Here is a 40,973-nt window from a genome sequence, read left to right on the forward strand (position 1 = left end):
AGCCACGGTGGGTTGCGGCGCGCGGTGGCCGCAGTCATGGTTGGCACGGCGCTCGCATTGGTTAGCTGCGGCGACAAGCCGGCGTTCATGAACGTCGACATCACCGGCGCGAGCCAGTTCGGCACCGACTTCGCGCTTGCCGATACCAACGGCCACGTACGTACACTGGCCGATTTCAAAGGCAAGGTGGTGGTGCTGTTCTTCGGCTACCTGCACTGCCCAGATGTGTGCCCGACGACGATGGCCGAACTCGCACAAGCGATGCAGCAATTGGGCGACCAGGCAAAACGCGTGCAGGTGCTGTTCGTCACGCTCGACCCGCAACGCGACAGTGCGCCGTTGCTCGCACAGTACGTTGCGGCGTTCAACCCGTCGTTCATCGGTCTGCGGCCTGCCAACGACGTACAGCTGTCGAAGGTGACCAAGTCGTTTCGCGTGTACTACGCGAAAGTGCCGGGCAAGGACGGTGCCGATTACACGGTGGATCACACTGCCGCGAGCTACGTGTTCGATCCTGCCGGCAAGCTGCGGCTATTCGCGCGCGACGGCCAGGGCCCCACGCCGTGGGTACACGACATCAAGTTGTTGCTCGACTAGGCTGGCCCGGTAGTCGGGAGTTGGTAGTCAGTAGCCCAACGATCTCTCCCGTAAAAGCATAAGCGTATGCGTATTCGGTAGTTCACTTCATTAGTGCAGCCATGCGACCATCGTGTTCTTAAAATTGAGGTGGGGTACCCATGCTACGCAGAACACTACTGAAAACACTGTCCATCGTCGCAATGGCAGCTGCATTGTCGAACGTTGCGCGAGCCGATCCGGTGCTGCGCGTGGGCACGATGAGCGGCCCGGACGCGCAGATCTGGGTGGAAGTGGCGAAGGTGGCGGCGAAGAACGGCTTGAAGATCAAGGTCATCGAATTCAATGACTACGTGCAGCCGGATGCCGCGCTCGATGCCGGCGACCTGGACGCGAACGGCTTTCAGCACCAGCCGTTCCTGGACAGCCAGATCAAGCAGCGCGGCTACAAGATTGTGAACGTGGGCCTAACCTATGTGTCGCCGATGGGCTTCTACTCGAAGAAATTCAAGTCGTTGAAGGATCTGCCGGAAGGCGCCAAAGTCGGTATCCAGAACGATCCGTCCAACGGCAACCGCGCGCTGTTGCTACTGCAGAAATACGGGATCATCAAGCTGAAGGCCGGTGCGGGCGTGGGCGGCATAAACGCGACGCCGCTGGATGTGATTGAGAATCCAAAGAAGATCAAGTTGGTCGAGTTGGATGCCGCGCAGATGCCGCGCTCGCTCGATGACCTGGCTGCCGCAGCAATCAATAACAACTACGCGGTGAGCGCTGGCTTTTCGCCAACCAAGGATGCGATCGCGATCGAAGACCTGAAGGGACCGTATGCGAACCTGATTGCCGTGCGCGTGCAGGACAAGGACAAGCCGTGGGTGAAGAAGCTGGTGGCCGCGTACGAGTCCGACGATATTCGCAAGTTCCTCGAGACGCAATTTAAGGGCGCGATTTTGCCCGCCTTCTAAGGCGTTACGCCCGTGGCCGGCTGCCGGGCAGGGCGTTCCGGCTACAGGGCCTACCTCCACACGGGGCCGCTCGCCGTATGGGCGGCTTGCCGCGCCCGGCTATGTCGGCCGCGCATGAAGGCGCTGAGCCCGCATAAGCGCCGCGCGGCCTTTCTCCCGCTGATGCCCGGCCGACAGCCCGCATGCTGACGCTTCATGCGGCGGCGATTTAGGCGAGGCGCGCGGGATCGGTGAAAACCGTCAGCCGGCACCGGCCATTTCAGCGCGTTACTTCTCCGTGTTAGGCTCTGCAAATCTCTGTGCGTCGCGATGCGACTCGAGCCACATCGCGTTGATGACGCCGAACGCGAGTGCGACGCCAATACCCAATATCCAGCTGAAATACCACATGCTCTGCTCCGTCAGATCGGTCGATTGAAGTAAGCGCGGCTCAGTACATCGAGTGCGTGTTGCTTTGCACCCCTTGCTCGGTGACCTTGCCGCGCATCACGCGATAGACCCAGCCGGTGTACAGCATGATCAGCGGCACGAACACGATCACCACGATCAGCATGATGCCCAGCGTGCGGTGGCTCGACGTCGAGTCCCACAGCGTCAGGCTGCTGGCCGGGTCCAGCGACGATGGCATGATGAATGGGAACATCGAGAAGCCTGCGGTCAGGATCACGCCGGTCACCAGCAGCCCCGTCATGATGAAGCCCATCACGGTGAAGCGCGACGAGGCAAGCGCCAGTGCGAGCACGCCGGCCACGATGCCCAGCGCCGGCGCGAGCATCATCCATGGGTAGGTGATGTAGTTGGCCATCCACAGGCCGGGCGCGGCGGCCACGCGCTTGAGCAGCGGATTGGCCAGCGCGTCCAGCGGCGCCGCGCGGGTGATCTCGAAGCCGGTGATGCGGGTGGCCACGAGGATGCCGGCCATAATGAACAGCACGACCGTGATCAGCGACGCGATGCGCAACACGTGCGACGCGCGGCGCGCTACTGCCCCTTCGGTCTTGATGCGCAGGAACGCGGCGCCGTGCGCGACCAGCATGCCGACGCTGACCGCGCCACACAGCACCGCGAACGGGTTCAGCAGCGCGAAGAAGCTGCCATGGTAGCTCACGCGCAGCTCGTCGTCGAAACGGAATGGCACGCCTTGCAGCAGGTTGCCAAACGCGACGCCGAACACCAGCGCCGGAATCGCGCTACCGGCGAACAACGCCCAGTCCCAGCTCGTGCGCCACCGCGGATCGTCGCGCTTAGCGCGGTACTCGAAGCCGACCGGTCTCATGAACAGCGCGAACAACACCAGCAGCATCGCGAAATAGAAGCCGGAAAAGGAAGCGGCGTAGACCAGCGGCCACGCGGCGAACATTGCGCCGCCGGCCGTGATCAGCCACACTTGGTTGCCTTCCCAGGTGGGACCAATCGCGTTGATGATCACGCGGCGTTCGGTGTCGGTCTTGCCGATGAACGGCAGCAGTGTGCCGACACCCATGTCGAAGCCGTCGGTGAGCGCGAAGCCGAGCAGCAAGACGCCGATCAGCACCCACCAAATGACCTTCAAAGTCGGATAGTCAAACATAGTGATTTTGTCCAGTAACAAAGGCTTCGATCCACGGCATCAGGCTTACCCTGCGTGAGACAGCTGTTGGGTTTCGTAAGCTGTTGCGTCGTCATGCTGCTGCTGCGGCTGCTCGTGGTGGTAGCGGCCGGTATGTAGCGACGACGGCCCGAGTCTTGCATACTTAAACATCAGCGTGATCTCGACGATAAATAGCACCGTGTAGAACAAGACGAACCCGCCGATGCTCAAGTAAAGGTCTAAAGGCGCCAGGCTGGAGGCTGATGAGAACGTTGGCAGCACACCGGCGATCGTCCACGGCTGGCGGCCCATTTCGGCGACGATCCAGCCAAACTCGGCAGCGAGCCACGGCAACGGGATCGCCCAGACGCACCAGCGCAGGAACCAGCGCCGGCTCTCATGCGCCACGCTGCGCGTGGCGCAGAACCAGAAGGCGAGCACAAATGTCACGAGGAACAGGATGCCTAGACCGACCATCAGCCGGAATGACCAGAACACCGGTGCCACGGGAGGAATCGAGTGCTTGGCCGCCTCGGCGATTTGCGCGTCAGTCGCATTCAGCACGTCCGGTGCATAGCGCTTGACGAGCAGCCCGTAGCCGAGGTTGTTCTTGTGGGCGTCAAACACCGCGCGCGTTGCATCGGACGTGTCGCCCTGCTTCATCTTTTGCAGTGCCCCGTACGCGACGATACCGTTGCGAATGCGCTGCTCGTTCTGAGAGATCAGATCGCGCAGCCCGACCACGGGCTCGTCGATCGAGCGCGTGGCGATCAACCCCAGCGCGTAGGGTATGCGCAGCGCGTAGTCGGTGCGCTGCTCGTCCTGGTTCGGCAATCCGAATACGGTGAATGCAGCCGGTGCCGGCTCAGTGGTCCATTCCGATTCGATCGCGGCGAGTTTGGCTTGCTGAACTTCGCCGGTCGTGTAACCCGACTCGTCGCCGAGCACGATCACGCACAGCGTCGAGGCCAGCCCAAAGCCGGCCGCGACGGCAAACGAGCGCAATGCGAAGTCAACATCGCGCTTCTTCAACAGGTACCACGAGGATACACCGAGCACGAACATCGCTGCCGTCACATAGCCTGCCGACACGGTATGGACGAACTTGACCTGCGCAACCGGATTGAACACCACCTCAGACAAGCTGGTTAGTTCCATGCGCATCGTCTCGTAATTGAACTCAGCGCCGACCGGATTGTTCATCCAGCCGTTGGCGATCAGGATCCACAACGCCGACAGGTTCGAGCCAAGTGCAACGAGGAACGTGACGATCAGATGCCCGACGCGCGACAGCCGGTTCCAGCCAAAGAACATGAGTCCAACGAACGTCGATTCGAGGAAGAACGCCATCAGGCCCTCTACCGCGAGCGGCACGCCGAAAATATCGCCGACGTAGTGAGAGTAGTACGACCAGTTCGTGCCGAACTGGAACTCCAGCGTGATGCCGGTCACCACGCCCATCGCAAAGTTGATGCCGAACAGCTTGGCCCAGAACTGGGTCATGTCTTTGTAGACCTGCTTGCGGGTCATCACATAGACGGCTTCCATGATGACCAACAGCCAGGACAGACCCAGCGTCAGTGGGACGAAAAGAAAGTGGTACAGCGCAGTAATGGCGAACTGCAGCCGCGAAAGGTCGACGACTTCGCTACTTATCATGATGATCACCTGAAGCGGGCGGATGTGTTGCGGGCACCGACAACAGCGCTTGCGCGACCTGGGCCGGCGGCAGTTCCATGTGCGGTGCCTGGGGATGACTGAACAACGTGTACTTGAAGACGAGCAGGATCGCGACCTTGGCCATCACAACCAGTGTCAACTCGCGAACCAGTCCAGGGCGGTGCAGGATCGCGGCTAGCAGACCGGAGCGCTGCGCAGGGCCGGCACAGTCGGTATCGGTGCTATGGCGAACGTCATGGCTGAGCATAGTGTTTCGTGGGCTGCGCGGCAGGCGCGACTTCAACGAAACTCATTTTATAGATGGGGGATAATGAGGGGCAGTTATTGCAGCGCGTCAAACCGCCGCATTTTCACCGTGCTGCAGCCTCGCGCCTCGGTGTTGTGTCGATTTGTCGCGGTGCAAACAAAAAACCGGCCGAAGCCGGTCTGACGAGTGGGCGCGGCAAACGCTCACGCATACTGCTGCAGCGCGCCGCGCATCTTCTTCATCGCACTCGCCTCGATTTGGCGGATACGCTCAGCGGACACGCCGAACTCGTCGGCCAGTTCGTGCAGCGTCGCGCCGCCCGAGCCGTCGTCCTGCACCTGCAGCCAGCGCGCTTCGATGATACGACGGCTGCGCGCATCGAGGGATTCAAGCGCATCGGCCAGGCCTTCAGTCTGCAGCAGGTCGCGCTGGCGTGACGCGAGCACCGCGGTCGGCTCGGTACGCGAGTCGGCCAGGTAGGCGATCGGCGCGAATGATTCCTCGCCGTCCTCGAACTGTCCTTCGAGCGCGATATCGCCGCCGGCCAGCCGCGTCTCCATCTCGGTCACTTCTTCGCGCTTGACGTTCAGTTCCTTCGCGAGCCCTGCGATCTCGTCCGGTGTGAAGGGCTGCATGCCCTGCTTGTGGCTGCGCAGATTGAAGAACAGCTTACGCTGCGCCTTTGTCGTTGCGACTTTCACCATGCGCCAGTTGCGCAGGATGTATTCATGGATCTCGGCCTTGATCCAATGAATCGCATACGACACCAGCCGTACATTCTGGCGCGGATCGAAGCGCTTGACGGCCTTCATCAGGCCGATGTTGCCTTCCTGAATCAGGTCCGCGTGAGGCAGGCCGTAACCTAGATAGTTGCGCGCGATCGACACGACCAGCCGCAGATGCGACAGCACCAGCTGGCGTGCGGCATCCAGGTTGTTCTGCTCACGGTATTCGGTCGCAAGACGCGTTTCGTCGGCCTGCGACAACAGCGGGATGCGGTTGACCGCCTGAATGTAAGCGTCCAAATTGCCCAACGTACCCGGCAGCATCGACTTCGAGGCGAGCGCCAGCGCGCCCGCGCCAGCCGGCGCCAGGCTTGCAGGGGGCGGTAGGGTCATTGCGTTGCTCACTCGTCTTACTCCTTGTATCGGCAGCTTCATGCGCTATTGCGCAAACGGCGTTCCTGTACATCTTAGCACTCAATGCCACGGAGTGCTAAGCCGTTAGGCTGACGGTGGCGCAGCAGGTTCTATTCGGCTATTGATATGGTTATTTTAATAGCTTTTTTGCGACTCGCGGGCGCGGATAGAAGTTCCCTCCGGCGCGCGGGGTGAGTATAAGGCGGGGAAGGCGGCAAAGAGTGCGTATTGAGCAGCGATCCGCGCGGCGACCTAAAATGGCGGGCGAACCACGTTGTCAGTGCTTGCCTAATATTTGGAGAACAATGAATACGTTCACGACGGAGCACGGCCCAGCGGCGCCGGCGCGGCGCGTGCTGCGCGCAGCGTTGGCGGCACTGGCGCTGGCTGCCAGCGCGGCAGCCCATGCGGACCGGTTTGGCGTACAGCTCAGCGGCGGGCTTGGCGACCGCCACATCAAGAAGGGCGACCTGGCGCTGGTATGGGATCCGGACCTGACGTGGTGGGATACGGGATCCTGGCACTTTGCGCTGGTCGGCGAGATGCATGTGTCGTATTGGCACACGGACGAAGGTGACGTGCATTCGAACATCGGCGAGTTTGGCATGACGCCGGTGGTGCGCTTCATCAAGAATAGCGGCCAGGTTCGTCCGTATGTCGAGGCCGGCGTGGGCGTGCGGTTGTTGACGCACCCGCGCATCTCAGCGCGTTTCACCGTCTCGTCGGCGTTCCAGTTCGCGGACATGGTTGGCGTGGGCATGCAGTTCGGCGAGCGCCAGCAGTATCAGGCGGGATTTCGTTTCCAACATGTGTCCAATGGCGGTATCAAGCAGCCGAATCCTGGTATAAATTTCACCCAGCTTTATCTGCAATACAACTTCTGAAGCGGGCGTCACGCTCGGCCCGTTTCGCGTTTGAAGTGAGGCACAGATGGCGGCCAAGGTTATTGAGACGATCCGGGGGGTGGAGCGCGAGCGCTTTCAAGCGATGGTTGACGGCAACGGCGAGTTGTTGGACGCGTTAATTGCCGACCACGCCAGCTATGTGCATACGAATGGCAAGCGCGAAAGCAAACAGCAAGTGATCGATTCGATCGTCGGCGGCCGGCGGCGCTATCGGCAGATCGAGGTGCAGAGCCAGAAGATCGTGCCGCTGTCCCACGATATTTGCATGGTGAACGGGCGCGTGCTGATCGAGATGGAAGCCAACAGCGGCGCACTCGTGTACCCGATTGCCTACACGGCGGTCCAGGCAAATGACAACGGGCACTGGCGTCTGGTCGCTTGGCATGCGACGCGCTGCGCGGTAGAGTGAGCCGGCGCCACCGGGCTTCGTGTCGCAAGCCGGGAGGCGGCCGCGGGGGCGCCGCGCAGCGAATCGAAAGTGCGTTCGATGATGCCGTCATGAGCGCTAGTAAGGATTTTGCGGCCCGATGCGAAACACTGTGCCGTTGTACGAATGTGCGTGAGTGACTCGCGCATGAGGTAATTTGGCCACGATGCCAAGATGCTATATTGATGTCGCGTACAAAAAGTACGTCATAGTGTATGCAGACAACGCAGGTGGACAGCGTTGCTGATCGGCCGCAACGGCGCGATGCGCTCACGCGCACGGCGCCTGTCTTGATTCCTTCCATCGGGCAACGCGCTCGATGAGTTCGACTTGCTTCACGATGGCTTCGGGTACCCTCGTGTGGCCATCCAATACGTCCGTTATCCATCGCGCGGCCGTTGCCGCATCCAACGCGTCGGGCAGTTCGACCACGGGTGCTTGCGTCGATGCACGTTCAGCATCGACCAGTGTCTCGCATACTTGATCATGCAGCCAATCGACCTGCACCCGGCGCCGGGTATCGGCCGCGGCCTCTCCCTCGGTTCCACGCGCCAGCAACACACCACCGGCTGCCGCCTGCGGGAAATCGCGGAACAGCGCCGACAGGCTGTCACGGTAAGCCGGATGAGTATAGTTGACCAGCCGCAGTCCCGGTTCGGCGAACGGCTGCAGCGGCTTGACCAGCGTATGGGTTGTATTGCGCACGCCGAGTGTCGTGCGTAGCTCGAGCAAGCGGGACATCTTGGGCGCGAGCACGTCGATCGGTGCGAATGCGACCCGCGCGATGGTTGCAGCACTCGGAGGACCGTGTCACTGCCGCAGTGATCGGTCCCAGTTTAAACTTGGGTGTTTCGTCCAATGCGTGCGCCGCGCCGGTCGTACCGTGGGCGGATACCGAGGTAATGCTCACACTCGTCAGGAGAGCATGCGATGGCTTATTTATTCGAGGTGCCGAACCCCGCGGTGCCGGTGGTGCAGTCGTCTGATATGTTTCCCGTGCGACGTATCTATTGCGTCGGCCGCAACTACGAAGCGCACGCGCGCGAGATGGGCCACGACCCGCAACGCGAGCCACCCTTTTTCTTTAGCAAGCCCGCCGACGCAGTGCTGTATGTGGCGCCCGGGACCGTAGGCGAATTTCCGTATCCGCCTGAGTCGGGCGAGGTCCATCACGAGATGGAACTGGTCGTGGCGATCGGACGCGGGGGGCGCGACATCCCGGTGGAGCATGCGCTGGAGCATGTGTACGGCTATGCGCTCGGGCTTGACATGACGCGCCGCGATTTGCAGGCGCAGGCCAAGAAGCTGGGCCGTCCCTGGGACATGGCCAAGGGTTTTGACCTGTCCGCGCCAATCGGGCCGATCCATCCGGTATCGCAGGTTGGGCACGTCGCCGCCGGCCAATTGTGGCTGACGGTCAATGGCGCGCCGCGACAGCGCGCGGACGTGTCGACGATGCTCTGGCCAGTGCCGGAAACGATCGCCTACTTATCGCGGTTCATTACTCTGGCGGCGGGCGACCTGGTCTATACCGGAACGCCGGAAGGGGTGGCGGCGGTTGCAAAGGGCGATGTGCTCGAAGGCGGCCTGGACGGATTTGACATACTGACATTGCGTGTGGTCTAACACGCGCGCCGTAGGAGCAGGCTCATGGAGCTGTACAGCTATTTCCGTAGTTCTGCGTTGTTCTATGTGCGCATCGCGCTGAATCTAAAGCACCTATCATATATGAGTGCGTGCCCGTGCATCTGCTGGAGAATGGCGGCCAGCAATGGGCGCCGTCGTATCGCCAGGTGTCGCCCGATGCGCTGATGCTGGTGTCAGGCGGCTAACCGGGACGGGGCACGCGTTGCGCCGCGCGCTTACCCGAGCAGCGCGTCGGCAAATTCGGCGGCGACGAACGGTTGCAGGTCTTCAACCTTCTCGCCAACGCCGATGAAATACACTGGCACCGGGCGTTGGCGCGCAATTGCGGCTAGGATGCCGCCCTTGGCGGTACCATCTAGCTTCGTGACGATGAGTCCCGTCAATCCCAGCGCCTCGTCGAACGCCTTTACCTGGGCCAACGCGTTCTGGCCGGTATTCGCATCGAGCACCAGCAGTATTTCGTGCGGGGCACCGTCCATCGCCTTGCCGATTACCCGCTTGACCTTGCGCAGCTCCTCCATCAGATGCAACTGGGTCGGTAAGCGTCCGGCGGTGTCCGCCATCAGCACGTCGGCGCCGCGCGCGCGCGCGGCGCCGACCGCGTCGAAGATCACCGCGGCCGGGTCACCGCTTTCCTGCTGGATCACGGCGACGTTGTTGCGCTGGCCCCAGATCACCAACTGCTCACGCGCGGCGGCGCGGAACGTGTCGCCGGCGGCCAGCATCACCGACTGGTTAAACGACTGCAGGTGCTTGGCGAGCTTGCCGATGCTTGTAGTCTTGCCGGCTCCATTGACGCCGGCAATCATCATCACCAGCGGTTGTGTGCGGCCGAGCACCATCGATTGCTCAAGCGGCGTGAGCAATTCGATCAACAGCGTGCGCAACGCCGCCTTGACCTGTTGTGCGTCAGTCAGTCGCTCACTGCGGACCTTCTGGCGCAGCGCATCGAGCAGGTAAGTGGTGGCGTCCACACCGGCATCAGCCATCAACAATGCGGTCTCGAGCTCCTCGAACAGCGCCTCGTCGACCTTCACGCCGATGAAAATGCCGGTCAGGCTCGAGCTGGTTTTGGTCAGCCCCGATTTCAACCGGCTGAGCCACGAGCGCTTGGCGGTCGGCTCGGGAGCAGGGGGCGGCACGATCTCAACAATCTCTTCGTCCGCGCTGCCGACGGGCTGCTGCGTGGCGGTTCCAGCAGGCTTGGCGGGCACGGGTTGCGGTGCCACGCCGGACGCGGATTGGGCCGAGACTTCCGCAAGAGGCGCCGGGGCGGCAGACGGTGTGGTGTCGGACGAGGCGACGGGTGCCGCGGTGGCCGTGACGGCTGGTGGAGGACCCGATGCCGGCGTAGCGGCCGTTGTTGGCGACGTAACAGGCGCTGGCGAAGCCGCGGGCGCGTTAGCGCCAGCGGGCGTTGATGGCGCCGCAGAGGCTGGCGAGAGCGCCGGCGCCGGCGAAGCCGCGGGTGAGGATGACGTCCCGGATGCTGATGAGGGTGCCGGCTGGACTGATCCTGCCGGCTGCGCTGATTCGAGGGAGGAGGACACGGGCCTTGGCGCGCCGATCGCGCCCAGCGTGTCGCTTGGCGCCGCGTCAGGGGCCGACGCCGGTGTTGGTGCCGGTGGCACGGCAGGCGCTGCAGGTGCAGTGGTTGCAGCAGGCGCAGTGGTCGTAGCAGGCGCAGCCGGTTCAGCTGGCGCGACCGGCGCACCACGCGCTTCAGACGCGTCTGGGGCGGCCGGCGTGCCGGACGGGGTGGTTTGCGAGGCGGAATCCGCTACGGGCGCGTCTTGCTTCTGGCTGGACGCATCGCTCTTCCTGAATCGTTTGAAAAAGCTGAACATGGTTCGCAATGTGGCGGTACGCGCGCCGCGGGCGGGCGACGTCGAGGCCGGCAACGGAGCGCCGGTGGCAGACCGGACATTTTAGCAGAGCGCCGCATGTGCTTCTGAGCTTGCGCTCCGGCTATGGTAAGGTTGCCCTCTCCCAACCCCGGCGCGGGAGGATGGCTGGTTGCGCGCGGCGACGGCGTCCGTTCCCGCGTCACGACAGCCTAATGGAATGAATCGATGAACCATTCGCCCCGCACGCGCGCCCGTGCGCCTTTTGTTGCCCCCGACGGTGCGCAAACGCGTGCCGCCGGTGCCGCAGCATCGCGCCGCGTTGCCGCGACGCGTCACGCGCCGCACCAGGTCCGCCTCATCGGCGGTGTCTGGAAGCGTACGCCGCTGCCGGTGCTTGATCTGGCGGGGCTCAGGCCGACGCCAGACCGTGTACGCGAAACCTTGTTCAACTGGCTGGGCCAGCAACTGGATGGCCTGGTGTGCCTGGACCTATTCGCCGGCACCGGGGCGCTTGGCTTCGAAGCTGCATCGCGTGGCGCGCAACGTGTGATGATGGTCGAGCGCGATGGGCGCGCGGCTGCACAACTAAACGCGATCCGGCAAAAATTGGATGCACAGGCGATCGAAATCGTGCAGGCCGATGCGTTGCGGCTGGCGGCCGGCCTCGCGCCGGCGGGGTTCGACGTCGTGTTCGTCGACCCGCCGTTCGATGCCGACCTGCTTGGGCGCGCGCTGACGCTTGTGTTGCCGCTGGTGGCGCCCGGCGGTGCGGTCTATGTCGAATCCGGTGCGCCATTGGCTGCGGTGCGGGACGCTCAAGCGCAGCAGGGCGTCGCTGCCACGCCCGGCTGGCCGTCGCTGCAGGAATGGCGCATCGTACGCCACGCGCGCGCCGGCGCGGTGCATTATCATTTGCTGCGGCGCGAAAATGGTGAATAATGCGCGTTCCAAAAACGAGCTGGCGGCGTTTTACCGCGACGTCACGCCGGCCACCGCTGTACCGGCCCCGCTTGCCGCCGGGCATTGGCGGTGAGTGCTAGCGCGACCGCGCATCGTGCCGCCGGCTTGTTAAGCGAGAGGAGAATATTGATGGTAGTTGCGGTCTATCCCGGTACGTTCGATCCGCTCACTCGCGGTCATGAAGATCTCGTGCGCCGTGCTTCGAGCATTTTCGACACGCTGGTGGTCGGAGTCGCCGACAGTCGCAACAAGAAGCCGTTTTTCTCGTTGCAGGAGCGCTTGGACATCGCGCAGGAGGTGCTGGGTCACTATCCGAACGTGAAAGTGATGAGTTTCTCGGGGTTGCTCAAGGACTTTGTTCGCGCCCACAATGCCCGGGTGATCGTGCGCGGCCTGCGTGCCGTGTCGGACTTCGAATATGAGTTCCAGATGGCGGGAATGAACCGCTATCTGCTGCCGGACGTCGAAACGATGTTCATGACGCCGTCCGATCAATATCAATTCATTTCGGGCACGATTGTGCGGGAAATCGCGCAATTGGGCGGTGATGTCAGCAAATTTGTGTTTCCTTCGGTGGAGAGGTGGCTCAAGGACAAGGTCGCTGGAGCCTCTGGTGCCGAGGCCGGTGGTTGAAGTACCGCTTGCGCCCACTGACGCAGCGGCAGCGGTATTGTCGAAGCGGTGCGGTCTATCGCGCCTGGCTCGGAGGCCACCGAGTGGACGTTCTTACTTTGCACGGACCGGACATTCTCACGTTACGCTGACACGCAACGTTGCGCAGCCGGGAAGCAGGCCAGAAAAGTTATAATGTATTGTTTTTTCTCGGAAAGTTGGTGGCCGTATGGCTTTGATGATTACCGACGAGTGCATCAATTGTGACGTCTGCGAGCCCGAGTGTCCGAACGGCGCGATTTCGATGGGGTCGGAAATCTATCTGATTGATCCGAATAAATGCACCGAGTGCATCGGTCATTTCGACGAGCCGCAGTGTGTTCAGGTGTGTCCCGTCGAATGTATCCCGGTGAACCCCGAGCGGGTTGAGACCCGCGAGCAGCTAATGGACAAGTATCGTGCGCTGATGGCGGCCGATGAGCGCGCTGACGGCGGGCGCTGAGCCACTCCGCGCCAATCTAATCGTCCTGTGCCGCCGTTGCGGCCTCTCTATCGTGCTTAAGCGCGGTGAAGTTGCATCATCGCGCGTTCCATTTCCCCGCTGACGATCAGCGGCATCACCGCAAGACTTTTGTCGGTGGCTGCGTCGATGAGTTGCTGTTCCTCCTTGCGCGGCGGTTTCAGCACGAAATTGACCACGTCAGGTTTGGCGCCCGCGCGCGCGCCCTCCGGAATTAGGTCCCGTGGATGGCCAATGCCGATACGTAGACGCCAATATTGCTGCGTCGACAGATGAGCGGAAATATCCTTCAAGCCGTTGTGTCCGCCACTGCCGCCGCCTAGCTTCAGTTTCGCGACGCCCGGCGGCAAATCCAACTCGTCATGAACGACGAGGATGGATTGGGGCAGAATCTTGAAGAACTGTGCCACTGCCACCACGGACAACCCGGACCGGTTCATGAACGTTTGTGGTTGCAGCAAGTGGATTTCTTCGCCGTGCAGGCGCACCTTCGCATAGGCGCCGTGAAAGCGCCGCTCGCCGCGCAGCGTGGCGCCTGCTTTGTGTGCGAGCTGGTCGATGAACCAGAATCCCGCGTTGTGCCGCGTGGCCGCATATTCGGCGCCCGGATTGCCGAGGCCGACGATCAACTTGATCATGACGGTCGTGCCCGCTTGTGAATTCGGTTAAAAAAAACCCGCCGGGCATGGCCTCGGCGGGTCACTTCGTCCCGCTGATCCGACTTCGTCGCATCGTACCAGCGGATCGAGAGGATCAATTCTATTATGTGACGGGTACGCAGTATTGCGTCCCCGTATGCAGTGTCCGTACTGCGTTATGCAGCCGGCGTGTCGCCTTCCGACGATTCATCTGCTTCATCCGATACCGCGCCAGCAGGCAGCGTCGCCGACACGATCACTGGGTTTTCCTGCTCGACGTGCGGCGTCAGTTCGACACCGGCCGGCAGCTTGACATCTTTCGCGTGCAGCGACTGGTTCAACCCGAAGTTGGCCAGGTTGACTTCGATGAACTCGGGCAGGTTGCCCGGCAGGCACGATACTTCGATTTCGTTCAGCACGTGCGTGATCACGCCGCCACCGAGTTTCACCGCCGGCGAGCCTTCCTGGTTCATATAGTGCAGCGGGACCTTCACCGTGATCTTCGTCTTTGCGTCGACACGCTGGAAGTCCACGTGCAGCACCAGTCGACGGAACGGATGGTACTGGACGTCGCGCAGCAGTACTTGTTCGGTCGCACCGGCGATCTCGAGATCGAGAATCGACGAATGGAACGCTTCCTTGTTCAGCGCGTGGTACAGCGCATTATGGTCCAACTCGATCAACTTCGGTTCGGTGCCAGCGCCGTATACGATTCCCGGCGTCTTGCCGGCATTGCGCAGGCGGCGGCTCGCACCCGTTCCCTGCTGGCTACGCTCAAAAGCGACTACTTTCATGTTGTCTCTCCAATGACTGCCCGCGACCAGGCAGTGGGTCCGGGCAAATTGCCCGGGTCATCAAAACGGGGCCATCGAATCCGACACGGATCCAGTCGGCCCCGAAATACGCGGCGCGCGTTCGTGACTGCGCACCGCGGGCCGGCAGCGCCATTCGATGGCAGCCTTGCCGGAATACAGCTATTCTCAATGTTCGGCGAACAGCGACATCACCGAGTCGCCACGGCGAATCCGCGAGAAAGTTTCAGCCAGCAGGCCGGCGCATGACAATGCGCGAACCCGCGAGCATTCCAGTGCATCCTTGCCCAGCGGAATGGTGTCCGTCACGACCAGCTCATCGAGCGCTGAGTCCGCGATGCGCTGGATCGCGCCACCGGACAGCACCGGGTGCGTCGCATACGCGAACACTTTCTTCGCGCCGCGCTCCTTCAGCACTTGTGCGGCCTTGCACAGCGTGCCGGCAGTGTCGACCATGTCGTCCATGATCACGCACGTGCGACCCTCAACTTCGCCGATGATGTTCATCACCTCGGCGACGTTCGCTTTCGGGCGGCGTTTGTCGATGATCGCCAGATCGGTGTCCAGCTGCTTTGCCAGCGCGCGTGCACGTACCACGCCGCCGACATCCGGCGACACGACCAGTAGCTCGTCGTACGCTTGCTTGCGCAGGTCGCCAAGCAGCACCGGCGTCGCGTAGATGTTGTCAACCGGAATGTCGAAGAAACCTTGGATCTGATCGGCGTGCAGATCCATCGTGATGATCCGTTCGACACCGGCGATTTCCAGCATGTTAGCGACGACCTTCGCGGAGATCGCAACGCGCGCCGAGCGCGGGCGGCGGTCCTGCCGCGCATAGCCAAAGTAGGGGATGGCTGCCGTGATCCGTCCGGCCGATGCGCGCTTGAGCGCGTCGACCATAATCATCAACTCCATCAGGTTGTCGTTCGTCGGCGCGCAGGTCGACTGCAAGACGAATACATCCTTGCCGCGGACGTTCTCTTGGATCTCGACCTGGATTTCCCCGTCCGAGAAGCGGCTGACCATCGCTTTGCCAAGAGGGATACCCAGGGTCTTGACGACTTCCTGTGCAAGCGAGGGATTCGCGTTGCCAGTAAATACCATCAGGCCGTCACTGTTCATCGTGCACCTGCTACTCGGGGGGCGTGGCATGGGATGGAGCGTGTGGCGCTAGGGCAAGATCATGCCCGCGCTATGGGTAACTGGCAGGGGAGGAAGGACTCGAACCCTCGAATGCCGGAATCAAAATCCGGTGCCTTAACCAACTTGGCGACTCCCCTACACGAACCGTCTGCCTGGCCGGGACTCTCGAACCCGACGCGGCGAAACCTTTTATGACGCAAAAGTGTACAACGGATGGCGGTCCAGACTCGATGCTATCGCACTTTGCCAGCCGGCGGGGAGCTTTGCTTGCGCCAACTCCGCTTCCGCCCTGCTGGAAAATGCTGCGAACACACTCGCACCTGATCCCGTCATACGGGCTGGCGCGATTGTCGAAAACCAATCCAACACTTGCGCCACTTCTGCATATTTTCCTGCGACAACCGGCTGCATGTCGTTTCGGCCAAAATTATCTGGCCAACCCGCCTCGCTTGCCTTATTGTCATCAGCGATGTTTTGCCGTGCAAGAAAGTCCATAATTGTGATGCGTTTGGTGTCTCTTGTCAACGCCTCGGAGCGGAAAATTTCAGCGGTCGGCACATGTACCGCGGGTTTAACCACCAGGAACGTGCGTGCTGGCAGCTGAACCGGTTGCAGTTGCTCGCCCACGCCTTGCGCAAAGGCATTGCGCCCGAACACGAAGAACGGCACGTCGGCGCCCAGTTCTAGTGCCAGGGCTTGCAGCGTCGCACGCGGCAGATACAGCCGCCACAGCCGGTTCAACGCGAGCAGCGTGGTTGCCGCATCCGAGCTGCCGCCGCCGATGCCGGCCCCCATCGGCAGGCGCTTGTCGATGTCGATCTCCACACCGTAGCGGCAACCGCTGTGCTGTTGCAACAGCCTTGCCGCTCGAACGCTTAGGTCAGCCTGCTCGGGGACCCCGTCCAGTGGCCGCAGGTGGCGCACCGTGCCATCGTCGCGGCGCCGGAAATGCAGCACGTCGCTCCAGTCCAGCAACTGGAACACCGTCTGTAGCTCGTGATATCCGTCCTCGCGGCGGCCAGTCACATGTAGGAAAAGGTTGAGCTTCGCGGGGGCTGCGCAGTCGCGCAGCATGTCTTCGGTTTCAGTCATGGGGGCTCATCGCGTCGTGGATGCCTGTGCGCGGCTTATTGGTCCAGTACGAGCTTGACCGACAGCGGTGGCGCCTGCCGCGTCAGGTTCACGCGCTTGACGCGGCTTGCCGGCGCGTCGGCGTACGCCAGGTATTCAATCGTCCAACCGTCCTGCTCGACGCGGCTCAGGCGGCCGGCGCCGTCGGTCGACGTCCAGGCGCGCGAGTCCGGCGACACGGATGGCTGCAACCAGTAGCGCAGTCCTTCGACCGGCAGCGAGAAGCCCAGCGTGCCTTGCATCAGCTCGGATACGCTTGGCGCCATCTGTGGCGCCTTGTTGGGCAACTCGAGGGTGGCCAATCCTGGTGCTGACGCGATGATGGCCAGCGTCTGACCGAACGGGTTCAGCAATTGCAGCTTGACGGTCCGGTCGATTTCCTGCCAATCGAAATTGCCATACGCGTTGCGCGGCTGCCCATTCTGGTCCTCGTAGCTGACCGCGAAGCGTCCATGGTACGCGTGTACAGTTTGCCTCGTCTGCGCGCCGCCTGTGTCGTCAACGGGCGCAGTAGGCCGCTGTGGCGTCGCGCATGCAGCCAGCAGCGCAGCGAGCCCGATCGCGCCACACCAGTGGCGCATGGCGCGCGACTGCCGCAGGCCGCCAGCGGCGCCGCGCAACACGCGGCGAACAGACGAAACACGACGAGCAGGCCGGGCGCGCACGCCGGCCAGTAGTGGAACTTGGTTCATCACAGGTCGTCGATCTGGAAACGTTTCAGCGTCTTGACCAGCGTGTCGTTGCGCGGTTCCAGCTTCCGTGCGTCGCGCCACGCCGCGCGGGCCTGGTCGCGATCGCCGTTTTCCCACAGCACCTCGCCCAGATGCGCGCCAATCTCCGCGTTCGGCTGCAAGTCGTACGCGCGACGCAGCACCTTCACCGCACCGGCCTTGTCGCCGAGCCGATACTTGATCCAGCCGACGCTGTCCATGATGAACGCATCGTCCGGTGCCAGCGACGATGCTTTCTCGATCAGCTTGTTGGCCTCGTCCAGCCGCTGGTTGCGGTCCGCGAGCGAATAGCCAAGTGCGTTATAAGCCTGCGGGTTTTCCGGTTGCAGCCGGATCAGATCGCGCAATTGCTTTTCCATTACGTCGTAGTGACCGTTGCGCTCGGCGGCCATCGCGTAGTCGTAGGCCAGGTCCGGATCGTCCGGGAACGCCTTAGCCGCTTGCGCGAGCCGCGCCTCGGCCTCGGCATAGCGCTTGGCGTCAAACAGGATCGCGCTGTCGGTACGCGCGATCAGCGCCGCTTCGCGCGGCGCCACCGGCTTGAGTCTGGCGAGCAGGTTGCGCGCGTCGTCGATCTTGCCGTCGCGGGCGATGATCTGCGCGCGCGTGATTTGTCCCGCCAGGTATTGCGTGCTTCCGGGCGGGATCTTGTCCAGCCATTGCGACGCAGCCTGGTCATCCTTTTGCTCGAGCGCGATCTGCGCCAGATAGAGGTATGCCTGGCCCGGATCGGCGTTTGGCTGGCGCTGCGCGGCAGCGACGTACTGTTGCAGGTATTGCTTCGCGCTCGGCAAGTGCCGCTGCTGGATCTCGATCAGCGCGAGCGCCATCAATGGCAGCAGGTCGTGGCTGTCGTCGTTGGCCAGTCGCGTGAACTCGACCTTTGCGTCGTCCAACTGGTCGCAGGCCAGATACAACTGGGCGAGCGACATCCGCGCCTCGCGCGCCTGCGGATTCTTCCGCACGTATTGCGACAGCCGCTGCGTGGCCTCCGCGCGATCCTGCGGCCCGAGCTGCGCGAGCAGCAGCACCGCGGGCAGGAAGTCGGGCTTTTCCTTCAGCGCGGTTTGCAGCGAGTGGCGCGCGCCATCGCGGTCCTGCGCAAGCGCCTGCTGCCGGGCGATCGCGTAGTTCGCCTCTGGCTTGTCCATGTCGTGGCGCAACAAATTCTGCAGCACATGCAGGCCCGAGGTGCGGTCCGGTCCGCGCGCCAGCAGCATTTGCAGCCCGATCAGCGCATTGGCACGATGGTCCGGCGCGACCTTGGCCAATTGCTGCTCCAGCAGCGGCTTGGCTTCGTCGGGCTTGCCGGCCAGCACCAGCAGCGAAGCATCGATTTGCGCGGCACGGTCCGACTGGGGCGCGTACTGTTGCCACAGCTGTGCCGCGTTCAGCGCGTCGGCCGGGCTTTGCGCAAGCAGCGCGATTTCCGTGGCGCGCTGCGCGAAGCGCGGATCCGTCGTGTCGCGGGCCAGCGCCAGATAAGTTTGGTAGGCTGGCGCGGGCTGGTTGCGCTGCAGGGCGATCTCGGCAGCCAGCACCTGGTAGACCACCTGACTAGTCAGCGGCAGGCGCGGTAGCGCCTTCTGCTCATCGGGCGTCGGCATGCTGATGATATCGGTCAATTCCGGCGAGTCGTTGTCCTGCGCGGCGGCGGGCCGTGCGAGCACGAGCGAGACGGCAAGCAACGCGGCCGCTGCCGCCGGGCGCGCTGGGCTTCGGTGGAGCAGCTTGGCAAGAAGCAGGTTCATGAAAATCCAGTCAATGTTTCGATGGATTGTAACGCGGTGGCTACAATAGCGGGCGTGGACCACGGTGTGTCCACCCGCCTGCCTGTTAGACATGCCAGAACTGCCGGAAGTTGAAGTGACGCGACGCGGAATCGAACCGTATGTCGCTGGACGACGCGTGCAGCGCGTCGACGTGCGTAATTTCGCGCTGCGCTGGCCGGTGCCGGCCACGCTGGCGCGCGAGCTTGAGCAACGCGTGATCCACAAAGTGGAACGGCGCGGCAAGTACCTGCTGTTCGAACTGGACGACGGATGGCTCATCGTGCACTTGGGAATGACCGGCACGCTGCGCGTGTTGCGCAACTTGCCCGCATTGCCGCCCGCCGCCCGGCACGATCATATCGACTGGATCTTCGATGAGTTCGTGATGCGCTTTCGCGACCCGCGCCGCTTCGGTGCGGTGTTGTGGCACCCGCGCGCGTCGGGCGGCGTGCTCGAGCATCCGTTACTGGCCAGCCTTGGAGTCGAGCCTTTTTCGAGCGCGTTTTCGGGCACACTGCTGCATCGTCGCACGCGCGGGCGCACGGTGTCGATCAAGCAGGCGCTGATGGCCGGCGACATCGTCGTCGGCGTGGGCAACATCTATGCATCCGAGAGCCTGTTTCGCGCCGGCATTCGGCCGAGTACGCCGGCGGGACGAGTGTCGCTGCCGCGCTATGAACTGCTTGCCGACGCCATTCGCGCGACACTGGCGGCGGCAATCGACAAAGGTGGCAGCACGTTGCGCGACTTCGTTGGCAGCAACGGCGAGAGTGGTTATTTCCAGCTCGACTATTTCGTCTATGATCGGGCCGGCCTGCCTTGCCATGCCTGCGGTGTGCCGATCCGGCACATCGTGCAAGGGCAGCGCTCGACCTATTACTGCACGCGCTGCCAGCGCTAAATCGACCCCTTGGAGGCCAACATAGAACCAGCTGACTTCGCGCCGCGCCTAATCGCGTGGCAGTGCACGCATGGGCGGCACGACCTGCCGTGGCAGCGCAGCCGAGACCCGTATCGAGTCTGGCTGTCCGAGATCATGCTGCAGCAGACGCAGGTCTCGACGGTGATTCCGTATTATTCGAGGTTCCTCGCGCGTTTTCCGCACGTTCACGCATTGGCGGCTGCCGCGGCTGACGACGTGATGGCACTATGGAGTGGACTGGGATACTACACCCGTGCGCGCAACCTGCACCGGTGCGCGCAGGTCGTCGTCCAGCAGTATGGCGGCGTGTTCCCGCAGACTGTTGAGCAACTCGCGTCACTGCCGGGAATTGGCCGCTCGACGGCGGCGGCGATTGCGGCATTCTCGTTCGGCGTGCGCTCGCCGATCCTGGACGGCAATGTCAAACGGGTGCTCGCGCGGATTTTTGGGATTGACGGCTTTCCGGGCGACAAGCGCGTGGAGACCGCGATGTGGGCGCTAGCCGAGTCGTTGCTGCCGGCGTCCAGTGACGCATCCGCCGAGGCGTCCAGTGAGGCGACTGGTGAGGCGTCCAATGACGCATCAGATAACGTACGCCAGCACGATGGTGCACTGGTCGAGCCCATCGTGGCGTATACGCAAGGACTGATGGACCTGGGGGCGACGCTGTGCGTACGCGGCCGGCCCGCTTGCGGCCGCTGCCCGTTTGCGCACGCGTGCGTGGCCAATCTGACGGGTCGGCAGCGTGAACTGCCGGCCGCTAGGCCTAAAAAGCCCGTGCCGACGCGCCGCACGATGATGCTGGTGCTGCGCAGTGCCGATCAGGTGCTGCTCGAGAAACGCCCGCCGTTGGGCATCTGGGGTGGGCTCTGGAGCTTGCCCGAGGCGCCGGACGCGGACGCGCTCGCCGCGCGTGCAGCGCAACTCGGCGGTGCGCCGGTCGTGCTGGCGCCGCTTGCCCCGCTGGCGCACACATTCACGCATTTTCGCCTCGAAATCGAGCCGCGGCTCGCGCAACTGGTGGGCGAACCGCGGGCCGTGGTGCGCGACGCGCAGGCGGACACTGCATGGGTGCGGCTGGATGCCATCGGCGACTATGGCTTGCCCGCGCCGGTGCGCAAGCTGCTCGATGCGCTGGACGGAACGTTGTTGTAGCCCGGGCTACAGCAGTGGGTGGTGCAGGTTACAGCAGTTGGTGCTGCAGCATGTAGTGGTGCACGACGTCGATCCGCGCGCCAGCATCGAGGACTTCCATCAGTTTTTGCCGCGCGCGCGCGGAGATCGGCAGAACTTCGGCGAGCCGGTTGGATACCCAGCTTGGATCGTCGAACGCGTACGGCTCGATGAATGGCAGATTGCCCGGGCTGCGCTCGGACAGCGTGGCAACGATTCGCTCGAGCACCTCTGCGCACGCGCCGAACTTCGCGACGCGCTCGTCGCCGTTCAGCGGGCGGTCCTCGGGCAGCAACTGCACCTGGCCGCGTAGCAAGCCGTTGGGCTCAGTCCGATGCGACAACAACCGGAAGCGGCGCGTGCCTCGGGCGCGGATATGCATCAGGCCGAAACGCTCCACGTCGCAATCGACGATCTCGGCCAGACAGCCGATCGATTCGGGCACCGGCGGATCGTCCTGCTGGATCACCTCACTGCCGCTCTTGAGCAGGCATACGCCGAACGGCGCATGATCGCGCAGGCAGTCACGGGTCATGTCCTGGTAGCGGGCCTCGAACACCTTCAACGGCAGCAGGCCACCAGGAAACAGCACCGTGCGCAACGGGAACAGAGGCAGCTTAGCAAGGGTATCGGACGGGACGGTTGACATACGTTTCGTGCTCGGTTTGGCGCGGCTAGCCGGGCGCTCGGGCCGATGTGCTGGCAAACGACGCGCTGCCACCGTGCGCGCCGGCGATCTCGCGATGTCGCACCAGCACGTTTGCGTCGCTCGCGAAGCGCGCGGCGAGTGCCTCGGCAATGTAGACGGAGCGATGCTGCCCGCCGGTGCAGCCGATCGCCACGGTCAGGTACGCGCGATTGTCGGCGCAGAAATGCGGCAACCACTTGGACAGGTACTCGGCGATATCGTCGATCATCGCGCCGACCAGCGGCGTGGCGGCAAGAAAGTCGATCACCGGCCGATTGAGCCCCGTCAGCGGCCGCAGCTCCCGGTCATAATAGGGATTAGGCAGAGTCCGCACGTCAAATACCAGATCGGCGTCCAGCGGAATGCCGCGCTTGAAGCCGAACGACTGGAACATTAGCGCGAGACCGGTTTGATCGTGTTCGATGAACTGCTTGACCCAGGCGCGCAGCGTGTTCGCGCGCAGGCTGCTGGTGTCGATCTGGTGCCCGAATTCCGCCAGATTGGCCACCAGCTCCCGTTCGTGCTCGATTGCATCGGCCAGCGAAGCCTGTATGCCATCGAGCGCGTCGTCCGCCATTGACGCGGACAGCGGGTGCTTGCGGCGCGTCTCGGAGAACCGCTGGATGAGTGATTGCGTGCTTGCATTCAAGAACAGCACGCGAACGTCGTGAGTGTGGCCGAGGGCACGGATAATTTCCGGCATTTCGTCCAGCGAGCGCGCCGAGCGCGCGTCGATCGCGACGCCGAGCCGCGCCTGTCCCTCCCGGGATAGGAACGCCACGAGTTCCGGCAGGAACCGTGGCGGTAGGTTGTCGACGCAGTAGTAGCCGGCATCCTCGAGCGCCGCGAGCGCCACCGATTTGCCGGACCCGGACATGCCGGTGATCAGGATGATTCGCATCGAGTCAGGGTTCATGCGTTTCATCATAGCAGCGCCGCAGCGCTTCGGGCCGCTCAGATCAGCTTGCCTGGAAATTGTCCGTCCGGATCCTGCATCGCGAGCCGCTGGCGCTCCATAAAATCGCGCAACGTATCGATGCCGCGCAATTGTAGAATCGTGTTGCGCACGGCGGCTTCGACCAGCACGGCCAGGTTGCGGCCGGCCGCAACCTGGATCGTGACCTTGCTGATCGGCAAGCCCAGCACGTCAACCGTCTGGCTTTCTAGCGGCAAGCGTTGGAATTCGCCGTCGGGGCGGCGCACTAGCTGCACGATCAGCTTGAGTTTCATTTTTCGACGCACCGCGGTTTCGCCGAAAATCGTCTTGATGTCGAGCAGCCCGAGGCCGCGTACCTCCAGCAGGTTCTGCAGTAGCGGCGGGCAGCGGCCTTCGACGAAATCTGGTCCGAGCCGCACGAAGTCGACCGCATCATCTGCGACCAGCCCATGGCCGCGGCTGATCAGCTCCAGCCCCAGTTCGCTCTTGCCCAGCCCCGAGTCGCCAGTCAGCAGCACCCCCATGCCGAGGATGTCGAGGAACACGCCGTGCAGCGTTGCGCGCGGCGCCAGGATACGTGACATGTACAGCCGCAGGCTGTCGATCACGGCGGCGGCGGACATCGGCGTGGTGAACAGCGGCGTCGAGGAGCGCGTGCAGCGAAGCACCAGCTCCGGCGGCGCCGCCACGCCGCCGGCCACGACCAGGAACGGCGGTTCAAGGGCGATCAGCTCGGCCATGTTGCGTGAGCGGTCCTCATCGCTTTGCCGCTGGTAGTAATTGACCTCGGCTTCGCCCAGCACCTGGATCCGGTTCGGATGGATCAGGTTCAAGTGGCCGACCAGATCGGCGCTGGAGGTCGCATTGGCGACGGTTTCCGTCGAGAAACCGCGGTCCCAGCCTTCATGACCCGTCAGCCAACTCAGCTTCAGCGAAGCGGCGTTGTCGTCGAAGATGCTTTGCGCGTTGATGCTGGACGTATCCATGGTGGCCTTCTCGGGTTGCGTCGCGCGGCGCTGCTCATCGCGGTGCGCGACGCATGCGCTTGAATCTATTGTGTTAGAAGCGCACGCGTCGCGGCGATTAGGGTTGCCACTGAGTCAGCAGTTGGTGCAGCGCGCCACGGTCCGGCTCGGTGGACAGACTCTTGCGCGCTTGCTGGTCCGACAACAGTTGTGCGATCTCGGACAGGATTTCGAGATGTTGCTGCGTCGCCTGTTCTGGCACAAGCAGAAAGATCAGCAATTGGACCGGCTGGCCGTCCGGCGACTCGAACGGAATGGGTTCAGCAAGCCGCACAAATGCCGCCAGCGGCTGCTTCAGCCCCTTAATGCGCCCATGCGGGATCGCCACGCCTTCGCCGAGACCGGTCGAGCCGAGCCGTTCGCGCGCAAACAGGTTATCGGTGACGACGCTACGGGCAATGCCGTTTTGATTTTCGAAGATCAGGCCGGCTTGTTCGAAAACCCGCTTCTTGCTGGTCACGGACAGACCCAGCACGACATTCTCAATTGGCAGGATTTTAGCTAGACGATTCATAGGGACAGGCGAAAAGCAGTTGTATCGCGCACGGGCTGTCGGCCAGCACTGGGGGCCGCGCGACGACTCACGGCAGACGCTTTCCGGCTGATGATTTTATAGGTGGCAACTATGGTAACCAAAACATTATAGATCAGGCGAGTTGCGCATGGTGCAACGCGCCAACGCGGGTTCGGTCCACGCGATACAACGCGTGCGGGTAATGAAAAAGCCGCCCGGTGCGGGCGGCTTGCCAACGCGGATCCGATCCGCGCTCAGAATGCCGGTTGCTCGGGAACAGGCGCGTACTTGATCGCCTGATGCTGGTGACCTTGCAGCCGGTCCTTATAACGCAATACCTGACGGTCGAGTTTGTCGATCAGCATGTCGATCGCCGCATACAGGTCGCCATTCGCGCTCTCGACAAAGATGTCCTTGCCCTTCAGGTGCAGGTTGACCTCCACCCTTTGCCGTTTTTCCTTTTCCTTGTGATTGTCTACGGCCAGTAGCACAGTACCATCGATCACCTGGTCAAAATGCCTGAGCACTCGTTCGAGCTTCACGACCACATATTCGCGCAGGGCGGGCGTGACTTCCAGGTGGTGTCCACTGATCTTCAGATTCATAGCTGCCTCTCCGTGCTCAATAGCCGCTGGCGCAAAGGCATGATCCGGCGCCGCTCGAGCCTCGTCCCGCTTGTAGCGTGCACCCCGTCGTGACGAAAAAGGAGTGGCGGGCCGATATCGGCCGGCTCCTGACCATATTCCATCTAAGCGCCGCGGCCGGTAAACGCCCACCGCAACATGCAGTAGGCTATAACGACTTACGCATGCTAACAGCCGGAATCTTCAGCGCTTCGCGATATTTCGCCACAGTTCGGCGTGCGATCACGAAGCCCTGTTCGGCCAGCAGTTCAGCGATGCGGCTGTCTGAAAGAGGTGATTTCGGGTCTTCGGCTCCTATCAGTTGCTTGATGAGCGCGCGGATCGCGGTCGATGACGCCGCGCCCCCCGTATCGGTCGACACGTGCGAGCCAAAGAAGTACTTGAACTCGAGCGTCCCAAAGGGCGTCAGCATGTACTTCCCGGTCGTGACTCGCGATACGGTCGACTCATGCAAGCCCAGCGTATCAGCAATTTCTCGTAAAACCAAGGGGCGCATCGCGATCTCGCCATGCACAAAAAAACTGCGCTGACGCTCGACGATTGCTTGTGCGACGCGCAAAATCGTGTCAAATCGTTGCTGGATGTTCTTGATCAGCCAGCGCGCTTCTTGCAGTTGCTGGCGCAACGAACCGCTGCCTGGGTCACCCCGGTTGCTGCGCAGGATGTTCGCGTACAAGTGGTTGACCCGCAGCCGCGGCACGACTTCACGGTTCAACTCCGCCTGCCATCCCTGTGAGGTTTTCTTCACGATGATGTCCGGCGCCACGTAGTCGGCCTCGACCTTGCCGTACGCGGCGCCGGGGAACGGCTCGAGCGAGCGGATCAGCGCGTGCGCGTCGCGCAGCGCGTCGTCGCTGGCCTTCAGATGCTTGCGCAGACGCGTGAAGTCGCGCGCCGCCAGCAACTCCAGGTAGTTCGACACGATTTCCAGCGCCAGCGTGCGCGTGGCGCTCGGCTCCAGCCGCAACAATTGCAGCTTCAGGCATTCGGACGCCGAGCGCGCCCCGACCCCAGCCGGATCGAAGCTGTGCAGCAGCGCGAGCGCCGCGTTCAACTCATCGGCGTCGACCTCAAGCTCGGCCGGCAAGTCGGCGAGGATTTCGTCGCAGCTCGCGCTCAGGTAGCCATCGTCGTCCAGCGACTCGATCAGAAACGTGACCAGCGCGCGGTCGCGCGAGCTAGCCTTGGTCAGGCGCAACTGCGCGCCCAAATGCTCGCGTAGGCTGACCGTGGATTCGTGCAGCTGCAGCGGCGGCATGTCGTCGTCGTCGGAGGTGCCACCGGGACGCACATAGTCGTCCAAGTTCCACGACGCCGTGTCGGTGCCGCTGTCGCTGTTCATGCCGTTGTATTCGTCAACGGCGGCCGGCTCCGCGCTTTCCGCGCGCTCGCCGTTCACGCCGCTGGCGCTGCCGAGCACCGGTGCTGGCGCCTCGGCCATGCCGGTGGGTAGCGCGCTGCTTTGCGACGGCAACAGTGAGCCGTCCGCGGCGACCCGCAATGGGCTCGCGATCCAGTCGTCCTCATTCTCCAGTAACGGATTTTGCGCGATCGCCGTGGCGACTTCCTGCTGCAATTCGAGCGTCGACAGCTGCAGTAGCCGGATCGACTGCTGCAATTGCGGGGTCAGTGCCAGATGCTGCGATAGACGGAGTTGAAGGCTTGCTTTCATGGCAGATTGCTTTTTATTGTAGACAGTTTGCCACGTTGGCGGAACCCTGAGGGAACACGTTGGCCCGTTTTGTGCATGTTTGAATGAGTCGGCGCGCGCGAGCCACCCGCTGGCGCGGCGGTGTCGCCAGGTCGGCGCTGGTTGGGGCGGGAGCCCGCCCCGGTGAAGGGGCTACATACGAAAATGTTCGCCCAGGTACACGCGGCGCACGCTCTCGTTCGCAATGATTTCCTTGGGCGCGCCGGCCGCGAGCACGCTGCCGTCGCTGATGATGTACGCGTGGTCGCAGATGCCGAGTGTCTCGCGCACGTTATGATCCGTGATCAACACGCCGATGCCGCGCTCCTTCAAAAAGCGCACGATCTTCTGGATTTCCAGCACGGCGATTGGGTCCACGCCGGCAAATGGCTCGTCCAGCAGGATAAAGCTGGGTCGGGTGGCGAGCGCGCGCGCGATCTCGACACGGCGCCGTTCGCCGCCGGACAGCGACATCGCCGGATTGTCGCGCAGGTGCGCGATCTGCAGCTCCTCAAGCAACGCGTCAGCACGCACCGATACCGCTTGCTTGGACAGCGGTTTGTCGTGCTCGTCTAGTTGCAACTCCAGCACCGCGCGGATGTTCTCGTTGACAGACAGCTTACGGAATACCGACGCCTCCTGTGGCAGATAGGACAACCCCATCCGGGCACGCTTGTGGATCGGCAGCAGGCTGATCGGCGTGTCATCGAGCATGATCTCGCCGGCATCGAGCGGAACCAGCCCGACGATCATGTAGAATGAGGTCGTCTTGCCGGCGCCGTTCGGTCCGAGCAGCCCAACCACTTCGCCGCTTTTCACGTCAAGCGACACGTCCTTGACGACGGTGCGCGCGCCGTAACGTTTGCGCAAGTTGCGCACCAACAGCGTGCTGGCCGCAGCCCGAGCAGACACGGGGAGAACCGATGCGTTCATGGCTGCGACGTTCCTTGCAGCGTCGTGGATGGGGTCAGCATCACGTCGCCGGCCGGTTGGGGCAGCACGCCGCCCCCCGTGCTGGGCGTGAGCATCGCACGCACGCGGCCGCTCGGATTGCCCGGTCCCGCGACATCCTTGCCCGACTGCGCGGTGTAAAAGTCCTTCTGGCCATCGTAGGTGATCACACTGCCGCGCACTTCATCGACGAGCTTGGACAACCCATGTAGGCGCCGCACAACGGCGCGTGTGGTCAACGTTGTCAGGTCCTGCTTGCCGTCGTAGTCGATGCGCACCGCGTTGCCTTCGATGTATTCGTCCATGCCGTCGCGCTTCTGCCGGAAATACGACAGTGTGCTGCCGTTGCTGGTGCCGGTGGCGTGCTGGTAGCCTTGCGGATCCTGCTTGACCTCCACGCGGTCCGCACGGATCAGGATCGTGCCCTTGGTCGCGACGACGTGGCCGGTGAAGACCGTCAGCTGCTTCAGGTCGTCGTACGTCATGTTGTCCGCTTCGATGTTTAGCGGCTTGTCGCGATCCGCGCGCTCGGCGTGCGCAACGGGCAGCGACAGCGCAAGCGGCAGCGCGACGGCCAGCGCCGACACGATTCGCCTGCCTGCCGCGCGGGCACGGCTCGCCCTGGCGCAGCGCTGCGGATGCAGCGTGCGCGCAGGCACGGGGCGGTCAAACATTGGGTTCATGCGCGTCGTGCGAGAAAGAGGTGCCCGTCATTGACTAAACGGCCCGCCCGTCGCCGTGTCGGACGCGGCAATCATGCCGCGTACCTGGCCGAGCAGACGCATTTCCCGGGTCACGTTGTTGTAAATCATGCCATTGGCCGTCATCTGGGACAGGCCGCGCAGCAGTTTAACCGGCTTTTCGGTTTCGATGATGTCGTCGTGGGTCAGCACGCGGAAGTGCTCGGAGTCAGCTTGCATCCGAGGATCGGTCGGACCCGCGTCGCGCAGGATGCGCGCGTCGTCGTACAGGTCCACGATCGAGCCGTCCGCATTAATGACAGCGCGCTTGCCGGTGGCGGTGACGACCGGCTGGCCTGGCGCGAACGCGCGGATTGCCGGCAGCGTCGCGTGCGTCGCCGCATCGTCCTCGTAGTGGACCATCGACGCGGCCGTGATCCGGTACTGCGTCACGCCACTTTCGTCCAGCATCGAGATCGAGAAGTGGTCGGCGAAATAGTCCGGTGTATGCGCCTTAGCCGCCGATACCACCTGCGACGGGCGCGGCAGCGTGTTCTGCAGCAGCCAGTACGTGCCGGCGGCGAGCACCCCCATGATCACGAGCGGCAACCAGGCGGACGGGCGCATCTCGCGCATCGCTTAGCCTTCGCACGCCGCCGCGAGCAGACCGTCATACCGGCCCTGCGCGCGCAGCAGTGTATCGATGACCTCGCGAGCGGCACCATGACCGCCGCGTGCGGTGGCGATCCAATGCGCGCGACTGCGTACCTCGGGGTGCGCGTCCGCCGGCGCGGCGGCAAAACCGACGCGCAGCATGACCGCCAGGTCGGGCCAGTCGTCGCCCATGTACCCGCATTCATTGGCGGTGACGCCGGCGGCATCCAGCAACTTGTCGAACGCGACGAGTTTGTCGCTGATCCCCTGATACAAGTATGACACGCGGATCTCGCGCGCGCGCAATTCGACGATCTTCGAATTGCGCCCGGTGATGATCGCGGTCGCGATGCCGGCCTGCTCGAGCAGCTTCAACCCATGGCCGTCCATCGAGTTGAAACCCTTCATTGCGTCGCCGTCCGGCGTGAAGTACAACGTGCCGTCGGTTAGCACGCCGTCCACGTCGAAGATCATCAGCTTGACGCGCGCGGCGCGTTCAATTGCGGTTAGGACCATGGTCGGATCAAATGACTTTGGCGGAGAAAAGGTCGTGCGTGTTCAGCGCGCCGATCAGCGTGCCATCGGCGTCGGCGACCAGCATATGGTTCATGCGGAATCGCTCCATCAGTTCCACGGCCTCCACCGCTAGCTGTCCGGCGCTGATCGTGCGCGGCTTGCGTGTCATCACGTCGGTGATCGGCAGGCCAAAGATGTCGCCCTTGTGCTCCAGCACGCGGCGCAAATCGCCATCGGTGAAGATACCTTCCACGCGCGAATCCCCGTCCACGATCGCGGTCATGCCCAGCCGTTTCGCGGTGATCTCAAACAACGCGTCGCGCACCGTCGCGCACAGCGTCACGCGCGGCACCTCATCGCCGGTACGCATCACGTCGCGCACATAGGTCAGCAGGCGCCGGCCCAACGAGCCGCCCGGATGCGAGCGCGCGAAATCGTCGGCGGAAAAGCCGCGCGCGTCGAGTACCGCTACCGCCAGCGCGTCGCCAAGCGCGAGCGTGGCTGTGGTGCTGGCCGTGGGCGCGAGGTTCAGCGGGCACGCCTCCTTCTCCACGCGCGCATTCAAGTGCACGTCGGCCAGCTTGGCCAGGCTCGATTCCGGCCGTCCGGTCACCGCGATCAATTTTGCGCCGAGCCGCTTGATTAGTGGCAGGATCGCAACCAGTTCCTCCGATTCGCCGGAGTTGGACAAACCGATGAACACGTCGTCGGCGGTGACCATGCCCAGGTCGCCGTGGCTCGCCTCGGCCGGATGCACGAAGAACGCGGGTGTGCCGGTGCTCGCCAGCGTGGCTGCCAGCTTGCGCGCAATATGGCCTGACTTGCCGATGCCGGAGACCACCACGCGTCCCTTGCAGGCCAGCAACATTTCCACGGCGACGACAAACTCGCCGTTCAGGCGCGTACTCAGGCTCCGGATGGCATCTGCCTCGATGTCGAGCACGTGCTGCGCCAGCTGCAATGCCCGGGCGCCATTGATTTTCGCTATCATGCGCGGAGTATAGCAAACGCGCATTTGGCTGGCGGCGCACCCGGCGGCGCGGCTCCCGAAGCGTTGATGGGCATCGAGGTCACCGCGATCCGCCGGCATGGTATAAGGGGTGTCGAGCCCGATCGCGACACGAAACTGCGCGCGCGACATCGTCGTGCTGCGCGGCTTGCCCAACGCGCTCGCGCTGGCCGAGAAGCGGCTGTTGCGCGCGCGGCGTGGTGCGGCAACGCAGCCGGCCTAGCGCGGCACGCAGTCGAATGACGTCCGAATGAACCCGGCGCGGGCTGACACCCGGCGCCCGATCCGCAATGGAGACCACCATGCAAGAGCGCGCTGCGTCGCCACCAGCGGTGCTGACCGATCCTGCCGCCTATATCCGCCAACATATCCGTACTGTGTCCGACTGGCCGCAGCCTGGCGTGCAATTTCGCGATATCACGCCGCTGCTGCAGGACGCGAAATGCCTGCGGGTGCTGGTCGACCTGTTCGTGCAGCGCTATATCGACCAGCGGCTAGACTACATCGCAGGGCTTGATGCGCGAGGATTCATCGTCGGACCGATCCTTGCCTACGAGCTGAACGTGGGCTTCATTCCGATCCGCAAGAAAGGTAAGCTGCCGTTCACGACCGTGTCAGCGTCCTACTCGCTCGAGTATGGTGAGGCGACGGTCGAAGTCCACGCCGATGCATGCCGCCCGGGCGAGCGCATCGTGCTCATCGACGACTTGATCGCCACGGGCGGCACGATGATGGCTGGGCGCGTGCTGCTGGAGCGGCTCGGTGCACACGTCGTCGAGTGCGCGGCGATCATCGATCTGCCCGAGCTGGGAGGTTCGACGCTGCTGCGCAATGCCGGGGCGCCGCTCTATACCGTGTGCACGTTTTGAGCCGCTGCGGCCATCATTTGCTGGAGCGAGGCGATGCCTGAATTGTCGCTGTTCTTCGCCACGTCCGTGGCGATCACCGTCGCGCCGGGCCCGGACTACCTGTCAGTGCTCGCGCGGGACGTCTCGCAGGGGTGCGCCGTCGACCGCGTGTGGGCGCCTGGCTGGGCTGGCTGGCGGACGTGACCTTCATCACCCTCGGCGCTTGGGTCGCCGCGTTGCAAAGTTGAAGACGCGTTAGAATCATTGGTTTTATGCGCAAAGGGCATCGGCGATGACTTGGGGCTGCGTTGACGCCGCGCGCCGTTTCCGGCGCGACCAGCATCTGCGGTTCGTGATCGACGGGCAGCCGGTCGGCTGGATCCGCGCGGGCGACGTGCGTTGGCTCACGCACTGGCCGGACGTGTTCGCCATCAGTGAGCGCTGCGTCGTGCTGGCCGATGCATTCGATACCCTCCAGGCACGCAGTGCCGCACTGGGCTCGGTTATTGGGGCGCTGGCCGCGCACGGCCTGATTCGCGGATGGCGCAACGAGACCTATGCGATCCGCAATGCATTTGACGACCCACCGCTCGCATTCATTGAACGCGCGGCGTCGCGGTTTTTTGGCACGACAACATACGCTGTCCATCTAAACGGCGTAGTGGTGGGCCCTGACTGCGAGGCGCCGACGCGCAGCGGCGGCGGTGCCGCCTCACCGGTTGCGCCGCGCGCCGCGGACGGTGAGCCATATTTCTGGATCGCGCGCCGCAGCGACACGAAGCCGACTGACCCCGGCATGCTCGACAACCTGGTTGGCGGCGGAATCGGCTGGGGGCTGCCGGTGTTCGATACGTTGGTAAAAGAGGCGTACGAAGAGTCCGGTATTGATGCGTTGCTCGCGCGCACGGCCAGCGCGGGGCGCACGATTCACGTTTTGCAGGAAATCGACGAGGGTACGCAGGCCGAGCAACTGTTCGTCTACGATCTGCTGCTGCCCGATGATTTCGCGCCCCGCAATACCGACGGGGAAGTCGCCGAGCACCGGCTGGTGTCGCGTGCGCAATTGCTCGACGTGGTTCGCGCTGGCCGGATGACCGTCGATGCGAGCTTGGCGACGCTCGATTGTCTGTTGCGCCGTGGCTGGCTCGATTCCGCCGAATGCGGCGCTTTCGACATACTGCTGCAGGCGCCCGGCGATTGAGTGCCGCTGCGTCGGCTGGCACCGGCAGACCTGTCCAACCACATTATCCGGTGACGAGTTAAACAAGGGGTTATGGCATGGCTACCGAACACAGCTTCATTCTCAAACTCGCCTGCGCCGACCGGCCGGGTATCGTGCATGCGGTGTCCGGATTTCTGTTCGAGCGAGGCAGCAATATCTTGGATTCCGCGCAGTTCGGCGACAGTCGCACCGGCGAGTTCTTCATGCGTGTGCACTTCCAGCAAGTGGGCGGCGATCCCGGACTACACGCGCTGCGCGCCAGTTTCGCGACGCTGGCCGAGCAGTTCGGCATGCGCTGGGAATTGCACGATGCGAACGTCAAGTCGCGCGTGATGATCATGGTGTCCAAGATCGGCCATTGTCTGAACGACTTGTTGTTCCGTTACCGCACCGGACAGCTTGCGATCGAGATCCCGGCGATCGTGTCGAACCACCAGGACTTCTACCAACTCGCGGCAAGCTACAACATCCCATTCCACTATCTACCGCTGGCCGACGGCACGCCGCAGGCCAAGGCGGCGCAAGAATCTCGCGTCCTGGAGTTGGTCGAGCACCACGGTGTGGACCTCGTCGTGTTGGCGCGTTACATGCAAATTTTGTCGGGCGACCTGTGCGAGAAGCTGGCCGGCCGGGCCATCAATATTCATCATTCGTTCCTGCCTAGCTTCAAGGGGGCGAAACCGTACTACCAGGCATTCGACCGCGGCGTGAAGCTGATCGGCGCCACCGCGCACTACGTGACCACGGATTTGGATGAAGGTCCGATCATCGAACAGGAAGTCGAACGCGTCGACCATAGCATGACGCCCGACGAACTGACGGCCGTGGGCCGGGACGTCGAATGCGTGACCCTTGCGCGGGCGGTGAAGTGGCACGTTGAGCACCGCATCGTGCTCAATGGCACGAAGACCGTGGTATTCCGCTGACTCAGTGTACCGCCCACGGACGCTCTGCACGCCGGTGCTGGCAGCGCACGGACGCTGACCAATGCAATGTGTCGTGCACTGCGGGCGGGCTTGGTGCGGCGCTGTGCGCCGCCCGCGCGCTCAGATCAGTTTGGAGAGCACCAACTCACGCTTGATGTAGGCATAGAAGATCGGCGCCGCGATGACGCCAAGCAGCCCAAACGCCGCTTCCATCACCAGCATCGCGATTAGGAGTTCCCACGCCTTGGCCTCGATCTCGCCGCCGACGATACGCGCGTTCAAAAAGTACTCCAGCTTGTGGATCACCACCAGGAACGCGAGTGACGAAATTGCGACGCCGATCCCAGAAGCCAGCGAGATCAGCACGATCACGGTGTTCGAGATCAGGTTGCCGACCACCGGCAACAGTCCGACCACGAACGTGAAAATCACCAGCGTCTTGGACAGCGGCAGCCGCGAATGGAACAGCGGCAGTGCGACAAGCAGGTAAAGGCCGGTGAAGAACGCATTGACTGCTGAGATCTTGACCTGCGCGAACACGATCCGCCGAAATGCGTCGGCGAAGCGCGACACCCGCGTGACTAGCGCCGCGGACAGCGGTGCGCGAGTCGCATGATGCTGCGCGTCGACGGCCACGATTGCGCCGAGAATCATGCCGAGCAGCACGTGCGTGATGCCGCGCATCGCCGTCTTGCCGCCCTCCTGCAACTGCGTCGCGTGCGAGTGCAACAAGACAGTAATCTTCGATTCGATCTCAGCGGCGTTACTCGGCAGATACGTCAACGCCCAAGCCGGAAGCCGCGCACGCGCTTGATCGAAGAACCGCATCACCTGCTCGAACAGCGCTTGCACGCTGGTGACGTGCTTTTCTAGATGCTGTGCGATGCCCAACGAGATGCCGGTGAAGGCGGCGACCACCGCGCAGGCGACGAACACGACCGCGAACCACCGCGCGCGCTGGCTGGACAAATGACGTTCCAGGCGTGGCGAGATTTGGTGCACGACCTGATAAACAAGTAGCCCCGCCAGCAGCGCGCCGAGCAATTTCAGCTCGATGACCAGCACCATCGCGGCGATCATGAATAGGTAGCTGGCGATATCCACCGGCGCGAGCCGGGACAACGACGCAGGGCCCGGTCGATTCACGTTGTGCGTCGGAAGCGGCTGCACCGGACGCGACCCCTGCGCCGAGCCGCGTCCGTCGTCGCCATCGCTCGGACGCGCCGCTTCATATTCTGTTGCCATCCCCAATCCTCGTTACGACTATTTGTCCCGCACGGACGTTGGCGCAGCGTAGCACATACGTCAGGCCCGCGTCTGGCGTGTGCCGAGCAGGGGTGCCAGGTACTTGCCGGTAAAGCTTGCCTTCGATTGTGCTACGTGTTCCGGCGTGCCCTGCGCGATGATCTGACCACCGCCGGCGCCACCCTCCGGTCCGAGGTCGATGACCCAATCCGCCGTCTTGATGACGTCAAGATTATGCTCAATGATGACAACCGTATTTCCATGATCGCGCAATCGGTGAATGACTTCCAGCAGCAGCGCGATATCGTGGAAGTGCAGGCCCGTCGTCGGCTCATCTAGGATATAAAGGGTGCGACCCGTGTCGCGCTTGCTCAGTTCCAGCGAAAGCTTGATTCGTTGTGCTTCGCCGCCGGACAATGTAGTTGCGGACTGGCCCAGCCGGATGTAGCCGAGCCCCACGTCGAGCAGCGTCTTGAGCTTGCGCGCCACCACCGGCACCGCACGGAAGAACTCGTACGCGTGTTCGACCGTCATGTCGAGCACTTCGCTGATGCTACAACCCTTGTACTGGATTTCGAGCGTCTCTCGGTTGTACCGCTTGCCGTGGCACACGTCGCATGGCACGTAGACATCGGGCAAAAAATGCATCTCCACCTTCAGCACGCCGTCGCCCTGGCACGACTCGCAGCGCCCGCCCTTGACGTTGAACGAAAACCGTCCCGGATCATAGCCGCGCTCCTTGGCCGCCGGCACGCCGGCGAATAACTCCCGGATCGGCGTGAACAGGCCGGTGTAGGTAGCCGGGTTTGAGCGCGGCGTACGGCCGATCGGTGACTGGTCGACGTTGATCACCTTGTCGAAATGCTCCAGTCCGTCGATGGCCTCGTGCGGGGCGGGCTCGGCCGCCGAGCCGTACAGATGGTGCGCGACTGCATGGTACAGCGTGTCGTTGATCAGTGTGGACTTGCCCGAACCTGATACACCGGTCACGCAGGTGAGCAGACCCACCGGCAGGTCCAGCGTCACGCGCTTCAGGTTGTTGCCGTAGGCCTGCACGATCCGCAGCCGGCGCTCGTCCGGTGCGCGCCGCTGCTGCGGCACCGCGATCCGCCGCGCGCCGCAAAGATACTGGCCGGTGACCGAGGCGGCGTCGTTCTCGATCTGCTGCGGTGTGCCGCGCGCCACCACCATGCCGCCGTGCTCGCCGGCGCCCGGGCCCATGTCCACCACGTAATCGGCCATCCGGATCATGTCCTCGTCGTGCTCCACGACGATGACCGAGTTGCCTAGATTACGCAGGTGCTTCAATGTCGCGATTAACCGGTCGTTGTCGCGCTGATGCAGTCCGATCGACGGCTCGTCGAGCACATACATCACGCCGGTCAGTCCCGAGCCGATCTGCGACGCGAGGCGGATGCGCTGCGCCTCGCCACCGGACAGCGTATCCGCGCTGCGCTCCAGCGACAGGTAATCGAGTCCGACGTTGTTCAGGAACATGAGGCGCGCGACGATTTCCTTGATCACCTTGTCGGCGATTTCGCGCTTGGCGGCGCTGTCCAGCCTTAGCGTCTGAAAGTAACCTAGTGCGTCGCGCAGCGGCCAGCCGCTCACCTCGAAGATCGCCCGCGCGTCGCCGTCGGAGCCGAGCTTCACATGGCGCGCCTCACGCCGCAGCCGGGTGCCCTCGCATGCGGGGCACGTCTGGTTGTTTTGGTACTTGGCCAATTCCTCGCGCACTGCTGCCGAATCGGTTTCCCGGTAGCGGCGCTCCAAATTGCGGATAATGCCTTCGAACGGATGCTCGCGCACCGACGCGCGGCCGCGCTCGTTCATGTACGAGAATGGGATGGCCTGTCCGCCAGAACCGTACAGTACGGACTGGCGTACCGCCTCGGGCAGGTCCTCGAACGCTGTTTCGATGTCGAACTCGTAGAATGCCGCCAGGCTTTGCAACATCTGGAAATAGAACTGATTACGCCGGTCCCAGCCCTTCACTGCGCCGGCGGCCAGCGACAGCGACGGATGCGCGACCACCCGCTTCGGGTCAAAGAAGGTGATCTGCCCCAGGCCGTCGCATTCCGGGCATGCACCCATCGGATTGTTGAATGAAAACAGCCGCGGCTCGAGTTCCTGCAGTGAGTAGGAGCAAACCGGGCACGCGAACTTCGAGCTAAACAAATGCTCGGCGTTGCTGTCCATCTCCAGCGTGATCGCGCGACCGTCAGCGAGCCGCAGCGCGGTCTCAAACGACTCCGCGAGACGCTGCTTCATGTCTGGGCGCACTTTGAGCCGGTCCACGACGACGTCGATCGTATGTTTGTCGTTCTTTTTCAGTTTGGGCAGCGCGTCGACGTCATAGATTTGCGCGGTGCCTTCGTGCGCGGTACCGCCGCCGGAGCGCACCCGGAAGCGGATGAAGCCCTGCGCCTGCATCTGCTCGAACAGCTCGGCGTGCTCGCCCTTGCGGTTGACCACGACCGGCGCGAGAATCATCAGCCTCGTGTCCTCGGGCAGGGCCAGCGCGGCGTCGACCATCTGCGACACGCTTTGTGCCTGCAGTGCGATGTCGTGATCTGGGCAGTACGGCGTGCCCACCCGTGCGTACAAGAGTCGCAGGTAATCGTGGATTTCGGTGACGGTGCCGACCGTGGAGCGCGGGTTGTGCGACGTCGCCTTCTGCTCGATCGAGATGGCTGGCGACAGACCCTCGATCAGATCGACATCCGGTTTTTCCATCAACTGCAGGAACTGCCGCGCATACGCGGACAGGCTCTCGACGTAGCGTCGCTGTCCCTCTGCGTACAGCGTGTCGAAGGCGAGCGACGACTTGCCGGAGCCCGACAACCCCGTGACCACGATCAGCTTGTGGCGCGGCAGATCAAGGTTGACGTTTTTCAGGTTGTGGGTGCGGGCCCCACGGATGCGGATCTCTTCCATTGAGCGATGGTACTGGCTTCGCTGGCGTTGCTGCCAAACCTGCTACTATAACGACTTTTCCTCACCGCCGTACCAGCGCCCAACGGGCAGGTCTGACACCCGGTCAGGGTGCATGAATGGACGGAAATTCATCTCGATGTCCACGTCGTCCGCTTCTTCTTCCCGAATGAGCGCGCCGGAGCTGCGCGCGACCGTCTCACTCGCGTCGGTTTTCGCGTTGCGCATGCTCGGTTTGTTCATGATCATGCCGGTGTTCTCCGTCTATGCCCACACGATCCCGGGCGGCGACGATACGGTGCTCGTCGGTATCGCGTTGGGCATCTATGGCGTGACGCAGGCGGCGTTGTATATTTTCTACGGATGGTTGTCCGACCGCATCGGGCGCAAGCCGGTGATCGTCGCCGGGTTAGCGATCTTCGCGCTCGGGGCCGCGGTGGCCGCGCTGGCGGACAATATCCACTGGATCATCGCCGGCCGCGCGCTGCAGGGCGCGGGCGCGATTTCGTCGGCCGTGCTCGCGCTGATCGCCGACCTGACCAGCGAACATCACCGCACGAAGGCGATGGCGATGGTCGGTGGCAGCATTGGCGTCTCGTTTGCGGTGGCCATTGTCGGCGCGCCGGTGCTGTATGCGGTGATCGGCATGAGCGGGCTGTTCGCGGCGATCGGCGTACTGTCGGTGTTGGCGATCGCGGTGGTGCTGTGGATCGTGCCTGATCCGGCGTCACCGCCGGTCCACGTCAAGGCGCCGTTCGCTGAGGTGCTACATCACCGCGAACTGCTGCGGATGAACTTCGGCGTGTTCGCGCTACACGCGACGCAGACCGCGCTGTTCGTCGTCGTGCCGCGGATCTTGGTCGGCGCCGGGCTGCCGGTCGCGTCGCACTGGAAGGTCTATCTGCCGGTCATGGCACTGGCGTTCGTGTTGATGGTGCCGGCGATTATCGCGGCCGAGAAGCGGGGCCGGATGAAGGCCGTGATGCTCTCGGGCATCGTCGCTATCCTGATCGGCCAGCTTGCGCTGTCCCAGGTGGGTCATGCGATGATGGCGGTGGCCGTCATCCTGCTTGTCTACTTTACTGGGTTCAACGTGCTGGAAGCGTCGCAGCCGTCGATGGTATCGAAGCTCGCGCCGGGCACGCGCAAGGGCGCCGCGATGGGCGTCTACAATACGACGCAGGCACTTGGGCTCGCGCTGGGTGGCGTGATGGGCGGTTGGCTGCTCAAGCTGCATGGCGATGCGTCGGTATTCCTGGCCTGTTCCGTGCTGGTGTTCGTGTGGCTTATAATCGCGGCCCCGATGAGGGTGCCGCCGCCAGCGGGCAGCCGCGGCGCGGCGTATTGACCGCGCATCCGACGCCTCGTGTAACGCGTATCGAATCAAACTGGAGAAAGGCATATGGCATCCGTCAACAAAGTGATTCTCGTCGGCAATCTCGGCGCCGACCCGGAAACGCGCTACCTGCCAAGCGGCGATGCGGTGACCAATATCCGTCTGGCAACGACGGACCGGTACAAGGACAAGGCATCGGGCGAATTTAAGGAACTAACCGAGTGGCACCGCGTGGTGTTCTTCGGCCGCTTGGCGGAGATCGCCGCCGAATACCTGAAAAAGGGCTCGCCGGTGTACGTCGAAGGGCGTATCCGCACTCGCAAATGGCAGGACCAGAGCGGCCAAGACCGTTACTCGACCGAAATCGTCGCGGACAGCATGCAGTTGTTGGGTGGCCGTGGCGGCTCAGGTGGTGGTGGCGGGGGCGATGACTTCGGCGGCGGCGCGTCGGGCGGGTCTTCGCGGGGCGAAGGCGGCGGCACCGGTGGGGCGCGCGCGTCGGGTGGCGCACGCCAGGGTGCGGGCGGCGGTGCGAGTCGGCCCAGCGCGCCTGCCGGCGGCGGGTTCGATGAGATGGACGACGATATTCCGTTCTAGCGAGTACTTTTAGGATGGTGTAACTAGAAGGCCCGTACGCCCTATGCATACGGGCTTTTTCTTATCGCAGTTTCACTCTTATCGAATCGAGCCAAGGCAAGGGACAGTTTTTCCGAAGTCGATGGTGATTCCGTTGGTATCCGGATATGCTACGTTCGGCAGTTCATCGTATGTCGTCGGGCGGCCCGTTGAGCCATTGTGCGGGCATGTCACCAAGCGTTGCCGCGCACGTGTGTTGTCGGACGCCGCCAGACTGGGCAATTAGGCGGGCAGCTGCCGCAGAGCGACCGGCTTGATGGTTCTGCATGGCATATAGCGCCACTTGAGCGCCGCGGGCGGCAGGGTTCGAATCCTTGGCAAACCGTGCAGGCGATTTGTCCTCTTCATGCGCGGCGCCGAGCGCTTGGCGCGCTGACGCAGCAGCGCCATCGGGTTGCCGCGCAGGTAGCCGGCGTTCACTAGCCAGGTGAACAGGCCGTTCAGGATGACCCGCGCTTGCCGCTGGCTGGCCGCGGACAGCGGGCCGTTAAAGGGCCGCCAGCGTGCATCGCCGCGGGCATACTTGCCGGTGACAATTGTGCATGCCACGGCACCTGAGCGCAGCGCACGCTTGGCATTGTCAGCACGTGAAGTAGGGGCCTAAGTCCTGAATTGCCCGGATGATTAGTGGCAGATCTGCTTCATGTCGGCTTCGGACAAGCCTGTCATACGCCTTACCGTTTCACGCTCCAATCCGCTTGCCAGCAACGTGCGCGCGATCTTCAGCGCGGCTTCCTTGTGGCCTTCTTCACGCCCTTCTTCACGTCCCAGTATACGGCCGCGCTCCAGACCTTTTTGCTCGAGCTTTTGTGCAATCGTCATCAAAACCTCCTCGTGTTGTGGTGAGCGGATCGCCAACTCTCGCATAAATCGCTCCGGATCCGTTGTGTCGCCCCACTGCAGCATATAATGCATCAGCGACACCAATTGCTCATGCGTAGTGTACCCCGCGATCAACAGGCTTGCCAGTTGCTCCACCAGGGTCGCCAAATCGCGTTGCCGGATATGCTTTTGCAGCAACTCCAGCATCGCCATGCGCCGATGCGTGATGATTTCATCATCCGAAATCACCGTGACATCCACCAACGGAAAGCCTCCCGC

General features: G+C 63.1%; 43 protein-coding genes, 1 tRNA gene and 4 pseudogenes. 18 read left to right on the plus strand and 30 right to left on the minus strand.

What is annotated here, in order from left to right; genetic code table 11:
• Positions 1-36: 36 nt before the first annotated feature.
• Positions 37-597 carry an SCO family protein gene (locus B0O95_RS03080; RefSeq protein ID WP_199180421.1) on the plus strand — a complete coding sequence of 187 codons (561 nt, stop codon included), beginning with the start codon at positions 37-39 and terminating at the stop codon, positions 595-597.
• A 140-nt stretch (positions 598-737) separates the two neighbouring features.
• Entirely contained in the window at positions 738-1,541 is an 804-nt protein-coding gene (locus B0O95_RS03085; protein ID WP_104076560.1) for a MetQ/NlpA family ABC transporter substrate-binding protein, read from the plus strand.
• A 267-nt stretch (positions 1,542-1,808) separates the two neighbouring features.
• On the opposite strand, the gene cydX is transcribed toward B0O95_RS03085, so the two are convergent.
• The 5 genes from cydX to rpoH all read right to left on the minus strand — a co-directional run bounded on the left by cydX (position 1,809) and on the right by rpoH (position 6,168).
• Complete coding sequence (gene cydX, locus B0O95_RS03090) at positions 1,809-1,931, minus strand: cytochrome bd-I oxidase subunit CydX (RefSeq protein ID WP_104076561.1); 123 nt, start codon at positions 1,929-1,931, stop codon at positions 1,809-1,811.
• Positions 1,932-1,971: 40 nt separating this feature from the next.
• The gene (cydB, locus tag B0O95_RS03095) at positions 1,972-3,111 is read right to left on the minus strand and encodes a cytochrome d ubiquinol oxidase subunit II (RefSeq protein WP_104076562.1); all 1,140 of its coding nucleotides are present in this window, start codon (positions 3,109-3,111) and stop codon (positions 1,972-1,974) included.
• Between the two features lie 45 nt (positions 3,112-3,156).
• Positions 3,157-4,770 carry a cytochrome ubiquinol oxidase subunit I gene (locus B0O95_RS03100; RefSeq protein WP_104076629.1) on the minus strand — a complete coding sequence of 538 codons (1,614 nt, stop codon included), beginning with the start codon at positions 4,768-4,770 and terminating at the stop codon, positions 3,157-3,159.
• Positions 4,760-5,038, minus strand: coding sequence for a cytochrome oxidase putative small subunit CydP (gene cydP, locus B0O95_RS03105; RefSeq protein WP_104076563.1), 279 nt, complete (start codon positions 5,036-5,038; stop codon positions 4,760-4,762). Before cydP ends, B0O95_RS03100 begins: the two co-directional genes overlap by 11 nt.
• A 203-nt stretch (positions 5,039-5,241) precedes the next feature.
• Positions 5,242-6,168, minus strand: a complete 927-nt coding sequence (rpoH, locus tag B0O95_RS03110) for an RNA polymerase sigma factor RpoH (protein WP_104076564.1) — start codon at positions 6,166-6,168, stop codon at positions 5,242-5,244.
• Between the two features lie 314 nt (positions 6,169-6,482).
• Between rpoH and B0O95_RS03115 the strand changes: the two genes are divergently transcribed.
• Both B0O95_RS03115 and B0O95_RS03120 read left to right on the plus strand, forming a co-directional pair.
• Positions 6,483-7,061 (plus strand): acyloxyacyl hydrolase, encoded by a 579-nt coding sequence (locus tag B0O95_RS03115; RefSeq protein ID WP_104076565.1) that lies wholly within the window; start codon positions 6,483-6,485, stop codon positions 7,059-7,061.
• A gap of 46 nt (positions 7,062-7,107) precedes the next feature.
• Positions 7,108-7,491 (plus strand): nuclear transport factor 2 family protein, encoded by a 384-nt coding sequence (locus tag B0O95_RS03120; RefSeq protein WP_104076566.1) that lies wholly within the window; start codon positions 7,108-7,110, stop codon positions 7,489-7,491.
• 288 nt (positions 7,492-7,779) lie between these two features.
• On the opposite strand, the pseudogene ybiB reads toward B0O95_RS03120, so the two are convergent.
• Positions 7,780-8,289: pseudogene (ybiB, locus tag B0O95_RS03125) on the minus strand (DNA-binding protein YbiB); the annotation flags it as partial.
• Between the two features lie 150 nt (positions 8,290-8,439).
• Between ybiB and B0O95_RS03130 the strand changes: the two are divergent.
• Both B0O95_RS03130 and B0O95_RS16310 read left to right on the plus strand, forming a co-directional pair.
• Positions 8,440-9,135, plus strand: coding sequence for a fumarylacetoacetate hydrolase family protein (locus tag B0O95_RS03130; RefSeq protein ID WP_104076567.1), 696 nt, complete (start codon positions 8,440-8,442; stop codon positions 9,133-9,135).
• 24 nt (positions 9,136-9,159) lie between these two features.
• Positions 9,160-9,335, plus strand: a pseudogene (locus B0O95_RS16310) (maleylacetoacetate isomerase); the annotation flags it as partial.
• 36 nt (positions 9,336-9,371) lie between these two features.
• Here B0O95_RS16310 and ftsY read toward each other — a convergent pair.
• On the minus strand, positions 9,372-10,787 hold the full coding sequence (ftsY, locus tag B0O95_RS03135) for a signal recognition particle-docking protein FtsY (protein ID WP_199180416.1): 1,416 nt from the start codon (positions 10,785-10,787) through the stop codon (positions 9,372-9,374).
• Positions 10,788-11,228: 441 nt separating this feature from the next.
• On the opposite strand from ftsY, the gene rsmD reads away from it, so the two are divergent.
• The 3 genes from rsmD (at position 11,229) to B0O95_RS03150 (ending at position 13,077) form a co-directional block, all read left to right on the plus strand.
• Entirely contained in the window at positions 11,229-11,942 is a 714-nt protein-coding gene (gene rsmD, locus B0O95_RS03140) for a 16S rRNA (guanine(966)-N(2))-methyltransferase RsmD (protein ID WP_104076569.1), read from the plus strand.
• 150 nt (positions 11,943-12,092) lie between these two features.
• Positions 12,093-12,596, plus strand: a complete 504-nt coding sequence (coaD, locus tag B0O95_RS03145) for a pantetheine-phosphate adenylyltransferase (protein ID WP_104076570.1) — start codon at positions 12,093-12,095, stop codon at positions 12,594-12,596.
• Positions 12,597-12,804: 208 nt separating this feature from the next.
• Positions 12,805-13,077 carry a YfhL family 4Fe-4S dicluster ferredoxin gene (locus tag B0O95_RS03150; RefSeq protein ID WP_104076571.1) on the plus strand — a complete coding sequence of 91 codons (273 nt, stop codon included), beginning with the start codon at positions 12,805-12,807 and terminating at the stop codon, positions 13,075-13,077.
• A gap of 56 nt (positions 13,078-13,133) precedes the next feature.
• Here B0O95_RS03150 and pth read toward each other — a convergent pair whose 3' ends face one another.
• The 7 genes from pth to B0O95_RS03185 all read right to left on the minus strand — a co-directional run bounded on the left by pth (position 13,134) and on the right by B0O95_RS03185 (position 19,301).
• Positions 13,134-13,733 (minus strand): aminoacyl-tRNA hydrolase, encoded by a 600-nt coding sequence (pth, locus tag B0O95_RS03155; RefSeq protein WP_104076572.1) that lies wholly within the window; start codon positions 13,731-13,733, stop codon positions 13,134-13,136.
• A 176-nt stretch (positions 13,734-13,909) separates the two neighbouring features.
• On the minus strand, positions 13,910-14,527 hold the full coding sequence (locus B0O95_RS03160) for a 50S ribosomal protein L25/general stress protein Ctc (protein WP_104076573.1): 618 nt from the start codon (positions 14,525-14,527) through the stop codon (positions 13,910-13,912).
• 186 nt (positions 14,528-14,713) lie between these two features.
• Positions 14,714-15,667 carry a ribose-phosphate pyrophosphokinase gene (locus B0O95_RS03165; protein ID WP_104076574.1) on the minus strand — a complete coding sequence of 318 codons (954 nt, stop codon included), beginning with the start codon at positions 15,665-15,667 and terminating at the stop codon, positions 14,714-14,716.
• A gap of 81 nt (positions 15,668-15,748) precedes the next feature.
• Positions 15,749-15,825, minus strand: a tRNA-Gln gene (locus tag B0O95_RS03170).
• Between the two features lie 52 nt (positions 15,826-15,877).
• Complete coding sequence (ispE, locus tag B0O95_RS03175) at positions 15,878-16,780, minus strand: 4-(cytidine 5'-diphospho)-2-C-methyl-D-erythritol kinase (RefSeq protein ID WP_104076575.1); 903 nt, start codon at positions 16,778-16,780, stop codon at positions 15,878-15,880.
• A gap of 35 nt (positions 16,781-16,815) precedes the next feature.
• Positions 16,816-17,400, minus strand: a complete 585-nt coding sequence (gene lolB, locus B0O95_RS03180) for a lipoprotein insertase outer membrane protein LolB (RefSeq protein ID WP_104076631.1) — start codon at positions 17,398-17,400, stop codon at positions 16,816-16,818.
• 110 nt (positions 17,401-17,510) lie between these two features.
• Entirely contained in the window at positions 17,511-19,301 is a 1,791-nt protein-coding gene (locus B0O95_RS03185) for a tetratricopeptide repeat protein (RefSeq protein ID WP_104076576.1), read from the minus strand.
• A 91-nt stretch (positions 19,302-19,392) separates the two neighbouring features.
• Here B0O95_RS03185 and mutM point away from each other — a divergent pair, with 91 nt between their 5' ends.
• On the plus strand, positions 19,393-20,223 hold the full coding sequence (gene mutM, locus B0O95_RS03190) for a bifunctional DNA-formamidopyrimidine glycosylase/DNA-(apurinic or apyrimidinic site) lyase (protein ID WP_104076577.1): 831 nt from the start codon (positions 19,393-19,395) through the stop codon (positions 20,221-20,223).
• An 84-nt stretch (positions 20,224-20,307) separates the two neighbouring features.
• A complete protein-coding gene (locus B0O95_RS03195) occupies positions 20,308-21,399 on the plus strand; it encodes an A/G-specific adenine glycosylase (protein WP_233203072.1) in 1,092 nt (363 codons plus the stop codon).
• A gap of 28 nt (positions 21,400-21,427) precedes the next feature.
• Here B0O95_RS03195 and B0O95_RS03200 read toward each other — a convergent pair whose 3' ends face one another.
• From B0O95_RS03200 to B0O95_RS03250, 11 genes are all read right to left on the minus strand, one after another.
• Positions 21,428-22,066, minus strand: coding sequence for an LON peptidase substrate-binding domain-containing protein (locus tag B0O95_RS03200; RefSeq protein ID WP_104076579.1), 639 nt, complete (start codon positions 22,064-22,066; stop codon positions 21,428-21,430).
• 25 nt (positions 22,067-22,091) lie between these two features.
• Positions 22,092-23,006 carry an RNase adapter RapZ gene (gene rapZ / locus B0O95_RS03205; RefSeq protein ID WP_233203074.1) on the minus strand — a complete coding sequence of 305 codons (915 nt, stop codon included), beginning with the start codon at positions 23,004-23,006 and terminating at the stop codon, positions 22,092-22,094.
• A 53-nt stretch (positions 23,007-23,059) separates the two neighbouring features.
• On the minus strand, positions 23,060-24,028 hold the full coding sequence (hprK, locus tag B0O95_RS03210) for an HPr(Ser) kinase/phosphatase (protein WP_041754506.1): 969 nt from the start codon (positions 24,026-24,028) through the stop codon (positions 23,060-23,062).
• A gap of 97 nt (positions 24,029-24,125) precedes the next feature.
• Positions 24,126-24,581 (minus strand): PTS IIA-like nitrogen regulatory protein PtsN, encoded by a 456-nt coding sequence (ptsN, locus tag B0O95_RS03215; RefSeq protein WP_076796362.1) that lies wholly within the window; start codon positions 24,579-24,581, stop codon positions 24,126-24,128.
• 254 nt (positions 24,582-24,835) lie between these two features.
• Positions 24,836-25,186 carry a ribosome hibernation-promoting factor, HPF/YfiA family gene (hpf, locus tag B0O95_RS03220; protein ID WP_104076581.1) on the minus strand — a complete coding sequence of 117 codons (351 nt, stop codon included), beginning with the start codon at positions 25,184-25,186 and terminating at the stop codon, positions 24,836-24,838.
• A 187-nt stretch (positions 25,187-25,373) separates the two neighbouring features.
• Positions 25,374-26,897 carry an RNA polymerase factor sigma-54 gene (locus B0O95_RS03225; protein ID WP_104076582.1) on the minus strand — a complete coding sequence of 508 codons (1,524 nt, stop codon included), beginning with the start codon at positions 26,895-26,897 and terminating at the stop codon, positions 25,374-25,376.
• Positions 26,898-27,068: 171 nt separating this feature from the next.
• Complete coding sequence (lptB, locus tag B0O95_RS03230; RefSeq protein WP_104076583.1) at positions 27,069-27,848, minus strand: LPS export ABC transporter ATP-binding protein; 780 nt, start codon at positions 27,846-27,848, stop codon at positions 27,069-27,071.
• Positions 27,845-28,540, minus strand: a complete 696-nt coding sequence (lptA, locus tag B0O95_RS03235; protein WP_104076632.1) for a lipopolysaccharide transport periplasmic protein LptA — start codon at positions 28,538-28,540, stop codon at positions 27,845-27,847. Before lptA ends, lptB begins: the two co-directional genes overlap by 4 nt.
• A 36-nt stretch (positions 28,541-28,576) precedes the next feature.
• Positions 28,577-29,182: an LPS export ABC transporter periplasmic protein LptC gene (lptC, locus tag B0O95_RS03240; protein ID WP_104076584.1), complete on the minus strand. Its 606-nt coding sequence runs from the start codon at positions 29,180-29,182 to the stop codon at positions 28,577-28,579.
• A 3-nt stretch (positions 29,183-29,185) separates the two neighbouring features.
• Entirely contained in the window at positions 29,186-29,716 is a 531-nt protein-coding gene (locus B0O95_RS03245) for a KdsC family phosphatase (RefSeq protein WP_104076585.1), read from the minus strand.
• Positions 29,717-29,723: 7 nt separating this feature from the next.
• Positions 29,724-30,707: a KpsF/GutQ family sugar-phosphate isomerase gene (locus tag B0O95_RS03250; protein ID WP_104076586.1), complete on the minus strand. Its 984-nt coding sequence runs from the start codon at positions 30,705-30,707 to the stop codon at positions 29,724-29,726.
• Positions 30,708-30,816: 109 nt separating this feature from the next.
• On the opposite strand from B0O95_RS03250, the gene B0O95_RS16885 reads away from it, so the two are divergent.
• The 5 genes and pseudogenes from B0O95_RS16885 (at position 30,817) to purU (ending at position 33,721) form a co-directional block, all read left to right on the plus strand.
• Positions 30,817-30,948 (plus strand): hypothetical protein, encoded by a 132-nt coding sequence (locus tag B0O95_RS16885; RefSeq protein WP_255779347.1) that lies wholly within the window; start codon positions 30,817-30,819, stop codon positions 30,946-30,948.
• A 79-nt stretch (positions 30,949-31,027) separates the two neighbouring features.
• A complete protein-coding gene (locus tag B0O95_RS03255; protein ID WP_104076633.1) occupies positions 31,028-31,594 on the plus strand; it encodes an adenine phosphoribosyltransferase in 567 nt (188 codons plus the stop codon).
• 33 nt (positions 31,595-31,627) lie between these two features.
• Positions 31,628-31,762 (plus strand): annotated as a pseudogene (locus tag B0O95_RS03260) (LysE family translocator); the annotation flags it as partial.
• A 103-nt stretch (positions 31,763-31,865) separates the two neighbouring features.
• Complete coding sequence (locus B0O95_RS03265) at positions 31,866-32,774, plus strand: NUDIX hydrolase (protein WP_104076587.1); 909 nt, start codon at positions 31,866-31,868, stop codon at positions 32,772-32,774.
• 77 nt (positions 32,775-32,851) lie between these two features.
• A complete protein-coding gene (gene purU / locus B0O95_RS03270) occupies positions 32,852-33,721 on the plus strand; it encodes a formyltetrahydrofolate deformylase (RefSeq protein ID WP_104076588.1) in 870 nt (289 codons plus the stop codon).
• Positions 33,722-33,841: 120 nt separating this feature from the next.
• On the opposite strand, the gene B0O95_RS03275 is transcribed toward purU, so the two are convergent.
• Genes B0O95_RS03275 through B0O95_RS16315 form a run of 3 tightly spaced genes read right to left on the minus strand, consistent with a single transcriptional unit; the run spans position 33,842 to position 38,143 of the window.
• The gene (locus tag B0O95_RS03275; RefSeq protein ID WP_370641792.1) at positions 33,842-34,966 is read right to left on the minus strand and encodes an AI-2E family transporter; all 1,125 of its coding nucleotides are present in this window, start codon (positions 34,964-34,966) and stop codon (positions 33,842-33,844) included.
• 60 nt (positions 34,967-35,026) lie between these two features.
• Positions 35,027-37,903 carry an excinuclease ABC subunit UvrA gene (gene uvrA, locus B0O95_RS03280; RefSeq protein ID WP_104076590.1) on the minus strand — a complete coding sequence of 959 codons (2,877 nt, stop codon included), beginning with the start codon at positions 37,901-37,903 and terminating at the stop codon, positions 35,027-35,029.
• Between the two features lie 45 nt (positions 37,904-37,948).
• Positions 37,949-38,143 (minus strand): hypothetical protein, encoded by a 195-nt coding sequence (locus tag B0O95_RS16315; RefSeq protein ID WP_233203082.1) that lies wholly within the window; start codon positions 38,141-38,143, stop codon positions 37,949-37,951.
• Here B0O95_RS16315 and B0O95_RS03285 point away from each other — a divergent pair.
• A complete protein-coding gene (locus tag B0O95_RS03285) occupies positions 38,070-39,248 on the plus strand; it encodes an MFS transporter (protein ID WP_233203078.1) in 1,179 nt (392 codons plus the stop codon). The two genes, B0O95_RS16315 and B0O95_RS03285, sit on opposite strands and share 74 nt — an antisense overlap.
• Positions 39,249-39,302: 54 nt before the next feature.
• The gene (locus tag B0O95_RS03290) at positions 39,303-39,833 is read left to right on the plus strand and encodes a single-stranded DNA-binding protein (protein WP_104076592.1); all 531 of its coding nucleotides are present in this window, start codon (positions 39,303-39,305) and stop codon (positions 39,831-39,833) included.
• Positions 39,834-40,211: 378 nt separating this feature from the next.
• Here B0O95_RS03290 and B0O95_RS03295 read toward each other — a convergent pair.
• Both B0O95_RS03295 and B0O95_RS03300 read right to left on the minus strand, forming a co-directional pair.
• Positions 40,212-40,400 (minus strand): annotated as a pseudogene (locus B0O95_RS03295) (tyrosine-type recombinase/integrase); the annotation flags it as partial.
• Between the two features lie 96 nt (positions 40,401-40,496).
• On the minus strand, positions 40,497-40,973 hold a 477-nt coding region (locus B0O95_RS03300; protein ID WP_146063974.1), incomplete at its 5' end, for an Rpn family recombination-promoting nuclease/putative transposase.

It is taken from the genome of Mycetohabitans endofungorum (assembly GCF_002927045.1).
Lineage (GTDB): Bacteria > Pseudomonadota > Gammaproteobacteria > Burkholderiales > Burkholderiaceae > Mycetohabitans > Mycetohabitans endofungorum.

Bases quoted from the DNA above. Each gene is read 5' to 3' on its own strand.
- B0O95_RS03080 (WP_199180421.1), top strand. From the start codon at position 37: ATGGTTGGCACGGCGCTCGCATTGGTTAGCTGCGGCGACAAGCCGGCG.
- B0O95_RS03085 (WP_104076560.1), top strand. From the start codon at position 738: ATGCTACGCAGAACACTACTGAAAACACTGTCCATCGTCGCAATGGCA.
- cydX (WP_104076561.1), bottom strand. From the start codon at position 1,931: ATGTGGTATTTCAGCTGGATATTGGGTATTGGCGTCGCACTCGCGTTC.
- cydB (WP_104076562.1), bottom strand. From the start codon at position 3,111: ATGTTTGACTATCCGACTTTGAAGGTCATTTGGTGGGTGCTGATCGGC.
- B0O95_RS03100 (WP_104076629.1), bottom strand. From the start codon at position 4,770: ATGATAAGTAGCGAAGTCGTCGACCTTTCGCGGCTGCAGTTCGCCATT.
- cydP (WP_104076563.1), bottom strand. From the start codon at position 5,038: ATGCTCAGCCATGACGTTCGCCATAGCACCGATACCGACTGTGCCGGC.
- B0O95_RS03115 (WP_104076565.1), top strand. From the start codon at position 6,483: ATGAATACGTTCACGACGGAGCACGGCCCAGCGGCGCCGGCGCGGCGC.
- B0O95_RS03120 (WP_104076566.1), top strand. From the start codon at position 7,108: ATGGCGGCCAAGGTTATTGAGACGATCCGGGGGGTGGAGCGCGAGCGC.
- B0O95_RS03130 (WP_104076567.1), top strand. From the start codon at position 8,440: ATGGCTTATTTATTCGAGGTGCCGAACCCCGCGGTGCCGGTGGTGCAG.
- rsmD (WP_104076569.1), top strand. From the start codon at position 11,229: ATGAACCATTCGCCCCGCACGCGCGCCCGTGCGCCTTTTGTTGCCCCC.
- coaD (WP_104076570.1), top strand. From the start codon at position 12,093: ATGGTAGTTGCGGTCTATCCCGGTACGTTCGATCCGCTCACTCGCGGT.
- B0O95_RS03150 (WP_104076571.1), top strand. From the start codon at position 12,805: ATGGCTTTGATGATTACCGACGAGTGCATCAATTGTGACGTCTGCGAG.
- pth (WP_104076572.1), bottom strand. From the start codon at position 13,733: ATGATCAAGTTGATCGTCGGCCTCGGCAATCCGGGCGCCGAATATGCG.
- B0O95_RS03160 (WP_104076573.1), bottom strand. From the start codon at position 14,527: ATGAAAGTAGTCGCTTTTGAGCGTAGCCAGCAGGGAACGGGTGCGAGC.
- B0O95_RS03165 (WP_104076574.1), bottom strand. From the start codon at position 15,667: ATGAACAGTGACGGCCTGATGGTATTTACTGGCAACGCGAATCCCTCG.
- ispE (WP_104076575.1), bottom strand. From the start codon at position 16,780: ATGACTGAAACCGAAGACATGCTGCGCGACTGCGCAGCCCCCGCGAAG.
- lolB (WP_104076631.1), bottom strand. From the start codon at position 17,400: ATGCGCCACTGGTGTGGCGCGATCGGGCTCGCTGCGCTGCTGGCTGCA.
- B0O95_RS03185 (WP_104076576.1), bottom strand. From the start codon at position 19,301: ATGAACCTGCTTCTTGCCAAGCTGCTCCACCGAAGCCCAGCGCGCCCG.
- mutM (WP_104076577.1), top strand. From the start codon at position 19,393: ATGCCAGAACTGCCGGAAGTTGAAGTGACGCGACGCGGAATCGAACCG.
- B0O95_RS03200 (WP_104076579.1), bottom strand. From the start codon at position 22,066: ATGTCAACCGTCCCGTCCGATACCCTTGCTAAGCTGCCTCTGTTCCCG.
- rapZ (WP_233203074.1), bottom strand. From the start codon at position 23,006: ATGCGAATCATCCTGATCACCGGCATGTCCGGGTCCGGCAAATCGGTG.
- hprK (WP_041754506.1), bottom strand. From the start codon at position 24,028: ATGGATACGTCCAGCATCAACGCGCAAAGCATCTTCGACGACAACGCC.
- ptsN (WP_076796362.1), bottom strand. From the start codon at position 24,581: ATGAATCGTCTAGCTAAAATCCTGCCAATTGAGAATGTCGTGCTGGGT.
- hpf (WP_104076581.1), bottom strand. From the start codon at position 25,186: ATGAATCTGAAGATCAGTGGACACCACCTGGAAGTCACGCCCGCCCTG.
- B0O95_RS03225 (WP_104076582.1), bottom strand. From the start codon at position 26,897: ATGAAAGCAAGCCTTCAACTCCGTCTATCGCAGCATCTGGCACTGACC.
- lptB (WP_104076583.1), bottom strand. From the start codon at position 27,848: ATGAACGCATCGGTTCTCCCCGTGTCTGCTCGGGCTGCGGCCAGCACG.
- lptA (WP_104076632.1), bottom strand. From the start codon at position 28,540: ATGTTTGACCGCCCCGTGCCTGCGCGCACGCTGCATCCGCAGCGCTGC.
- lptC (WP_104076584.1), bottom strand. From the start codon at position 29,182: ATGCGCGAGATGCGCCCGTCCGCCTGGTTGCCGCTCGTGATCATGGGG.
- B0O95_RS03245 (WP_104076585.1), bottom strand. From the start codon at position 29,716: ATGGTCCTAACCGCAATTGAACGCGCCGCGCGCGTCAAGCTGATGATC.
- B0O95_RS03250 (WP_104076586.1), bottom strand. From the start codon at position 30,707: ATGATAGCGAAAATCAATGGCGCCCGGGCATTGCAGCTGGCGCAGCAC.
- B0O95_RS03255 (WP_104076633.1), top strand. From the start codon at position 31,028: ATGCAAGAGCGCGCTGCGTCGCCACCAGCGGTGCTGACCGATCCTGCC.
- B0O95_RS03265 (WP_104076587.1), top strand. From the start codon at position 31,866: ATGACTTGGGGCTGCGTTGACGCCGCGCGCCGTTTCCGGCGCGACCAG.
- purU (WP_104076588.1), top strand. From the start codon at position 32,852: ATGGCTACCGAACACAGCTTCATTCTCAAACTCGCCTGCGCCGACCGG.
- B0O95_RS03275 (WP_370641792.1), bottom strand. From the start codon at position 34,966: ATGGCAACAGAATATGAAGCGGCGCGTCCGAGCGATGGCGACGACGGA.
- uvrA (WP_104076590.1), bottom strand. From the start codon at position 37,903: ATGGAAGAGATCCGCATCCGTGGGGCCCGCACCCACAACCTGAAAAAC.
- B0O95_RS03285 (WP_233203078.1), top strand. From the start codon at position 38,070: ATGAGCGCGCCGGAGCTGCGCGCGACCGTCTCACTCGCGTCGGTTTTC.
- B0O95_RS16315 (WP_233203082.1), bottom strand. From the start codon at position 38,143: ATGAACAAACCGAGCATGCGCAACGCGAAAACCGACGCGAGTGAGACG.
- B0O95_RS03290 (WP_104076592.1), top strand. From the start codon at position 39,303: ATGGCATCCGTCAACAAAGTGATTCTCGTCGGCAATCTCGGCGCCGAC.